Raw genomic sequence first — 43,957 nt, forward strand, 5'->3', positions numbered from 1 at the left:
TTTAACACCTAACAGATCCGAACAATTATTTAAGCGCGAACATAAATCCGTGGCCAGAATTAGTTGACCACTTCAGTGTGACCATTTCCACATGTATTGATGAAGCATTGCATGAATAATAGAAATGGCATGAATAATAGAAACGGCATGAATATTTCTAACTATAATGAAGAGTATTCGAACATGGAGGTTGAATATGCGTAATGTTATTTATGTAATACTACTGACTTTACTATCGATTAAATCAAACCTTGCGATGAGCGATCAAGTGATGTTAGGTGCGTATTTATACGAAGATGCATATGAAGAGTCAGTCTTTGAGGATGTTTATGCTGATTTGGAAGTCGATAACCTTTCTATCATTAACATTTTTATCAATTTTGATTATGACTGGGATGAGTTAGATACCCAATGCAGCGCTATCGTTGAACAGGGCGCGGTTTGCATGATCACCTTTGAACCTGATACTTCTGACAATACTGACGAAGATAATTTATTATCTGAGATCACAGCTGGTGAGTGGGACAGCTACTTTAATCAATGGATTAGAGATTTTAGATCTTGGTTACGTGAGCAGACAGACGAAAATAAAAAGATCTTATTTCGTTTTGCCCATGAATTTAATGGCAACTGGTACACATGGTCGGGTGAACCGGGGGCTTATAGGGCTGCATGGCAGTATCTGCATGATAAGTTTGAAGGTGCGTATATCGGAGGTGTGAGCATCAATGAATATATAGAGTGGGTATGGTGCGCGAATAATACTTCTTCCGATGATATCAATAATATTAGAAGGTATTATCCCGGTGATGATTATGTCGACTGGTTGGCGCTAGATGGTTATAACTGGGGAGACAACTATAGCTATAGCAGTTGGCTTACCTTTGAGGAAGTCTTTAGCGATCAATATAATGTGTTAGTGGAAAATTATCCTGATAAGCCTATTTTGCTCACTGAGGTTGCATCTGCCGAGCCCACAGATACGCCTGATACCGATCCGTATAATTCTGATCCCTATGAAGGGGATGAGACCGACATCGATGAAAGTAAGGCTCACTGGATTGAGAATATGTTTGACCAGATCAGTCACACTTATACCGCCATTAAAGGTGTGGTGTGGTTTAACATGAATAAGGAGCTTAATTGGTCATTGAATCAAGATTTTAATGCTTATACTAAATCGGATGATAGTTTGATTGTTATTGGGAATAATACGGGATTAGAGGCGGCTGTGGAGTCTGCAAAGGAGAGCTATGTGACTACAGATTATTATTCTGCAGCATCTTATGATATGGGGAGTAACGATGAGTTAAGTCAGCAATGGAGTGTTAATGAAAATACATCGAAACATCCTAAAGTGCCCTCAGTCGGGAGTGAAAAACGACAGAAACATGCCGAAGGTTTAAAGGCTATGTCATCGAGTGATATTTCCGCACTTCGTCAAAGGCGTTTTGATTGGATGGCTGAAATTCATACGCGGCAAACAGATAGCCCGACATCAATAGATACGCCTACTGCTACTCCTAGTTCGACTTCTAGCTCTAGTGCTAGTGGTAGTGTATCGTTAGGCTGGTTGTTGTTACTCTTTGTGAGTATTTGGATAAGAGGGAGCTATTGTAAAAAATAAGCTTGAGTGATTTTATTGTGCTGTAGGCCGAATAAAGCACTAATCGTCAATATGTTCTGCAGCTTTAAAATGAAACCGTCAATAGCAACCAGTGATAAGTATTTATCACTGGTCGTCACTTTTAGAGCAACCGCATAAATGTTTTTATTTCACTATTATTTAAATTTAGAGAGTCATGCTGATGACGATGGATAGTGAGCTAGTGAGTTTAGTTTATTGCACATTAATATTTAGTCGTAATACCAAAAGATTAATACTGAAATAATGATAAAAAACAAACATCAATAACAAAATAGAAGGATAAAATGTAAGTAACCACTAACAAGTCTGAATATGCACATTTTTATTATTCTTATTATTATTTGAAGCAGAGAATGACACAAAAAATTCATTTTTATAGGGATAAAAAGAAAGGTTCCATCAATTAGACTTAGTCTTTTTATATTAACACATAGGTCATAAGCAAAGAAGAGGAAATAGTGATGTCTTGTCGTGGGCTCTCGATTAAAAGGGCTTAATAGCTCCTGTGTCATGGTTAGCTAAAACTGACCATGGTAATAACTTAGTTATTGATTTTAAACGGTTTGTTTAACTCTGATTGATTCAAGCTTTGCATACATATGCTCAGTAAAAAAACCATGCATTAAGAAGCGTTGGCTTAAGTTCCATGGACCAAGCAGATAAAGAGGGTACTTGTTATAGGCGTATTCAGTGAGTGTATTATCATTGATAATATGGCCAATTCGAATTGCAATGGATTGATCTAGATTAAAACCATTGATGGCGTCACGGTATTCATCTTTCTTTAATAGAAAACAAAATAAACACATGAACAGTGCGTGAGCAGATTCAAAATCAATGACCTGAGTGATGCGCTCTTTTATCTGGAATGTGTTCATATCAATAGGCTGCCAGCTTGTCCAATTGAACTGACCATTTTTAGCGATTGAAGGGGTGACTTTTCCCATTTTTTCAAAGGCTTTAAAGAGTGCCTGATCATGTTCAACAAAGCTATCTTGAAGCATATCATCTATTTTTTTAGGGTAGAGGTTGACTCTATTATCTATTCCCGTATTTTCAGCCAAGAAATTTAGAATATTGGATTCAGTTGCAAAATGCCTCAAGATTAAATAATTGGCTTCGGGTGATATAAAGTATTGACAAAACCAGCAAATGGTTTTTTGCAATAATGTATGTGCACTAAATTGTGGAAGAGGGAGACGTTTAACAAACCACACTAAGTGTAACAGGATGGCAAATAGAAATTGCGCAATGGGTCTTAAGATCCATCTAAATCCATTTTGAAGGTCTTTAAGCCATAAATCCCTAGCTGACTGCTCAATAGGTAAGGCATTGTCCTGTTTAATGGCTTTAATAAATGGGCTTTGCTTAGTCATTATGGTCTACCTCTTCAAGTTGGAGGCGATAGAGCCGACTGACGACTTTAGCAGTTTTGACAATAGAGTCGACATTTTCTTCACTCGTCGCTATGGTGTCGATCAATTCATAGAGTTCATTCATATGATGTTCATCATTTTGGCCATGATATTCAAGAAATTGAGTGATTGACTGATCAGTTTTGAATTGTTCTTTGATGAGTGTTGACCATTTAACAGACATTTTGTTTCCCAGTCCTTCAATAATCCACATTGCACCGATAAGATCGACAGGATTGGGTTGACTCGCTCGGTACATTAAAAAACCATGTAAAGCTTCTGAGCCTATATTTCTTGAAGCGTTCTGAATGTCTTTGAGGTTTCCACCTGCGGCCACATAATCTTTTTCTAATAAGGTATAGTCAAGGTGCTCTTCATAGGCATGATGAATGACAGATGAACGAACATGGCTATAATGTCTATCAAAACTAGACGCACTTCGGCTTATCCAACGAGATCCTTCAATCACCTGTTGGCGTAAATGAAGCAATAATGTTTGGTAATCTTCTAGACTCAGTCGGCTATTTTCAAGTCGTTTAATCACAGGTACTTTTGACAGCTCTCTATCGAAACAAAGCCATACATGTAATAATTTTTGTAAGCATTGTTTGCCTAATGTTGTTTTAATTAATTCCTGCATATTATCCCTTTACTGTTAATAGCATATAAGCACAGTTGAATCGCCCAGATTCGGGCACTATGCACAATATTGTTTGATCGATTTGTAAATCATGTGTGTTGATAAATTCATCTAACATGATGAATATGGAAGCACATCCTGTATTGCCTCTCTCATAAAGGTTGGTATACCATTTCTCTTCCGGAATACTGGCCCCTGATTGTTCAAGTAATTCAAATATTTTACTTTTAAAGTAGTGAGAGGAAAAATGGCATAGTACGTGATCGATTTTTGGAATATCGATTAATCTATTATCAATTAGCTTTAAGAAACCGTTTACGCCAACAGAGACAATATTATCCAGTAATTTAACATCTTGTCTGAGTAAGATAGCTCCTGCTTTTTCTGCTTCAGAGTAAGTGGCGTAATCTTGCCACGTTTTATGGTGTTCATTTTTAGATTGACCGACAGACATACAAACTGGATAGACATCTGCATGGGAGAAGCTTTTAATCCATTCAATTTTTAAGCTTTTAGTTTGAGGTCGAAGTTTATTTTCAAGTAAAACAGCTCCTGCACCATCGGAGAGCATCCATCGTAAAAACTCAGCGTTAAAATCCACAACTTTGTGTTGAATCGCTTCATATCGAGTATGTTTAAACAGGCGAGATGCAAACTCGCTTGCGATGACTAACGCATTGTCGCTGAGTTCAGCTTTAATGTTGGCATAGGCGTATTTGAGTGCCATGATGCCACATGAACAAATGCCATGACTGGTATTAAGCTCGACCTCTGATAAATTCATTTCTGCTTGGAGCATACTGCCAAATCCTGGAAGTAAAAAATCACCTTGGGTGGTCGCGCAACTTAACAGATTAATTTTTGAAGCCGACACATAGCTATTATCAAGACAGATTTGTCCCGCTTTTGCAGCCATCTCACTATTTGAAATGTATGTTTTGTGTTGACTATCAATGGCATAGTGTCTTGTCTTTATACCATTAGATTCAAGGATTTTATTTTTTAATCGACTCGGTTTGCCATTCACTTTTCCAAGTATATTTTCAATTTCGTCATTGTGCACAGGCTTACCGGGTAAGTAACGGCCTGTGCTATTAATATATGCGTTCAATGTTGATTCCCTCTAAAGTATTGGTGAATACATCGTATATTTTCTTCTATGTAAGGAAACACACAAACAATGGCCATAAAGGTGAGGTAAACAGAAAGATAGCTGGTAGTGCCGTGTGGGTTTTCAAGTAAGTTGAATGACATTTCTCCGGCCCAATTGAATGTAATGAGTTTAATGAAATGTTCCCAATTAATAACTACGATAGAGATAAGCATATATAAAGGCAAAGAACCTAAATAAGTATGGGCATGCATTTCCCATATGGATATTTTCCTTCTTGGAGCGGCATATCGAACATCCAAATGGGCGACAATTTCATGCATGAACCAAGTGAGAAAACAGATGAGTAAAATGAGTGCATTCACATCAAAGAGAAGGCAGAGCACAATGGGTAACCCCATTTGGATGCCCATAACTGAATGCATCAAGGTTTCTTTTAATCCTGAGGTAGACTCGATTCGAGTCGCCCTATGGCAGCACCAATCTACAAAACCGGCAATCCCCCATAAGGGTAAAAAAATATACAGTAATGTACTGATAAGTAGTGATGAGGTATCCATTTCATATCCTATGAATTGTTCCGTTATCCATAATAAGTAAGACGTCTGCTGTTTAGCTTGACTAAAAACTGCTGATGAAGATAACTAGCATAGTAAAAAAATGGTTAGAAATATATAAAGTCTCTGTTTTGGTGCGCTTTTAACGCATTTTTTATCAATATATCAGTAATTCAGTGTCTTTAATTGGTGTTATGTTCATTACGGTGAGCGAAGAAGAGCTGCATTGCATTGGATGATTAAGGATGATGGAATGAACAGCTCTTATACAGCAAGGTTTCATTAGTACCATAATTGAATTTGTGCGTTCAATAATACAACAAAGGTTAAAATATCCTTAACGACATTCTAAGAGCTTAATGATTAATAGCCTTTATTTAAGCTTTTCCATCTCAATAGGACGACACAAAATGGTCATTTGTGGCAATAAGGCACTGGGGCTAAGGGACAGCGTGAAATCGACCGCTTTAACGATATCGTCAGTGTGAATTTTATCTTCATTGGCGATGCGACCATCATTGGTCATGTCGGTATCGACAACACTGGGACATAGGCAAGTGACCTTGACATTGTGGGGTAATAAGGCCTTAAAGAGGCTCTCACTATAATTGAGTATGGCCGCCTTGGTGGCGCTATAGAGACCTATTTTGGGCAAAGCTGTCATCGCGGCATTGGAAGAGAGTATAAAAATAGTACCATGTTGTTGCCGCTGCATCCGTTGGGCCACTTTATTGGTCATTATTAGGGAGGATGTGACATTAATATTGAACAAATTCTCGATGGCATTGCCATCGGCTTCAATAAAATCAGTGGATAATATTCCTGCAGAGTTAACGAGAATGTCGATAGTGGAATGGAGCATTAACAATCTGTCGATGAGTTGTTCTACACAGCTAAGATCAGCGAAATGACATCGATAAATGCTGACATTGATTTTAGGGTATATTTCATTGAGGCTTGTTTTGGCTTTGATAAGTCTTTGTTTATTTTTAGCCACTAAAATAATGTCGTAGTCTTTGCTGGCAAGATAACAGGCGATAGCATAGCCGATGCCTCGACTTCCTCCAGTGATTAATGCAATTGGCATAATGCTCTCCTGAATATTAAAGACCCTATTGAATATTCTACTCTCGAATCGATCCTCTTGGTATCCCCCATAAGAGTCGTGAAAATCAATAGGACTAGAGCAATTGATGATTTTATGTATCTATTATGTTGAATCTATGTGTTGAGTTGAGTCTTTAAGGGGGAAATAGCGAAATGAGCGTAAAAAGGCTTTATAAATAGTCGTTAACATGGTTTATATGAGTAAAGTCGCTGAAGCTTCACTGAAGGGCCAGTCTATGAAATCTATGCCATTACTCCAAAAGATAGTGCTTATTATTGCCACTTTGATGCTAAGTCTCGCACTTTATATGGCATCCAATACTTTAGAATACATTCATGGCTCAAGGTTAAGTGTGGGTAAGGTTGTGGATTATAGAGAGGTTTACTCGAGCCGATCGATGACTTATGCACCGATTATAGAATACCAATTACCTGACGGTAAAATGGCTCATTTTGTTTCCTCAACGAGTAGTTATCCTCCTGCTTATGAGATTGGCGAACCAGTGGATATTTTGTATTCTACCAAGCAGCCTCACAATGTCAGTATTAATGGTTTTTTCTCTTTGTGGATAGGGGAGCTGATTGTAGGGGGATTAGGCTTAGTGTTTTTATTGATAGGCTTGTTTAGTCCAATACTGGCTTGGTTGAGGCGTCGAAAAAAAGCCAGTCTCACTTTATATGGCAATAGAATAGACACAAAACTGCAAGACGTGAAGCGTAATTACAATATAAGAGTGAATGGACGTTATCCGTATCAAATTATGACAGAAGGAATTAATCCTAGTACCAGCCAGAAACAAATTTTTAAAAGTCAGAATTTATGGCAAGATCCCACCGCTTATCTCGATAAGCGATGGATCACGGTTTATGTTGATAAAAAGCGGCCTAAACGCTATGTGATGGATCTTGGCTTTTTAGAGTGATGTGAAGGTTTGCTTTAGCGGCTTTTTATCTTCTGAAAGACACTGTCTCCAGAGCATTAGGCCACCACAGAACGACAGCAGGCTGTAAATCAAAAAAAGTGATCCCATGTTCACATGATAATGAAGGGCAAGGCTGATTAAGGTGGCTGAAGCTATCATGCCTGCAGCTGAAATTACATTACTTGCAGCAAAAATAGTGGTTTTTTGTCTGTCTGGGCCATTCGTTTGCAATAATGCATATCCGAGAAACAGCAGTTGAGAGCTGAACAAGTTTGATAGTGAAATGATTATGATGACTTGTTGAAATTCGGTTAGTAGGTTAATGATAGGCACATTGTCTTTGAATGCTATCATCATGCTTAAGGCAGCATAGCCAAATGTCGCACCTATAGTCCCTATTAAGATGATTTTATCTTGCAAGAGACGGGTGTTGAGCATTAAAAATAGTAGAGAGCCGCAGGCAATTGCGACAGTCATGACGATAAATAATAGGCTGGTATTGACTTCATTTATATTGAGTTGATATTTTGCAAATGTAGTCATTTGTGAATAACTTAAGTTAATAATAAACCAGTAATAGGTGATACAGAAGCAGCCTAAGGCTAACTTAGGATCCTGTTTGATGCTTTGAAACATGTGTTGGTATTGGGTGTAAAATGAGCGTGGAGATAGGGGAGTTTTATGGACTGTTTTATGGGTAATCGTGATGTTTTTTTGCTGAAATACGCCAATGGCATTGATGAGTGTACACAGAAATATTCCAGTCATGGCCATATTAAGGCCTGCATCTAATAACCCCCCTGCCAATGCGGTACCTATGAGTATGGCGATAATATTGGATAATTGAAATAATGTAGAAGATTGACTGCGTTGTTGCTTATTGACCCTTTCATCTATCATAGCTAATTTTAGTGGGCCCGTTAAACAGGCGATAATGCCGATAGGTAATAGAAGGAAGCAAAGTAAATAAAGATTGTTAATATATAAACCGTAACAGATCAGAATGATGATGACATATTCAATGGTTTTCAGTTTTTTAAAGAGGGGTAATTTTTGTTGATTATCGCCCCATTGTCCCGCTAAGCCGGATAGCAGCACACAAGGTAGCATAAAGAGCGCTAAGACAAGCGTGGTGAATTGTGCGGCCAGTTGCTCTGACTGCGCTTGAAAGCCTATGAATATCACCAGCGTATTTTTAATCAAGTGATCAAGGGTGGCGCCGGAAAAGTTAACCCAAATTAAGGATTGAAACCCATTTTTATTCATTGAGTGTGCTCCTTGAAAAAGGCGCCGCTGAGCTTACTGAGTATTTTCCAGCCATATTGTCTAAACCAAGGTAAGTGCTTGACATAAATGGCGGTATATTCCATTTCTTCTATGCCCCCTCTGGATTTTTTAAATGGCATAGCCCCAGCACTGGCATGACAACATAATGCTTTATCAGTACATTCTTTAGCTATAATGGCGTTTAATATGGGGTAAAGCATGAAGCTTTTATCTAAGTGAGTATCATAGCCAGAAAAAGGGACTGTGAGTACATTGCCTTCAATAAATAGGCCTAGCATGGCCACCAGCTTACCTGTTTGAGGGTTCTGTAATGCTTTTATGTTTATTGCCTTTTGTTCTATACAGGTTTTGAAGAATAACGGCGTCAGCTGAGCATTGTGCTTTGAGTGTTGCTGAATGAACATTTTGTGGTATAAGGTGAATAATTCGTCGGCATATTGTATGTCTTCCACTTCTATAAGGACAAATTGCGTCTTATTTAAATGCCGCCTATCATTCTTACTGGATTTTTTGCTCATAGGTTGTGGTGTACGATAATCAATCATACAGACAGGACGAGAGGGTACTAGAATAAATCCATCGCTTGTTAACTTAGTGATTAATGTTTGATTTAAGCTTTGTGTGAGTGAGCGAAACGCCAGCGCATGTTTTGGGTAAGCCTTAGTGAAATATTGCCGCATATCATGGATGGGCAGATCAGATTGCTCAGGATATAGATTCGTGGACCATAGTCGATTATTAACTTGAACGCAGCGGTTAATGCGCATCCATTTCAACGGCGAGGCTAGGCCATTGATGAGTGCTTTAAGGGGCGTTCTTAAGACTCTGGGAATGGAGGCAAGCAGGGTGTCACGCCCATAACTGACAAAGGCATTATAAGGCGAGCACACGTAGGATGATTCATATTCTTTATTGTTTATGCTAAAAGGCAGTGTCATACCTTGGTACTGTAATAGACTCATTTTTGTATCGACATTGGCAATAAAAGGTTGGCAGCCAGAAGCAATATATTGGGCGATCAGATGATCGACACCTTTCACATGAAGTTCGCTAATATTGTCAGCGTTAAAGAGCTTAAAATGCATTATGATATTTTCTTCAGAAATTTTTCTGAACTCCAGTGGATCAATTTTAATGTTACTTGCCAAAAGCAACGGCGATAACGGGGTAAATGCTGAAAGGCAATGGCACCAAGTTCTCGGTGTTCTTTCGCACCACGGCTGGTTTTAAAATTTTTAACACCAGTGCCGCAATGTAGCCTTAACCCTTTTTGGTGACAGGTGTGTAAATTGAGTGCATATAACATTCGGTACAGTCCAAGAGATTGAGGGGCAGAGGTGTCGTAGCCCACGATGGGATTTGTTAGCATGTTGCCTTTATGTTTGATGGCGGTAAATCCCATGATTTTTTTTGATTGTTCACAATATAAAGCCGTAAAGTCAAAGAAGTGGTTTTGATGAGTGAGTGCAATGAAATGTGCGTTGAGCTGTGGATTAAGCGTGCTGTATTGGGTGATAAAAAGCTGCTGATAGAGCTCTGCCATTCTTGCATAATGCTTAGGGTGAATATCATCGTGTTGCAACACTGTCAAAGAGGTGTTTTTTAGCAAGGTTAAATCGCGTTTATTGTCTCGTCGCTGGTGTAAATTATCATTTGGATTAAAAATGTAAGCATTCATCGTGGGGATTAGGTGATAGCCCAGCGAGATCAGTGCATTTTCTTGCGGTGATAAATAACTGTCTTGTATTGAACGATAAACATGGCAATGTGAAGGAAAAGCCTCGATGAGTAATGCATGGATTTCACTCAATTCTTCTAATGTTAACTGGCGAGTGTGTAGATTGGTTCCCGTTAGGAAGTTATTGACAAATATTACATTATCTATTTTAAAGAGATTCAGTATCTTACCGATGAACGTTAGCGCACCGTTTAGCAGAGGTTGGCTAATGCTTGCTTGTGGACTGCTAATAAACGCCGTGTAAAGAGAACACACAAATGAGTTGTGTTTATGGTATGAGTTAAGCGTTAAAGGCAATAATTGATCATTAATAAGAATGGCAAGGTATTGCGCGTGAACATTATTAATATAATGTGCGGGCGTATGGGTTATCATGGCTTTGATGTACTCAGCATCATCACAATGAAGCGGTATTTTATCGAGATTATTCGGCGTAATAAGAATGGCAGTCATGAAGTATGTTTATATTCGTTTAATGATGAGTTATCTTTTGTTTCTTTACAGCGAGTAAAGGTGATACGGCCACCTTCAGGCACCATAAAGCATTCTATTTTGTCGCTATAGAGTCGAAGCTGAAGGGCTTTACCGGCTTGTTCCTGCAAAATTTTGATTTTCATGCTGCCAAGACTTTGCTGTAAATCATGATTGTCAAATCGCCCTTTAAAGATATTGGTTTTAAAAGGACTTAGCTGGATTTGGTAATTCATTGGCCCAATGCCAAAAGTCAGTTCTGGAGTGATAGTGATGTCGCCAACAATGGGATTATGGTAATGGCCGATGAGTTTGGCTGTGTCTTTAGGTTTGCCCAGTGCAGGGACTTTTGAAAAGCAGTAGTGTGCTAATGCGCGAGGAGACAGGATGGCAAATTGCGTATTGGGGTAATCGGCATCAATGAAAAGTTGTAAGAATATGTCGGCGATTTTTTGGGGAATGATACTGGAACGATTACATAACATGCCGATCCCAAGCTGTTTTTCTTTGACGGTTAATAAAAAGGATGTGATCCCAGGAAAACCGCCAGTATGACGGTTAATAGTGTAAGATGCTCTCTTTTCAATGAGCCAGCCTCCAGCGTAATGCCCCGTTTTTGCGTTGATAGTACAAGGGATAACGCCATGAGTTAAATGAGCCTGCTCCTGAGCGGTCATATTGAGCTTGTCGTGTTGATTATGCGTCCAAAACTTGAGCCATTTTCCCATATCTTCAATGCTGCAATTGATCCCCGCGGCCCCCAATAATTGATGTGGAAAACGAGACAGAGCCAGTGGAGCATTACCTTTCAAATTGAATGCCCGTCTGTGAGGTGAGGCTTTATTGGTGTGTTGCAAATAGGCTTGTTTACCACAGGAACTGCGCTGCATATTCAGTGGCTTAAAAATGAATCTTGATAGCGCCCTCTCAAAGGAGCAATTGAGGGTGATTTCAATAATTTTTTCAAGGGCAACAAAGCCTAAGTTATTGTAAGCAAACTCAGTAGGCGCCGATGTTTGGCTGCAATGGGTGAGGGCTTTGAGCATATCAGTAGATGAGAAACCTAAAAACCCTAAGTAGTCCATAGCGTAGGGGGGTAACCCTAGAGTATGTGTGACCAAATGCACAAGAGTAAATTGCGGATTAAAATCAGGCAAAATGTGCTGAACGGGTTGATCCCATGCTAATTTATTCTGTGCAACCAAAATGCCAACCAGGCAGGCTGTCATGGCTTTGGTGAGAGAAGAAATAGGAAATACTGTGTGTTTATTTAGGGGCATATTTGTATCAATGGATTGTGTGCCATAGAGACAAAAATGCTGCTGATCGTTATGTTGAACAACAATTGCCAAGCCTGGTAATTGAGCGCGTTTGGCTAAGAGTCTTGCTTTGTCAAAAAGTGTATCGATATGATGATCTATCAAGATGCTATCCTGTGAATAAAGTCGATTAATAACCGTCCTGCATTACAACAAAAGTTGTTTTTCTTTGAGGGTGGGCGTGATGTCATTGTTAAAGGCTTTGACAATATAAGGCCGCATCAGATCGGTTTTTGTCACCATAGGTTTAAAACGAGGATCATGGTTAAGGTTGGCTTGTTGAATTTCTAAAATCCGCTTATCTTGCAAAAAAGCAATATATTGAAAAGGAAACAGGGCCTTCATTTTAAAATAGCTCAGTAAGGTTTTCCCTTTCACGTAGGTTCGCACAACCATTTTGGTTTTTCGGGCTGTTTCGGGCACAAGATAAATGACCACTGACAGTGCGATGTCTGTTGCATTGTAGTATTCCAATTCAATGGTACCAGAGTGATGAATACGGCCCACACCTTTGGTGATCTGACGGCCAAATAAACGACTGACGAGTCCAGTTTGTTTTTTTTCTTCAATATATTCTGCTTGGTAACCCGTTGGGTGATCGGTAATACGCGCGTGGCATAGATGACGTATGGGTTGATTAGTGCGAATAATCCCTGTGTGTACCGTATGCGTATGCAGTGCATCTAAGAAGTTTTCTGCAATATCCACAGGATTGGCTTCAATGATCCCTATATATGTTGAATAACGGTGGCTGGCATGTACTTCTGGAATAAAAGGCGGCTGAAGGGGCTTGTGACTGCTTAGCCAAATGAGGCCATGGGTTTCGCAGATTGAAAAAGTCTTAATCAAGGGGTTTTTAGGCGCCTTAAAATTCACATCACCGGGAATATTGGCTAATTGCCCTTGACCATTAAATTGCCAGCCGTGATAGGGGCATTCAAGTGTCCCTTGCTTTAAGCAACCCTTAGATAACGGCACGCCTCTGTGTGGGCATTGATCTTTTAAGGCGTGTAGCTTATTGCCATCACGGAATATCACCACAGCCTGATCATGGTAAGTCACAGCCAGCGGTTTATCTTGTTTTAATTGATGTGATTCTACGACTGGGCACCAAATTTCTTGTGTAAGAGATAACGTCATAATTGATGCTTTTTAATTAAGGGAACGAAAACGTTATTGGTTATCCAAGATAACACTTGCCACATACGTTGGGTTTTTTTAGGTAAATGCCGTGTATAGATGGCGGAATACTCAATAAAAGCCTGACCACCTCTTTGTCTTTTGAAATGGGCAGCGCCGGAGCTGGCATTAAAAATCTTTTGATTTTTCTGCGCAAAATCCAATCCTGAGAATGCAGCCAGTCGGTATAATCCTAGCTTTTTAGGTTGCGTAATATCGTAACCAATAATAGGAGAAGTCACGATACCGTCGATGCTAAATCGTCCTGCAATCGCGTCCAAAGTACCTTGTGCATTACGGTAGCCCTCAAAGGAAAAATGTGGGTGTGTAAACACAGTTTCAAGATAAGTTTCAGTAAATTGAGGGTTTAGCTGAGAATATTTACTGATATAGAGCATGTTATACAGCTCGATGATCCTAGGATAATCATTGGGGGTGATCTCGGCTTGATCCACGCGTTGATAAGGGGTTTTTTTGATTAAATTGAGATCGTTTTTGTAATCTCGTCGCTGTTGGTAATCGTTCAGCTTCTTATCATAAATATACACTTGTCTAGACGGAGCTAGAATATAACCTGCTTGTTTAAAACCTTGAATTAACTCAGGGTTAGAATAAGAGTTCAGTGACCGAAAAATGATCGTGTGTTCACTGTAGTCTTTGATTAATGTCTTGGTGAGCTCATCAATCGCATCACTATGAAAACTGTTAGGATATAAATTAGTGGATAATAGCCAATTGTTGACATGTAATACCTTGTTAACTTTATTTTTTTTAAGATAATAGCCCAATAAGCGAATACAAGGTCGAATGAGGGCTTCTAACCAAGGTTTATTCAACTTATCTAACTCTTCAAGGCAGTAGGGAATAAAGGCGGTATAGGGTGAGCACACATAACTGTTATGAAACTCTGTATTATTGAGGCTCATTGGCAGTTTGCAGTGTTGGTTCACTGTGAGTGTTTGTAGCTGAGTGTCGACATTCTCTATCATGCGTGATGAGGGCATGAAATGTTGGCAGTAGGCTTCAGCGGGGGGCTTCTGTGGTGTGAGCTTGTTTTTTTCACTCATTTGATGGCTTCTCCATCCCATTCAAAATCTTGTGTGGCGGCTTCTCTAACGGATATTTTCTCTTTAAAAGCGATTTGTACTAGCTCTGCCAATGAGATAAATTGAAACCATGAAAACCCTTTATCATTTTTGCATGCCATGACATCGCTGGCTTGTCGATAATCTCGGTACCAAGCTTTGACTTTTCCTTGATGTATAGCGAAGGGTAAGCCTATCAATACCATCATGAGTGAAATCATTTTTGGCTCTTTAAAAGGGGGAAGGGGTTGAGGGCTTACGCCTAAAAAGGCATCAGCCAGATTAACATCACCTAATAGATGCAGGCCACTGGTTGCGCGAGGATTACATTCAATAATATAAATATCATCCGGTGTTTCGATAATGTCGAATCCAAGGTGTCCTGTATATTCATGTTTTTGGCAAAAGGCTTGAATAAAATCACTTATTTTTTTGTTCACTATAGGTTTAAAGTAAAAACCCGCAGCGACTTTTAATCTATGAGTGGGCTGATAAATGGCTTGAGCAAACACCTGACCTTTTACCGCAATCGCATAAGTACAATATTCATTACCTTGAATTTTTTCTTGTTTTAAAATACGTCCAGGAGCCATGTCAGACAAGTCTTGTACACTTTTAGGAGTGGGAGACAGTAAGACATCGGTACCAAAGCGGCAAAACTCTCTTTTTACGATACAGCTGGACAAGGTCTCAGGGGTTATTGGACTGCTAAAGTCCAGTAGTTCTGTTTTTGGAAGAGTGATCCCTGTATCTTGGCATAAAGATAAAATATCGTATTTACTGTGCAATTGCTGCATTAGATCAAAGTCGGGGCATAATACATCGCAATGTGGCGTCAGTTTGTCTTTGATTTTTGCGATATAAAAGCTTTCTTCACACATGGGCAATAGATAATCAATCTCATGGGTTTGAATGATGTTCAATAACGCCGTTTGGTAGTTATCTATGTTATTTCTTGGACTGGGGCTGAGAATAAATTGTGCCAGACTACGGCTGTTTTTTGCGAGCGGGTAGCGCAATGAGTCTGTCATAAAGACTTGATGGCCATGCTTGGTTAAATTTCTGGCCAGCTCTAGTGAAACTGGGGCTCTGGCACAAGTAATAAGAAAACGTTTCATTTCAATATCATTCCTAATGGTGATAAATGGCTATCGATTCATCATGTTTATTTAACTGTGTTTATCACTCTGCGCCGCTTTTCCCCTTTTTTAGGGTATTGATATGGCTTGAACTGATAATCGGGCTGTTTAATATCAAGTTTGTTAAACAGCAAATTTAAGCTGCTGACAATCTTATCTTTGTTGTCATTGGTGTAAGGTTCGCATTCAATCAGCAGTGCGTTAGTATGGGTTTGTGTGACACGATACTCTTCGACTCTTTCGCAATGAGACACTATGGTGTTGCGAATGAAATCCGAATAGACATGAATAGGTTTATTGTTATGGTTAGCCAGTTGCAACACATCGTCTTTTCGACCTTCAATGGATTGAATTCGAGTATGGGATGAGCCACAGGGGCAGGGCGTGGGCTCTTCAACTAACACATCATCCAGTAAATAGCGCACTATGGGCTGAGTGCGTCGTCTTAAGTCGGTGACGATAGGTGAAAAGCGTCCTTGTGTTTGATCTATCCAGTGTTTTTCAATGATGATATTGTCTTCATTGAGATGTAAGTTGCCATGGGAGCAAGTGATCCCCAGAAACCCTTCTGTGCATTGGTATATTTGATGGACTTTTTGGCCAAAATAGGCTGATATTTTTTGTTTGTCCTCTTCTTCTAGCACTTCTGCAACAGCGATGAATTTTTTCGGGCTAATCTTAGGTTGTAAGCGCGACAAATGCAGCAATACACTGGCAGGAGCAATGAGAATGCTGGGGTTATACGCTTCCAATGTGCTAATGTGCGTTTCTAATGAAGTGAGTAAATCAAAAAAGCGAAATTGCGTGAATATGCTGCGGGTGTTTTCATACAGTCTGTTGTTAGCACGCAGGAAAAAGGCGATGCGTTGAGGCCTTAAGTAATGAGGAAAGGCTTTTGCGACCATGTACCCTGCCCATTCAGCTCGCTCGATTTTGGATGAAATAAATAAGCCTCTATTGCCACTGGTGCCTGATGATAGTCCCACTGCGTACTGCCCATATGTGGGGGTAAAATCACGGGTATTTTCAGCGGTAATCGCAATATTCAATGCGGTATCACGCAGTAACTTAGCGGTATTGATTTGATCAAAATGAGCCATGTGCGTTTTTTTATCGATTAACGGAAATTGCGCTAAGGGCAAATCAAGGTATGCTTGGTAAAAAGGTGAATGGGCTAATACTGCTTTTTTAAAGCCATTGAAGTGTTTATTCTGCTGTTTTATTAATCGTGAGCGTGTGATTTTTTGATAATATTTTGCTCTAAAAAAACCTGTGACAAAGGCACCCAAACAGGCTATTTTACCAGGCGTTTTTGTTATCGCAGATTGATCCAAGCCATTCGTGTTGGAAGCTGTACTTTTTAAGTGAGGACTATTTATTTCAGTGCTATTTATTTCAGTGCTATTCATATTCATATTCGTATTGTCACTATTTACCAATTGTTTCATAGCGTTAATGCTTCAATGGTTTTTTTACAGTGACTGGGAATAAGCACTATGTCTTTATTACGAGCGTAAAGGTGAGATAATTTCTCTAAGGTATTGAGATACGCTTGCCCATCGTCCATTATGATGTGGGCTAATTTATTGGGTCTTGCACCTTGAGTGTAAGCTTCCTGTGTCCAGCAAGCATCACCAATCAAAAAGGCGGTTTTCTGAGAATGCTCCAGCAGTAAACCAAAATGCCCAGCGGCATGGCCAGGTAAAGAAATCGCTAACATACTTCCATCATTGAATAGATCATACCCTAAATGAAAAGGGGCATAATGATAGGATAAGTTTAAGGGCTGACTGTCTTCGATAAAGCGGCAACGACGAGTAAAGTCATTGGGCAGCAGTTTAGGCAGATAGCCTTTTAGTAATCCTTTGAAACGACTCGTGTCATTAATGGCATTGAGTGCCGCTCGCGAGCAGATAAACTCTGCTTGTGAAAAGTCCATTAAACCTGCAATATGATCAGCATGGAAATGTGAAATAAAAATGGTCTTTATTTCATTTGCGTCAATCCCCCTGAAAGCAAGCTGGGTAACCAGTTGTTCTTTATCACATAAATGCATTGGAGTTAAGCTGCGATATAAACGTTCAGGAAAAGGCTGTGTGGCTTGTATAAAACGTTTTGCATACCCAGTATCGAACAACACATACCCAAGTGTCGGGTGTTTGATGAGACCGACATAGGCAGGAAATTGCATGCTTTTCCAAGAGTGCCCCTGCATCACCATAGCCTCGGGATGGAAACAATGACCGACTTTTAATAAGGTTAGCATGGTGGCTCCGAATGAAAATATTGCTTTATTCCGTGTTCAAGGCCATAAATTGGACGGTATCCCAGCAGGTTTTTTGCTGCACTGATGTTCAATGTTTGTGACTTGGCTAATAATCCTGCGCTATAGCAAGTGAGCAGTGGCTCTTTAGTGTTGAAGATTTTAGCGATTGTTTCCATGACTTTCGCGATGTTAGCCAAAATGGAATAAGGTATTGGCAAAAACCGAACCCTTTGATGAGTGTGACGTGTTAATAAATTGACTAAGGCGCTCACTGTCATTGGCTCGTCATTAGAGATATTAAAACAGTGTTTATTGATTTCTGGGGTTTTACCGGCCAAGTAGAGCGCATGGGCGACATTTTTGACATAGGTGATATCCACTAGGGCGCGACCTTGCTCTGTTAAAGGGAAAAAACCTTTTTCAAGTAAGTTCAATATACGGGGGAAGATGCTGGTATCGCCTTCACCTATGATGCCCCTTGGCCTAATGATCACAACTTCAGTGTCACCGCATTCATTGAGCATGACTTGTTCGCCCTGGTATTTGGTCTTAGCATATTCATTGGCAAAGCCCGATGTCAGTACTTGACTCTCTTTAATGTCCAGCTTGTCGGTAAAGTTAAAGTAAACGCTGGTGGAGGAAACATAGACACAACGTTTAATGTTATGATGTTTAGCCGCCTTGAGCACATGCCTTGTGGCTGTGACATTGGCAAGATAAAAGGCCTCTTCAGTTCCCCAAGCACTGGAAAAAGCGGCGCAATGAAAAATAACATTTGCGGCTTCAAACTCCGCAATGACATGGCTTTCATTGGTGAGATCCACGGCTTTAAAACGTGTTTGAGTGGAATTGAGTTTACGTCCTTTGGCTTCATTTCTACCTAGAGCCAATACCTGGTAACCTTGCGTTTCTAGGTGGTGGACTAAGTGTGACCCCAGAAAGCCTGTGGCACCTGTGATAATGGCTTTCATCCAATCTCCAATATGATAGCGCCAAAACTTAATCCTGCTGAGAACCCCAGTAACATGACCTTATCGCCGCTGTTGACTTTGCCTGATTTTAATAATTCATGCAGTGCGGAGGGAATAGAAGTGGCAATCTGATTACCTCTATTTTTTAAAATGTTCACCATTTTACCTGGGGCAATTTTAAACCATTTTTCAATATGTTGTAATCCAAGTTGGCTGGCTTGATGGGGGATAATCCAATCAAGATCATCAATCTGATAGGGGGTTTTTGCTAGAGTGCGTTCGACAAAGCCCTTGATATGAAGGGCGGTCATTTTAAAGACAGATTTACCTTTCATCTCAAATAACTCATAAGGGTGGTAATCACCTTCTGTTTTAGAGGGTTGATGTAAGGTGCCATAGCCTCTGACTTGACAAAAATCAAAGCCTTCACTGTAGGTTTCAAAATGACTGGCTAGCACCTGAGTCGCGTTTTGTTTTTCTTGGCTCACAATTAATGCTGCAGCACCATCGCCAAATAAGCCTCCCGTTTCTCTTACGCTCCAATCTAGGCCAATAGATGCGATTTCAGATGAGACAATGAGGATGTTCTTATAGCGTTGTGTGGAAAGTAAGGCATGAGCCACATCCAGTGCTTTGACTGCACTTAGGCAAGTCATATTAATATCAAAAGCAGGGATGGGGTGTGTTAAGGGAAGCTGTTTATGAATTTTAGCTGCAGTGCAAGGAATAAGTTGTTCTAAGGTACTGCTGGCAGAAATAATACAATCGATATCATCAAGTGTAATATCACTATTGTCTAGTGCTTGTTCTATTGCGGCGACTGCCATGCTGATTGGGGTTTCATGGGTCACATAATGACGTGAAGCCACCCCTGTGGTTTTTTCTGTTTGTCCTTCAGGCCAACCTTGGCTTGCATCGATTTGGCTTGATTGAACGATGTGCTCGGGTAGGGCAATGCCAGTGCCACGAATATTGATAGTTGAATTGAATTTGTCCATATTATGAGTAGGGTTAACCATGCTTTTTATTGTTTGAGCCATATTATTGATTGTCTATTTTCAGTGGGTTGGAACAGGCGCGTGAGAAAATAGCTTGTTATTGTTCATTCTTTAATGAAATTTATAACGAAAATGAGACAACTCATATCAGGTGTACACCTGATAATGATTATTATTCCTTAAAAGTCATGGTCTTATGCTTTAGTATAATAGATCTAATTTATAATGCTTAAAATCAATAACTTGTAAAATAAAAGTGATGCATTGTTTTGCTCTTAACAGTTAAGATAAATTATTATTTATCTTAAACGTTCGTTTTTGAGTTATTGATGAGAAATGCTGATGTGATCTTTGACTAGGGCCTGTTGAACTTTGGTGATGATTTCTGCAGCAGTTTGTGGGTTCTTTATACAAGGCAGAGCTTGTGTGGTGTAGTTGTTCTACATAAACAAGCGATAACGCCGTAGAAAGGAGCCACAAACACTGTCCGTAGGATCCGGCTAAACGTGTTTTACTCTTTGTTGGGAGCAATTTGCTTAGATCACTAGGCGTCATCCCTCCCGTCGCGATTAAAACACGTTTATCTCGGACATAATTTAACCACCAAAGATCAACAGGCCCTTGGGTTATCGTTAATAGCTCATGGCATGGATGAAAATGAATGATTAAGAATTGTCATGATTTCACGTTATAAAAGTAAAGATGACAAAAGATTGATGTTATTTCGCTAAGTTTGCTTTTTTTTGACAGCGGGGTAGAAAATTTATTGATATAAAAAGATGATTGAAGGAGAAAATAGAGGAAAGCGTCATGTTCTTATGGTTTAAACGACGCCTATTATGTCGAGGATCTCGGCATAGATTGAGCTCAGAAAATCTTGATGTCAACTGGACACAGAATAGTCATGAGACGGAGTGCGGCATATGGGAGCATATTGCGGATTTTTTTCATAGTGTGTATCAAGAAGAAGCGCAAAAAGCCTTATTCGATTTGGTACTTCAACAAGAGTGTGATACTCAAAAGTATGATGCATTTCATCGATTACGTCAGCTTGCTGCTGACATTTTTTATGATAAATTTATCGAAGAAGGTGTGAAAAATATTGATGGCTCTTGGGATATTACCATACTCATTAAAGGCTGGCATATTGACCAGAATATTTTACAGCTGCATTTAAAAGCGGTGAATGGAATAAAGCTTTAGTGGTGACGTGCATTGAAATGCTGCTTCTAAAAGAAGTCAGTGTCTTTTGGTCGCTAAAGTAAGAAAGATGACGAGTATGAAAATCCAAGGAATGAGTGATGAATTGCCACTTTATCTTGCTCTGGTGGTTTTTTTTGGCTAGTGTTGCGGCATAATATTTACACCTAGCCAACAAATATCCGTGTTTATGAAAAAAAAATGTTTACTTTTGGCCCTTGCATCCATTAGCGCCTTTAACATGATGCCAGCCTTTGCCACGAATAATTCTAGCGCCGCTTCCAGTGATCTATCTTCTCCAGCCCCCTTTACGGTGCAAGATCTTGTTAATTTAAATGAATTAAGCTCACCGGCATTGTCCCATGATGGAACAAAGTTGGTTTATAGTATTAAAAAGCATGATAGTGATGGCTCAACACAATCAAACCTGTATTTACAAGACTTAACAGAGCATGGAGCACAGGAAAAATCCCATCAGCAAGTGATCCAATTAACATCATCACCTAGTACTGAGCATAGTGTGGCTTTTGCAAAAGATGATAAGGCGATTTATTTTATTGCTAATCGAACCGGCTCAGCTCAGTTATACCGTTTGTCGTTAGCGGGTGGCGAAGCTATGCCTATCTCTGCTTTACCCTTAGACGTTGAAGGTTTCAAGTTATCGCCTGATAGCAAAAAAGTGTTATTGACGATGCGAGTCGTTCCAGAGTGCGACACTTTGATTTGTTCCAAAGATAAATTTGACGCTGAATTGAACCGTCAATCGACAGGGGTGGTTTATGATCAACTTATGGTGCGTCATTGGGATACTTGGTATGACCATGCCAGAAGTCATTTATTCATCGCCGAGCTTGATGATAGCATCATAAAGGATGCCATTGATATTACCAAAGGGCTGAATACTGAAACGCCGCCTAAACCTTTTTCTGGTTTAGAGGAGGCCACTTTTACTCCTGACAGCCAATATGTTGTCTATAGCGCGAAAGCCCCCAGTCATACGCAAGCGTGGACGACGAACTATGACTTATGGAAAGTATCCATTAAAGGCGGGAAGAGTGTTAACTTAACGAAGAAAAATAAAGCTTGGGATTCTCATCCTGTGTTTTCGTCAAATGGACGCTATCTTGCTTATCTTGCCATGAAACAACCGGGATTTGAGGCCGATAGAAATCGCATTATGCTTCGGGATACGGTGACAGGGCAAGAGAAAGAAGTGGCTCCGCTATGGGACAGAAGCCCACAATCATTACATTTTGGGACTGATGACAAGACCTTATACGTGTCCGCTCAAGATTTGGGGCAAGTGTCTTTATTTGAAGTTAATACCCAGTTTGGTGATGTGCGTGCAATTTATACTGAAGGTTATAACGGCATTGTGGGAATGACTGCTGATAAAGTGGTGTTTACCCATAAAAGCTTAGTGCAGCCCAGTGATTTGTTTTCTATCAATTTGGATGGCCAAAATCTACAGCAGTTGACTCAAGTGAATAAGAATAAGCTTGAGAGAATAGCGTTCGGTGAATTTGAGCAGTTTAATTTTAAAGGCTGGAATAATGAAACGGTTTATGGTTATTGGATAAAGCCCGTGAATTACCAGCAAGGTGACACTTATCCTATTGCTTTTTTAGTGCATGGTGGGCCTCAAGGATCATTTGGCAACAATTTTAGCGCTCGTTGGAATGCCCAATTATGGGCGGGCGCGGGTTTTGGTGTTGTGATGATAGATTTTCATGGATCGACAGGGTATGGGCAAGCATTTACTGATTCGATTACTCAGGATTGGGGCGGAAAACCCCTTGAAGATCTCCAAAAAGGTTTTGATGCTGTGGTTAAACAGCAGCCTTGGTTGGATAAAAATCGTGCTTGTGCCTTAGGCGCATCTTATGGCGGTTATATGATGAATTGGATTGAAGGCAATTGGCCAGACGGTTTTAAGTGCTTAGTAAATCATGCTGGTCTTTTTGATATGCGTTCCATGTATTATGTGACTGAAGAGCGTTGGTTCCCTGAATATGAATTTGGCGGTACATATAATGATAATAAAGCCTTATATGAAAAATTCAATCCAGTGAATTACCTTGATAATTGGAAGACGCCCATGTTAGTCATTCATGGTGAAAAAGATTTTAGAGTGCCATATGATCAAGGTTTAGCTGCATTTGGCTTTTTAAAGCGCAAAGGGATCCCTTCAGAGTTGTTAATTTATCCCGATGAGAATCACTGGATCTTAAACCCACATAATTTAGAGCAGTGGTATGCCAATGTATTAGGCTGGCTGAATCGCTGGACGAAAAAGTAAGCCATTGATGCGTGAATAAACGGACTAAAAACCAGAACAGATGTTCTGGTTTTTTATTTGGTTTGTTGTTCTTAAATAATCCCCATAAAAAGAGCAATTATCAACAACACTATGCTTAAACCCCAGATCCAAAAGAATGAATAACGGATATGTTTACCCATTTTAAGTTCGGCAAGCCCGAGTCCAAGCCAAAGTGCGGGGGAAAAAGGGCTAATAAAGGTACCAAGAATATTACCGATGATCATGACATAAATCGCCGATTGTGCACTGACACCCACACTTGAGGTGATTTGTTCAACAACGGGGACTAATGCGAAATAATAAGCATCGGTGTTTAAAATGAGTTCAAAAGGGGCGCCGAGAATACCAATGATGATATGTAAATAGGGCAAAATAGTATTAGGCAGAATAGCCACAATATCAAGCGCGAGGGCATTAAGCATTTTTGTGCCTGTTAAGATCCCTAAAAAAGCCCCAGCAGAGAGAATAATACATCCCATCAGTACAGCACTTGGCGCATGGGCTTTGATTCTATCCATTTGATCACTCACTTTTGGATAATTAAGCGACAGGGCTAAACTCACGCCTATCATAAAAGTGAATCCTGAAGGGATAATGCCCCAAACAAGTAGAGTAATCACACCTATGGTCAGTAAAACATTCATCGCGAGTTTTCTCGATGATCTATTGGATGACGTTGAGCTCATCGGTGAAATGAATGTGTTGCTAGGGTGAGTATTTTCCTCTTCAATGGGGGAAAGCGGTGGCAAGTTGGCGATACGACGTTTTTCTCGAACACCCAATACCATTGCCATTGGCACTAACAGGAGCAATGCAATGAATTGTAATGGTACTAAAGGACGCCAGAGTTCAGTGGGATTCATCGACAGTAATGCCGCTGCGCGACCAATGGGGCCAGCCCAAGGCAGCATATTCATAATACTCGCACTGGTTCCCACTAATAGCAGCAGTAAATAGGGACTCATTCGTAATCGCTTGTATAAGGGCAGTAGTGCAGGAATAGTGATGAGAAAAGTGGAGGCACCAGAGCCATCTAAATGTGCAATGGCCGCAATAAAGACGGTGCCGATGACAACCGATTGAATACTTCCATGAGATAGCGTTACCATTTTATTGATCATCGGTGTGAATAATCCCACATCATTCATGATCCCAAAATAAATAATGGCAAAAATAAACATGATGACAATAGGAAAGACTTTTTGGGTACCCGCATTAAAGTAAAGGCCAATATCGTGAATACTGGTACCTGCTACCAGAGCACCTATGATAGGTACAATAATTAATGCCGTAATTGGACTGGTTTTTTCTGTTAGCAGTAATCCAACAATAGTGATAATGGTAATAAAGCCGATAAACCCGAGCATGGCGACTCCTTCATTTTAGTTGTTGTTTGGTGTTGGACCCATGCGCAGCCCATCAGAATGATTATTTTACGTGGCATTGAAATGTGTGATGACACATTTCAATTCATTGTTTGCCTGTCATGTTTTCAAAGGATCTCACAATAAAAGGGACCTTAATAAAAACACAAGTGCTTATGACTATTTAGGTTTTAATCCCTGTCAAACGGCATTTAAATGTACTTTTTTCGTTTCATTTAATTGTCATTTCGTTGTCATATAGGTTTCTTTGTTATGTTTTATGCTGAGTTTTATTTTTTATTGAGTGACGCGCCAAAGTGTGACGGATGAAATATTCATAAAAACCGCAAATGATATTTAAGGAATGACAATATAAATGAAAGCAATAAGACTGATATTAACGATCCTATTTTCGAGCCTGTTATTGATGGCTTGTGAAGATAATACTGAAGATAAGATTGTAAGTTATGAAAGCCATGCGTCTTTGAGTTCGCTGGCACCTGCCACATCTACGGTGTCTTCAAATGAGTCATGTGACGACGATCTTTGTATTCAGTCAAGTGAATTTTCAATGCAGCTCATTGCGCGATATGCTTCTAACGCCTTTGGAGTCAGTGCGGCTGAAATTGTCGATTATCATGAGGCATCAAAACAGATTTTTGTGGTGAATGCGCAAAGTGGGCGCGTAGATATATTGGATGCATCATTGTTGGCTAGCGCGACACCAGTGACTGCTGAGCAAGCGCTTGTGCTTGATAATATGATGAAAATAGGCGAGGTTGATGTTATTGAGGATCTTGATCTCACAGGTCTAGGCGGCATAAATAGTTTGAGCCTTTATCAAGATCTGTTGGCGGTGGCGGTTGAGCGGGAAGATGAATATGGTAACCTCAAGCAAGGCAAGGGGCTGGTGGCTTTTTATCGCCTAACGGAGGAAGGAAGCCTGGAGTTTCTTCATGGGGTTGAAGTGGGTTACTTACCTGATAATGTCGCTTTTACGCACAATGGCACTCAGCTCCTGGTTGCCAATGAAGGTGAGCCCAATGATGACTATACTGTGGATCCCGTCGGTAGTATTTCAGTGATTGATATTGTCGATAATACACCTGTCACACAGGCGATACATATTCATTTTACCGATTTTAATCAAGGAGCGGCGCGTTTTGATGAAGTGAGTGCTTTTATCAAAATCAATGGCCCTAATGCCAGTGTGGCGCAGGATTTAGAACCTGAATACATCAGCGTGAGTGAAAATAGTCAAATGGCTTATGTGAGCTTGCAAGAAAATAATGCCATTGCTGTAATTGATTTACAGACTATGACCATTGAGGCGCTATGGCCCTTAGGGTTGAAAGACTTTGGGCTGGCTATGAATAGTATTGATGCCAGCGATAAAGATGAAGGTATTAATATTCGGCCTTACTCAGGTGTGTATGGCCTATACCAGCCCGATACCCTCGCGACCTATCAGTGGAATAATGCTGATTTTATTGTCTCGGCTAACGAAGGAGACGCCCGTGATTATGAGGGTTTTTCAGAAGCGGTACGGGCGAAAGACTTATCACTCATTACTGAGCATCCGCAATATTTAGCCGTGCAAGATAGCACCCAACTGGGGCGTTTGAAAGTCACCACCAGTATGGGGGATCACAATGGTGATGGTGATTATGAGCAGTTGATAAGCTTTGGTGGACGATCATTTTCTATTTGGGATCAAAATGGGCTATTAGTGTTTGATAGCGGTAGTGATTTTGCGCGAATCACGGCGGCTGTGCTAGGAGAGCATTTTAATAATAATAATGATAAGAGTAAAGGCGATAGCCGCAGTGATGATAAAGGGTCAGAGCCTGAAGCCTTAGCTCTGGGTCAGGTGAACCGTCGGCATTATGCCTTTATTGGCTTAGAGCGTGTGGGTGGAGTCATGATTTATGATGTGACCAATCCATTTGATGTGTCTTTTGTTGATTACGTGATTAATCGAGACATGGATATGGATTTTTCTATCGATGAAAAAGACATGGATGGGCAGGATATCGTGGGCGATCCCAGTGCAGTCGGGGATTTAGGGCCAGAAGGGATGACATTTATTTCAGCCGATAAAAGTCCATTAGGAAAAGCATTATTATTGATTGCTAATGAGGTCAGTGGCAGTACCAGTGTGTATCAATTAACCCATGAATAAATCATTAGGTGTGGCCTGAGAGGCAATGCAGTAGAGTGGACTTAATCGATCACTCTACTGATGCTGAAGGGGCTGACTATTCTAAGTCATTTTCATTCATCATCGGGATTAGTAAAATTATCACCATCACCACCATCATTATCCTACCACTCATCAAATGCACTTGAGTCATCGTCTGTTTGCTCGATATTGGATGAGGGAATGCCCGCATCTTCATAGGCCTCAATATCGTCGTCTGAACTACTAAAGGCATAAATAAACTTCGCACCCATAGCGTCGCTATCGTCAGGATCTATGCCGACCGCCTCGGCATAGTCCTGAATGCTGTCAATTTTAAAGTCTTTTACTGCGTCGCTATCACCAACATCTAGGCTGCCATCGATGACATATGGATACATGATGACATCCCATTCTAGGCCGCCCTCGGAGATGGTGAGGTTGTCCTCTAACCATTCTTGGGTAACGGTTGCAAAGGTTTTAGAATCGGGTACCGACGTGGGATCAGACAGCACGTCAGCAATATAGTTAAAATAACCGTCGGGGTAGACGATACCATCCTCGGGGCGGCCTGTGAGAAAGACCACCTGAAAACCATTTGCGATGTATTCATCTACTGTGTCTTTCGCAGTCTCCCAAAAGGTTGGACTGAATCCATCATAGCCGTCATTGAAGTAGTCTTCTTGTGCACCATCATCTATTACCGTGCCATCGATATCAAAAATCACGACGGGGTCGTCGTAGTTATAGCCAACATCGTTAGGATCATCCTCTACTGCGCCAACAGCGATTAAGAGCTCAACAATGCCTTCAGCTTCATCTTCTGCTGCGTCATATATGTCATCGACAACATCTTCTGCCGTGTCTGTGACATCGTCCCATGCGTCATCTACTGCGTCTGTGAAGTCGTCCCACCAACTGCTGTCTTTATGTGGAGGATGAAAAGTGGCTTGTTCAAGGATTGCTAATGTTGTGAAATCTGGTCTTTGTGAGGCTGCCACATAGGTTCCCCCTGCTGCCGATGGAGAATACATATCTTCGGCCGCTGCGCCGCCAGAATAACCGCCACCACCACTGCCGCCATGATTATAGGCGCAAGCTCCATTTCCCTCATCATTTATGCTTATTTTTTGTTTATCATCGTCTAGATTGTGCCATAAACTGGCATTGAGATCATAATCATCTAGCGTGCTGTCGACGCAGCCTCCCGCGCCGCCAAGGTGATTATGATCGTTAACATCGATATTCACTTCTTGACCAAAAGAGTCGTGGGCAACGGCTTCTTGGTGCCGTGAGTATACGACAGAGCCGCTGCCACCATCGCTGTTGGGACTTGCGCCGCCACCGCCCCCAGCACTGATGAGGACATTGCTAAAACTGGGTGAATGCTCAAGAGGTGATTGCGTCATTAAATAAGTGGCTGCGCCCCCACCGCCCACCATAATCTCATCACCCGTATCGGTTATAGAGGTTGTATTGCTTCCTGACTGACCCTGTGCCCAATGTACTTCATAGGTTTGATACGTTTCATAATAGTCTTCAAATGTCGTCGAGTAGATACCGATAGAGCCTCTGCCACCTTGGTGGTTATCGGTGTCGCCACCATCAGCGCCTTTGGCGATGAACATGATAGGACTTGAGCGTGAGGCCCTGATGTTGTGGGTGGGGTCTATATCGTGATTAATTGAATGATAGACATCATGCCAAAGGTTGGTGGTGGTCTCAGTACTGGGTAAGGTGCAGCGAAGGATATTACTTTCCTCAGTATCGGTTTGTATTAATTCACATTGCTCATTGGCATTGAAGTTTCCTTGAGAATAACTGGAACTGTCACCATAAGTTGTTTCTGGTGTTGTGACTGCTCTATATTCATCATTACAGGCGGTTAATAATAACGAAGATATAAGGCTTAGAGTGAATACTTTTGATGGGTCAAGATATTGAATTTTAAGGGTAAAAAATGTCAGCTTTGGTACCATATTAAACTCACTATAGAGGTTGATTTGGGGGATAACAACTCAGTAAGTTTAGAGGTGGGTAACATAAATTCAACTTTATATTGATGTTTTGTTATCATTTGATTGTCGTGAGCTGAATAGTGATTTGGCAAGGCTTAAACATTGGTTTAGCAAAAGTGTATAAAGGCATGGTGATAAATTGCAACGCACTCAGGTGTGAAACCGCAACCTAAACGTTGCGGATGGCGCTACGGATTAATGTAGCGCTTATTTTGTATTGGCGTCTAATGCATTAAAAACCGCGAGGCAATTGACCTTGTCCAGCCAATTTTTGGCGCCATAACTCTTTTGGCGTTTGTCCTGCTGCCTTTGTTGTTTGTGTTTTGGCAACCTTGATTGTTTTGGCTTTTGGTGCTGTTTGTGCTTTGTCGACGATTGGCGCCGAGTTTTCGGCTTTATCTGTGGTATTTTCAGCGTTAAATTCTGCAAGCATAGATTCTAATTCACTGAAACGTATGGATTTACCGCCATCGATTTTGTACCAGCTTCCTTTTTGCTCAATAGTGACCTTTTGGCCTTGTTGGCTTGATAAAAAGCCTTCAAGTTGGCTGATAACTTCTTCTTTGGTCAGTTTAGACATAGTTGTAACCTGTTAATTTTTTATGTGTACATAACGAATTGGCGTGATTTTATAGGGTAAAGTACTCTCATGTCCAATTTTCGGTGAAATTCGCGACTTTTTGTTGTGCTTTGTTGGGTTTTTGAGCGATAAAGGCAAAGTGTTGGGTAAGTCATGGAACAATCAAGTAGATCGGTTACAATAAAGGTTTATGCATCGTCTTGGGAGTTATGGCTATCTTATGTTACGTACTGAATTAACAGATTATTTGTCTTCTTATTTAAATATTAATGCCTTTAAAGATTATGCGCCTAATGGACTGCAGGTCGAGGGAGGGCAAGAAGTCAACACTATTGTGACTGGGGTGACAGCTTGTCAGGCGTTAATTGATGAAGCCATTGCATTAAAGGCTGATGCACTGCTTGTTCATCATGGTTTTTTTTGGAAAAATGAGCCAGAAGTGATCACTGGCATGAAGCAAAAACGTATTAAAGCTTTGCTTGAAAATAACATTAATTTATACGGGTATCATTTGCCGTTAGATGCCCATCCTGAAGTGGGTAATAATGTGGAACTCGGCCGACAGCTTGCATTTGAGAATATTGAAGCGGTTGACAATATTGCAGGGTTATCAACGCCAGGTTTGTTATGGAAAGGCACATTACCTGAAAAAATGTTGGCCAGTGACTTCTCTGCGTTTCTAAGAGCAGTGTTGAATCGTAAGGCATTGCATTTGGGGGATGAGGATCAAACAATCGCCTCGGTTGCATGGTGTACGGGTGGCGCCCAAGATTATATTGATTTAGCGGCGCAGTTAGGTGTAGATGCCTTTATCAGTGGAGAAGCCTCTGAGCGTACCTATCATTGTGCCATTGAGCAAAATATTCATTACTTTGGTGCGGGACATCACGCTACTGAACGTTATGGTATTCAAGCATTAGGTCGACATTTGAAGGAAAAGTTTGGCTTGACGCATCACTTTATCGATATTGATAATCCAGTGTAATAGCTTGCTATTACTCTAAATTTTGTTGGTTTTTTATTTTTAGTCTCGTGTGAGTGGATCATTGTTATATGGGGTTGTTAAAAAGAATGCTTAAGTTATTCAATGAAGAGTATGCATCTAAGCCAAGCGTTAGAAAATAAAAAAGAAATCCTTATTGTATAATTAAAAAAGCCGCTCTTATTAAAGAGACGGCTTTTTATTTGTGTTATATCTGTGATTGAGGGAGCCTCAGTCACGGGGTTAACAGTGCGGGTTATTTCACTTTCATACCAGGCTCGGCACCTTCATGGGGCTCCATAATCCATAGATCTTTTCCACCTGAGCCAGCGGCTAATACCATGCCTTCTGAAGTGCCAAAGCGCATCTCACGAGGAGCAAGGTTTGCGACCATCACAGTGAGCTTGCCTTCTAAATCTTCAGGCGCGTAAGCCGATTTGATACCTGCAAAAACTTGCTTAGTTTCGCCGCCTAAATCCAGCTCTAAACGCAGTAACTTCTTGGCTTCTTTCACATGCTCTGCTTTGGCGATACGGGCAATGCGCAAGTCAATTTTAGCAAAGTCATCAAAGCTAATTTCTGGACTAATAGGATCTTGTTCTAGCGGCGATAAGGTTGAGGCAGTGTTTGTTGCCTTTTTAGAGGCGCTTTGTTCAGTCTCTTTGGCCACAGAAAGATTTTCTGTTGATGCATCGGTGATAGCTTGAATATTTTTCATATCAACACGCTGCATTAAGGCTTTAAAAGGTTTAATTTCATGCCCTGTGAGATCCATATTTAATGTATCCCAAGTGAGTGTTAATTGTAAAAAAGCTTCCACATCGCCAGCAAGCTTAGGTAATACAGGTTTTAGGTAGGTACACAAAATACGGAATAAATTCAGTGCATGGCTACAAACTTGATGAGCTTGCGCTTGTGTGTCTTCTTGTTTGATCAGCTGCCAAGGGGCAGCTTCAGCCACATAAGCATTGGCTAAATCCGCCAGCGCCATGATTTCGCGCATGGCTTTACCGTATTCACGGGTTTCGTAAAATTCGGCAATGATGTCTTGTTTGGCTAAAAAGGTCTCTGTGAGGCTATCATCGGTAACTGATGTTAATTTGCCATCAAAACGTTTGCTAATAAAACCTGCCGTGCGAGAAGCCAAATTGACGAGCTTACCTACAAGATCAGAGTTGACTCGTTGAGCGAAATCTTCAAGATTTAAATCTAAGTCATCAATACGGCTACTGAGCTTGGCAGCATAGTAATAACGTAAGTATTCTGGGTTTAAATGATCTAAATAGGTGCGCGCCTTAATGAAAGTGCCTTTTGATTTAGACATTTTAGCCCCATTGACTGTGACATAACCGTGAGCATAAACGTTGCTGGGTTTACGTAGCCCTGCACCTTCTAACATGGCCGGCCAAAAGAGGCTATGGAAGTAGACAATGTCTTTTCCTATGAAATGATAGACTTCTGCGTCTGAGTCTTTGGCCCAAAAATCATCAAAATTGATATCACCGCGTTTGTCACACAAGTTTTTGAAAGATCCCATGTAACCGATAGGGGCGTCCAACCAAACATAGAAAAATTTACCCGGTGCATTTGGGATTTCAAAACCAAAATAGGGGGCATCACGGGAAATATCCCATTGTTGTAATCCTTGCTCAAACCACTCATTGAGCTTATTGGCCATTTCAGCCTGCAAAGAGCCTGAATTAATCCACTCTTTTAACATGTTTTCAAAGGCGGGTAAGTCAAAAAAGAAATGCTCAGAGTCTTTCATGATGGGCGTCGCACCGGATACCGCAGATTTTGGATTGATTAAATCTGTCGTGCTATAAGTGGCGCCACAATTGTCACAGTTATCGCCGTATTGGTCGTCTGAGTGGCAGCGCGGACAGGTACCTTTGACAAAACGATCGGGTAAAAACATTGACTTTTCAGGATCAAATAACTGTGAGATGGTTTTGGTTTTGATGTAACCACCTTCACGTAATTTTAAATAAATATCACTGGCAAGGGCTTTGTTTTCTTCGCTATGGGTGCTGTGAAAGTTATCAAATTGAATATTGAAATCAGCAAAGTCTTGTTGGTGCTCTTGTTGAACCTGGGCAATCATGGCTTCAGGCGCAATTCCCATTTGTTGTGCCTTAAGCATAATGGGTGTGCCATGGGCATCATCGGCACAAATATAATAGCATTCATGGCCACGCAATTTTTGGTAGCGTGACCAGATGTCTGTTTGAATATATTCCAACATATGCCCTAAATGTATGGGGCCGTTGGCATAGGGAAGTGCACTTGTCACTAATATTTTACGTTGTGAATTAGCCATCTTGTCTCTAAATTGTGTGATGCTTAGAAAGTATGGGATAGATACTAACCGATCCGTTGAAGACTTTCATTAAAAGCTGATGTAAGTGGATTAAATTCAGACTAATGTTTGCTTTAATATCTGCTACAATTGCTCAACTTTTATTTTAGGGAGTGATATTTTGCCTTCAATCAGCCGAGCATTTTCACTAAAAGAGCCATTATTGACGCCTGTTTTAAGCCGTTTAGCCTTGATGATGGATGAGCATTTGAAATTAAATTTCTTGGATGCTGACATTGTTAAGGATTTAGCTCTTAATGGCGCTTGCCTTGAAATAACCCTTGTTTTTCCGTACCCCTGTCATTCGCAAAAAGCGATAATTGAACAAGCATTAAATGCGACATTGTGTGCAATAACTGAAATTGATGCGGTGAAATGTCACATTGACTTTGAATTTACTGTACAATCTGCGCAAACAAAGCCGCCTATCGAGAATGTTAAGCAAGTGATTGCTGTGGCATCGGGTAAGGGAGGGGTGGGCAAATCGACCACTGCGGTGAATTTAGCACTGGCTTTATCAGCAGAAGGGGCAAGAGTAGGCTTATTAGATGCCGATATTTATGGCCCTTCGATTCCCATTATGCTTGGGATCCCCGATTTTAAGCCCGTCTCCCCTGATGGTAAGGTGATGTTGCCAGCGAATGTTCATGGTATCGCAGCACAATCAATTGGCTTTATTGTCGATGCAGAGCAGGCGGCGGTGTGGCGGGGCCCGATGGCGGCTGGGGCATTAGTACAGTTAATTAATGAAACTCAGTGGCCAGAATTGGATTATTTGGTGATTGATTTACCACCCGGGACGGGGGATATTCAGTTAACCTTGTCACAGAAAGTTCCGCTTAATGGTGCGGTCATTGTGACAACACCGCAAGATATCGCGCTGGCTGATGCCCAAAAAGGCATTAACATGTTTCAAAAAGTGAATGTCCCTGTATTGGGGATCGTTGAAAACATGAGTTTTCATGTGTGCAGTCAGTGTGGGCATGAAGCCTTCCCATTTGGCCAAAATGGCGGAGAAAAAATGGCGACACGTTATGGATTACCTTTATTGGGTAAACTGCCATTAACCTTAGCGATTCGAGAAGATTTGGATAAAGGTTTACCCAGTGTAGTGGCGACACCGAATGATGATATTGCTCACTTGTATTTAGCGATAGCGAGGCAAGTGGGCGCAGAATTAGCGCTGTCTAAAGCGCAACCAACCGTTTCTATTAGTATGTCGAATGAATAAGGGTTTAAAATACAAATGAATTCACAGCAGTGTGTGATTATTGGGATTGCAGGTGCATCTGCGTCAGGTAAAAGTTTAATTGCTAAAACGATTTTTGAAGAGTTATGCAGTGATTTAGGGACTGACCAAATTGGTGTGATTTCTGAAGATGCTTATTATCGAGATCAAAGCCATTTGTCGATGGAACAGCGTATTTTAACCAATTATGATCATCCAAAAGCGTTAGATCATGAGCTATTGTGTCGTCATTTACAGCAACTTAAAAATGGTGAGTCTGCTGAGATACCTGTTTACAGCTATAAAGAACACACTCGTACCGATGAAACGTTATCCTTGACCCCTAAAAAGGTGATTATTTTAGAAGGCATTTTATTGTTGACTGATCCTGCCCTTCGCGAAGTCATGGATGCCACTGTTTTTATGGATACACCTTTAGATATTTGTTTTATGCGTCGCTTATCTCGTGATGTGGCTGAGCGCGGCCGCACTATGCAGTCAGTGATGTCACAATACACAGAAACGGTTCGTCCTATGTTTTTACAGTTTATTGAACCGTCAAAACAGTACGCAGATATCATCGTTCCTCGTGGTGGAAAAAACCGCATTGCCACCGATATCTTGAAGGCGAGAATTCAACATTTACTCGCTAAATAACGGCTAAGAGTTATTGTAGAGGATAATAAAATATGCGTTTAACCGATATTGAAATAGAAGCATGTTTAAACGATGGCACTATTATGATGGAGCCTCGTCCCAGCTCTGATGCCATTAGTGGCGTCAGTGTTGACGTGAAACTGGGCAATCAATTTCGCGTGTTTAAAGATCATACTGCGCCTTTCATCGATTTAAGTGGCCCGAGTACTGAAGTGCAGGCGGCGTTAGATAGAGTGATGAGTGATACTATCGTAATCGCTGATAATGAGTCTTTTTTCCTGCATCCAGGCGAGCTTGCGCTATCTATCACCCATGAGCATGTGACCTTACCTGCTGATATCGTGGGTTGGTTAGATGGGCGTTCATCCTTAGCGAGATTAGGGTTAATGGTGCATGTGACGGCCCATCGAATTGATCCCGGTTGGCAAGGGAAAATTGTGTTGGAATTTTATAACAGCGGTAAGTTACCCTTGGCACTAAAACCCTTAATGACCATAGGTGCGCTTAATTTTGAGCGATTAAGACATGCCGTGGCCAAGCCTTATAACACACGGAAAAGCGCAAAGTATAAAGATCAGCAAGAAGCGGTTGCCAGTCGAATTAGCCAAGATAATTGATTCAGGAAAAGTTAATTATTTTAATGGCTTTATCTGGCTATCGAACAGTAAAGTGAGCATCAATGCAAGGTTCAAGCATGACGACAGTTTGGGTAAATGGTGTTGAAAGTGGTCAAGTGATGCCCTTTGATAGAGGGCTAGCTTACGGTGATGGGTTATTTGCGACCATGCGAGTAAAGCATCATGAGATACTGTTTTTAGCTGCGCATTTACAGCGACTGTCTCAGGGAGCCAAACGTTTAGGCTTTAACTGGCAAGCATCACAAACCTTGCAAGAAAGATTAATTCAGCAAGCCATAAGTATAGGTCAAGGCTGTATTAAGCTTTTATTGACGCGAGGTTGTGGCGGTCGAGGTTATGCTGCGCCTATTGAAACACAAATAACAGAAGTGGTGTCTGTACATCCTATTCCCGAACATTATCAACACTGGCAGCAACAAGGTATTTCACTGATCAGCAGTGATGTCATGTTAGGCCGGCAGCCGAGATTAGCGGGCATAAAACACTGTAATCGTCTTGAGCAAATATTCATTAAGTCAACCCCCTTACCTTTAGGTTTTGATGATTATTTGGTCCTAGATGAGCAAGGCTTAGTGATAGAATCTTCCATGGCTAATCTTTTTTTTGTGGATAATCATCAGGCGATTTATACGCCTGCATTGACTCACTGCGGTGTTGCTGGAATGATGCGCGAGCAAGTCATGCATGGGGTGTTAACCTTAGGTTATTCGGTGAATGTTACGCCTATTTCTTTGAATCAACTGGCTGATTTTTCTGCGGCATTTGTGACGAACAGTTTAATGGGAGTTGTGGATGTGATACGCATTAATGATATGACGATGAACAAGCATCCATTGACACACACTTTGCGTACTGCGTTGGATCTTGCTCTGTGAAGCGGTAAGTATGGTAAGTTTTAACAGTATTTTAGGTTGTGATGATGAAAAAAATAGCAGTAGGATTGATTGCGAGTAGTTTGATTGTATTGCTGTTAGCTGCAATAGGAGCCTATTGGGCTTATCAGACCTTGTTAACCTATGGACACAGTCCTATCAATACAGTGACGCCTGTTGAATTGCAAGTGAAAAGAGGCACCTCTTTTTATGAATTAGCGACACAATTACAAGATCAAGGATTAATCGATGATGCTCAAAAATTACGTTGGTTAGCACGCGTCAAACCCAGTATCGCCCATATTCGGTCTGGACTCTATCAAGTTGAGCCCACTGATAGTATTGACAGCTTGCTGGCTAAAATAGCTGATAATCAAGAGAAAGTGTTCACATTAACCTTAGTTGATGGGCTCACAATCAAGGAGTGGAGTGCCCAATTACAAAATGCGCAGCATATGACTTATGAGCCAGATGTGTTTAATAAGGTGTTAGAGGCCAATGGTGATGATTCTCGTTTACCTGAAGGTAAGTTTTTTCCTGATACTTATCAGTACCGAGCGGGTGAGTCCTTATTTGATTTGCTCAATACTAGCTATTTAAAAATGCAGCAAGCGTTAGCCGATGCATGGAATAATCGCGATCCTGATTTACCTTTGACCTCTCAATATCAGTTATTGATTTTAGCTTCTATTATTGAAAAAGAAACGGCGCAAGCCCAAGAGCGCCCGCAAATCGCAGCTGTGTTCATGAACCGTTTGCGTAAAGGTATGCGTTTACAAACGGATCCGACGGTTATTTATGGTATGGGTGAGCGTTATAAAGGCAATATTACACGAAAAGATCTGCGTGAGCAGACACCTTTTAATACCTATCGTATTAAAGGATTAACGCCAACGCCCATCGCAGCGCCCAGTTTAGCTGCCATTCAAGCAGCAGCGCATCCAGCAAAGGTGGATTATTTGTATTTTGTCTCTCGTAATGACGGTAGTCATGTGTTTTCTCACACCTTAAAAGAGCATAATCGGGCTGTGAATAAATATCAGCGAAATCGTTAGTGGATCACTATGATTGGGCTTCATGATCATTGTGATTAAATGCAACAGATTTGAATATATACAAAGAGGTAAGACGTAGATTAAATGGCGAAGTTTATTGTTATTGAAGGGCTAGAAGGCGCTGGAAAGTCCAGTGCAATTGCATTAGTGAGAGATTTTATTGAAAAAAAAATCGGCGCTGTGCCTGTTTGTACTCGAGAGCCAGGGGGAACCCCTCTGGCTGAGAAAATCCGCGATCTCGTTAAAATTGCTGATGAAAGCGATCCCCTTTGTGATGAAGCTGAATGCCTGTTGATCTATGCTGCTAGAGCTCAGCTGATTGCAAATGTGATAAAACCTGCACTTGATGAAGGTGTGTGGGTATTGGGTGATAGGCATAATTTGTCATCGCTGGCTTATCAAGGAGGCGGGCGTCAATTGATGCCATTAGTGGAGTCGGTGAGTGAGGCAACTTTGCAAGGTTTTAAACCTGATTTAACCTTATATTTGGATATTGCGCCTCAGTTAGGGCTGCAAAGAGCTGCGCAAAGGGGCGCATTAGATAGAATAGAGCAACAAGCGTTAGCTTTTTTTGAGCGGGCACGCCGCACTTATTTAAAATTAGCGGCAGCTGATGACAGCATTGTGGTCATTGATGCCAGTCAATCAATGGCCCAAGTGCACAAAGATATTATTGCTGTGCTACAAGCTCAGGGTTGGTGATATGGCTAACGTCGCAATCCCTTGGATCGATACAGTACTGAGTCAATTTAGCGATAAGCTTAAGCAAGGGCTGCATGGCCATGCCTATTTAGTTGGGTTAGATAAAGGTTATGGGGGGAATGAGCTCGTATTGGGAATGGCCAAGGCCTTGCTCTGCCAAAAAGCCACCCCTCGAGGAGGCTGCGGCTTTTGTAAAGCATGTTTGTTATTTGAAGCCAATAATCATCCTGATTTCTACCGCATTGAGGCTGATGGGTATCAAATTAAAGTGGATCAAGTACGTGAACTGTGCCAGCAGCTCACGGAGACGGCTCAACAAGGTGGGCGGCGAGTGGCGGTATTATTTAGCAGTGAGCGGCTTAATCTGGCTGGTGCCAATGCGCTACTTAAAACCCTTGAAGAGCCAGGTAAAGAGACAGTGTTGCTCTTACAGTCTGATACGCCAAGTCGATTAATGGCAACGATTAGCAGTCGCTGCCAGCGTGTTAAGGTGGCGTTACCCACTTTGCAGGCGATAAGGACTTGGTTGGCAGACACTTTAGATGTTCAGCAAGATGTGACTTGGTGTTTACCCGTTGTGGGCGGACCAATTGCATTGGCACAATGCATTCAAGCGGGACAATATGATGAATTACTTCGATTTCGAAAAGCATGGGCACGAAGCCTAGCAAGAGGCAGATTATCAACAGAGTTGATGACATTAAGTGAGCAGCAAGCACTGAATGCCATGAGTATTCTTTATTTAGTTTTGAAACAAAAACTGGTTAAACAAACTGATTTGAATGCCTTGATTCGTATGAAAATTGTCGATTTAGCTGCTGATATTATGCAGCAGTATCACCAACTCAAATTGATGCCTAATATGAACCTCGCTGCATTGTTTAGAGCTTATATTGCCGATTATCAAGCTATTGTGAAAGCTGAATGACTTGTTGTTAATGTCACTTATGGTTATGCTTGCCGTTTTAAAATATCATTCTTAGGAAACCTGTTGTGCTGATAGATTCTCATTGCCATCTCGACCGCTTAAAAGCGGCACCAGATCAAGCCAGTTTACGCCAAATGATCCATGAGGCGAAAGCACGGGGGGTCGAATATTTTCTTTGTGTGAATGTGAGGCAAAATGGCTTTCAAGGGATGAAAGAACGTGTAGCTGAATTTGAACAAGTGTTTATGTCTGCGGGTGTTCATCCTCTCGATGTGCAAGAAGGGCTGAATATTAACGAACTGCATGGGTTCATTAAGGATCCTAAAGTGATCGCCATTGGTGAAACTGGCTTAGATTATTTTTATGCTGATGAGACTAAATCACTTCAGCAACAATGTTTTGAGCAGCAAATAAACCTTGCTGTTGACGTGAATAAACCGCTTATTGTACATACTCGTGATGCAAGAGAAGATACCCTTCATTTTTTAAAACAAGGCCGTGCTGATAAAGTGGGAGGTGTGCTGCATTGCTTTACCGAAAGTTATGAAATGGCGAAATCAGCCATGGAGCTGGGTTTTTATATTTCGGTTTCTGGTATTGTGACCTTTAAAAATGCAGCTGAATTACGTACAACGATACGTAAAATTCCAAAAGATAGATTATTGGTTGAAACGGATTCGCCTTATTTAGCCCCTGTTCCTCATCGTGGTAAAGAAAATCAGCCAGCTTTTGTGCGTGATGTGGCCGAGTTTGTTGCCGAGCTTAGAGGTGAGACTTATGAAGAGTTGGCGGCTTACACATCAGAAAACTTCTTTAATCTGTTTAAGAATGCTCAGAAAATGGCTAAATAACCTGAACTCGGGATAAGCAGCGCCGCTTAATAGCACTATTTTTGCCCCTATCTGTGTTGTGCTTTCTACTAATAGCCCGCTATTAGATACGAAATCCCGCCTTGATATCGACAAAAATTGCAGTATTAAGCCAAGTCCGAAAATAAAGAATGACCCAATTTTATTCAATTTTTTAATATTAAATGGGTTACCTCACATTTTTGACACTCATTATCCCGAGTTCAGGTTAAATAAAGGACAAAAAAAGACCCAAAATGATCCGTGAGGTTTTGGGTCCAGGGGAAGGGCTCCAAGGGTGGAGCCATGCGCTAATGAGTATCGGTTATTTCATCTAACTGGTACTTAAGTGTAGTAGAGGATGTTGAATAAGGGCAAGCTTTATTAGTAATAACTAATTATAGTGGGGCAACCTTGTCTTTCACTAAGTCTCTTGGTAAGTTGTTTTTTAACTTATTGCCTAAATGTTTTACCATACCGAGGAGTTGTCCTTCATAACTCACTAATACTTCACCTTGCGGTTTGATTTTATTTGCTAAAATAATATCACGGCCCATCAGAAAAGAGATGGCTTCTTCTTGGGTTAACGCAATACTGGCTTGATTGTTCCCCAGTGCGATTAAGGCCTCATGTTTCGCTTTAAAGCCTTGTTTAAAGCTGTCGGCTAATTTGAGCCCAATGCGTTGAAAGCGCATTGAGCCGATAAGGGGAATAAAGGGGGTTGGAAACAGCCAATATTCATTTTCTCTTTGCATTATGGTGCCTTGGCCTGAAAGCGCAATGCCAAAAGTATGTTGAAAATAATCCATTAATGCTAGAGTGTGTTTGTGACTGGCAAGGGAGAAAGGAAAGTTTTTTTGCTTATTCGGCTTTGGTGCAATGCGTGGGACGGATTGTTTTTTAGTAATTTTCGCCACGAAAAAGCCTTCACTGTCGTATAGTTGCGGCCAGACGTGTAAAAAACCTTCCTCAGTGATGGCTTTATCGGCCCCACAAAAGAGTTGAGATAAATTATCAAAGTGAACCGCATCACAATACAAGTCTTTAAGGTATAAGCACACGGCTTGGTTTTCAGCCTTGTTTAATGTGCAGGTGGAATAAACTAAGCTGCCCCCAGGTTTTAAGGCCAAAAAAGCGGATTGGATGAGTGCTTTTTGTGTCGCTGCAATATCATCAATTTTATCGGGATCCCAATGGATGAGTGCATCAGGATCTTTTCTCACTGTTCCTTCTCCGCTGCAAGGCGCATCTAATAAGATAGCATCAGCACTTTCATAGAGGTATTCACCAAATACGCGAGCATCGAAATGAGTGAGTGCCGTATTACTGATCCCCATACGTAGTATATTGGCATGAAGCACTTTTATACGACTCGCTGAATATTCATTGGCGATTAACAGGCCTTGATTATTCATCATGGCAGCCATTTGTGTGGTTTTCGATCCGGGTGCCGATGCCATATCTAAGAGGGTATCGGTATGGCTGAAATCATACTCTTGGAATAGAGCGGTTGGCGGTAGCATTGAGCTGGCTTCTTGAATATAAAATAGGCCTTGTAGGTGCTCTATGGTGTTGCCCAGTTGCACGTCTTTTTCAAGGGTGAGCCAAAAGCCTTCTTTGCACCAAGGTATGGGCTCAAAAGACCAGCCAAGAGGGGTCATTCTCTCAATAAAATGCGCGCAACTGATTTTTAATGTATTAACTCGAATAGACAGTCGTAAAGGTTGACCACAAAAGTGAATAAAGTCGTCAAGGCTGAGGTCGCTTGGCAGATCTTGAGCGATGTGATTAATAAAATTTTGATTTAATTGAACCATATTCAGGGTATGATGCTGAAAAGAAGCAGTATATCATAAGAATCGGTATCACTTCTTAAGTATCGATGTTCTCTTCTAGTCACTTTGAGTGCTCGATTAACAATAAAAGGAGCGTGTGTGCTCAATAGAATTTGGTTGTTTTTTTTCGTTATTATTGCTTTGGCAATGGGATTACAGTTAGCAAATGGGCAGACTCAAGTATTCTCATTGACTGTTGAATCGCTCTTTAATAGTGCTAAATTGGCGGCAGAGATTTCACTGGGGCTCATTGGTGTATTGGCATTATGGATGGGGCTAATGCGCGTAGGTGAGCGTGCTGGTGTCGTGGGGGCTTTGGCAAAAGTGTTAGAGCCTTTATTAAGTCGATTAATGCCTGAAGTACCCAGAGGTCATGCTGCTTATGGTAGCATGACCATGAACTTAATGGCGAATATGTTAGGTTTAGACAATGCCGCAACCCCGCTGGGATTAAAAGCTATGCATGATTTGCAAAGTTTAAATCCAAATAAATCGGTAGCAACTAATGCTCAAATTTTATTTTTAGTATTAAATACGTCTTCCGTGACCTTGATCCCTGTGACGATCTTCTTGTATCGCGCTCAGCAAGGCGCCGTGGATCCAGCCGAGATCTTTTTACCTATTTTGTTGGCGACTTCAGCCTCCAGTATCGCAGGCGTATTGTTAGTGGCATTTGTACAAAGGATTTCGTTACTCAATGCTGTGTTACTGAGCTATTTTAGTGTCATGTTTGCTTTTCTCATTGCCTTTGTTTGGTATCTAGGCACTTTAAGTGCACAAGCGATGGGGAGTTTTTCAAGTTTGTTAGGTAATGGCGTGCTTATCTTATTAATACTTAGCTTTATATTAATCGCTGGATATCGAAAAGTGGCTGTTTATGATGAGTTTATAGAAGGGGCAAAAGAGGGGTTTTCTCAATCCATTCAACTTATTCCTTATTTACTGGCTATGTTAGTGGCCATAGGTTTGTTAAGAGCGTCAGGTGCATTAGCGTATTTTCTGGATATGATCCGTCAAGTGGTATTGTTACTGGGGGGAGATGGCCATTTTGTTGAGGCGCTGCCCACTGCTATCATGAAACCTTTTAGTGGCTCAGGTGCCCGTGCCATGATGTTAGAGACTATGGATCAATATGGCGTTGATTCTTTTAGTGGTCGATTAGCTGCAATTTTTCAAGGCAGTACCGAAACGACTTTTTATGTATTAGCCGTGTATTTTGGCGCTGTTGGGATCCGTAATGGTCGCCATGCTATCGCCTGTGGACTGGGAGCGGATTTAGCGGGAGTGATTGCCGCCATAGTGGTTTGTTACCAGTTTTATGGCTAGCAATGAAAAAGAGGCAGGAAAAAGTGCATGCCATTTGTATGCCTGACAAGGGGGAGTAGGTGAGCTTATTATTAAAGCACTTTATGGGTTCGATAAAGGAAAAGTGAATAAGCTTTGTTAGGTGTAGTGGTAAGTTTCATGTAAAATAGACAGATAAAAGATCGGAACAATTGAAGAAGTGCTATGTCGTTTTGGAAAACCATTCCTTTAGCTGAAATGAGTCAGTCCCAATGGGAGTCTTTGTGCGATGGCTGTGGAAAATGCTGTTTAAATAAGATTATCGATGACGAAACGGAAACCTTGTATTACACGAATGTGGCTTGTGAATTATTAGAGCATCAGCAAGGTGGATGCCAAGATTATGCTCATCGATTCTCAAAAGTGCCAGGGTGCACTAAAGTCAGTATGGATAATATTGCTGAGCTGACTTGGTTACCTAATAGTTGTGCCTATAGGCGACTGTTTTTAGGGCGAGAGCTGCCTTCATGGCATCCGTTATTGACCGGTTCAAAAGAGGCTATGCAACAAGCGGGGATCGCCATTAACGGTCGTGTCATTGATGAAAAACAGGTAAAGTACTTAGACGATCATATTGTGTTATGGCCACTTAAAGATGTTGATTAGTCTTGAAATATATTCACGTTTTTATGATAAGCAATAGTTTTGACATTTTTCAGTTATTATGTGACTAGTGATAGGGAAATCACGGATAAAATCTGTGAAAATTTGTTCATTCAGATCAAAACAATACAGTGTCTATCCATAGAAGATATAGTTATACCAATTCTATTATATAAGTGATCTTTCAGCGGGAATTTAACATGCTGTAGGCAAGGTCGTTAATTGCTCCTGTATTAACAGACAGTCCCACCATCCATGGTGGACGCAGATGATTGAAGCTAATAGTTATTCTCGGCTTGGGTTCAAACGTCGCTCTACCTCCTTCATCCATGAAGTCGTATATCGAAAGCAGCTAAGTCACATAAAGTATGTTGAAACCCGCACAAAGTGA

At 41.0% G+C, this 43,957-nt stretch carries 37 protein-coding genes; 16 read left to right on the top strand and 21 right to left on the bottom strand.

The window, feature by feature from the left end:
- Positions 1–196: 196 nt before the first annotated feature.
- Entirely contained in the window at positions 197–1,627 is a 1,431-nt protein-coding gene (locus Q0791_RS12245) for a glycoside hydrolase family 26 protein (protein WP_299006627.1), read from the top strand.
- Between the two features lie 575 nt (positions 1,628–2,202).
- Here the strand turns inward: Q0791_RS12245 and Q0791_RS12250 are convergent.
- The 5 genes from Q0791_RS12250 to Q0791_RS12270 all read right to left on the bottom strand — a co-directional run bounded on the left by Q0791_RS12250 (position 2,203) and on the right by Q0791_RS12270 (position 6,458).
- A complete protein-coding gene (locus Q0791_RS12250) occupies positions 2,203–3,024 on the bottom strand; it encodes a hypothetical protein (protein ID WP_299006628.1) in 822 nt (273 codons plus the stop codon).
- Complete coding sequence (locus tag Q0791_RS12255) at positions 3,017–3,703, bottom strand: iron-containing redox enzyme family protein (protein ID WP_299006630.1); 687 nt, start codon at positions 3,701–3,703, stop codon at positions 3,017–3,019. The genes Q0791_RS12250 and Q0791_RS12255 overlap by 8 nt, the downstream gene beginning before the upstream one ends.
- A 1-nt stretch (position 3,704) precedes the next feature.
- Positions 3,705–4,814: a beta-ketoacyl-ACP synthase III gene (locus Q0791_RS12260; protein WP_299006633.1), complete on the bottom strand. Its 1,110-nt coding sequence runs from the start codon at positions 4,812–4,814 to the stop codon at positions 3,705–3,707.
- Complete coding sequence (locus Q0791_RS12265; RefSeq protein WP_299006636.1) at positions 4,811–5,374, bottom strand: diguanylate cyclase; 564 nt, start codon at positions 5,372–5,374, stop codon at positions 4,811–4,813. The genes Q0791_RS12260 and Q0791_RS12265 overlap by 4 nt, the downstream gene beginning before the upstream one ends.
- A gap of 370 nt (positions 5,375–5,744) precedes the next feature.
- Positions 5,745–6,458: an SDR family NAD(P)-dependent oxidoreductase gene (locus Q0791_RS12270; RefSeq protein WP_299006638.1), complete on the bottom strand. Its 714-nt coding sequence runs from the start codon at positions 6,456–6,458 to the stop codon at positions 5,745–5,747.
- A 256-nt stretch (positions 6,459–6,714) separates the two neighbouring features.
- Here Q0791_RS12270 and Q0791_RS12275 point away from each other — a divergent pair, with 256 nt between their 5' ends.
- Positions 6,715–7,401 (top strand): DUF3592 domain-containing protein, encoded by a 687-nt coding sequence (locus Q0791_RS12275; RefSeq protein WP_299006640.1) that lies wholly within the window; start codon positions 6,715–6,717, stop codon positions 7,399–7,401.
- On the opposite strand, the gene Q0791_RS12280 is transcribed toward Q0791_RS12275, so the two are convergent.
- Genes Q0791_RS12280 through Q0791_RS12330 form a run of 11 tightly spaced genes read right to left on the bottom strand, consistent with a single transcriptional unit; the run spans position 7,393 to position 19,896 of the window.
- Positions 7,393–8,667, bottom strand: a complete 1,275-nt coding sequence (locus Q0791_RS12280; protein WP_299006642.1) for an MFS transporter — start codon at positions 8,665–8,667, stop codon at positions 7,393–7,395. The two genes, Q0791_RS12275 and Q0791_RS12280, sit on opposite strands and share 9 nt — an antisense overlap.
- Positions 8,664–9,773 carry a hypothetical protein gene (locus Q0791_RS12285; RefSeq protein WP_299006643.1) on the bottom strand — a complete coding sequence of 370 codons (1,110 nt, stop codon included), beginning with the start codon at positions 9,771–9,773 and terminating at the stop codon, positions 8,664–8,666. Before Q0791_RS12285 ends, Q0791_RS12280 begins: the two co-directional genes overlap by 4 nt.
- On the bottom strand, positions 9,773–10,879 hold the full coding sequence (locus Q0791_RS12290; protein WP_299006645.1) for a hypothetical protein: 1,107 nt from the start codon (positions 10,877–10,879) through the stop codon (positions 9,773–9,775). The genes Q0791_RS12285 and Q0791_RS12290 overlap by 1 nt, the downstream gene beginning before the upstream one ends.
- Entirely contained in the window at positions 10,876–12,321 is a 1,446-nt protein-coding gene (locus Q0791_RS12295) for a serine hydrolase (protein ID WP_299006647.1), read from the bottom strand. Before Q0791_RS12295 ends, Q0791_RS12290 begins: the two co-directional genes overlap by 4 nt.
- Before the next feature lie 42 nt (positions 12,322–12,363).
- Complete coding sequence (locus Q0791_RS12300; protein WP_299006649.1) at positions 12,364–13,356, bottom strand: aromatic ring-hydroxylating dioxygenase subunit alpha; 993 nt, start codon at positions 13,354–13,356, stop codon at positions 12,364–12,366.
- Entirely contained in the window at positions 13,353–14,462 is a 1,110-nt protein-coding gene (locus Q0791_RS12305; protein WP_299006651.1) for a hypothetical protein, read from the bottom strand. Before Q0791_RS12305 ends, Q0791_RS12300 begins: the two co-directional genes overlap by 4 nt.
- A complete protein-coding gene (locus Q0791_RS12310) occupies positions 14,459–15,598 on the bottom strand; it encodes an ATP-grasp domain-containing protein (RefSeq protein WP_299006653.1) in 1,140 nt (379 codons plus the stop codon). Before Q0791_RS12310 ends, Q0791_RS12305 begins: the two co-directional genes overlap by 4 nt.
- Positions 15,599–15,645: 47 nt before the next feature.
- Positions 15,646–17,067: a F390 synthetase-related protein gene (locus tag Q0791_RS12315; RefSeq protein ID WP_299006654.1), complete on the bottom strand. Its 1,422-nt coding sequence runs from the start codon at positions 17,065–17,067 to the stop codon at positions 15,646–15,648.
- The gene (locus tag Q0791_RS12320; RefSeq protein WP_299006656.1) at positions 17,064–17,885 is read right to left on the bottom strand and encodes an MBL fold metallo-hydrolase; all 822 of its coding nucleotides are present in this window, start codon (positions 17,883–17,885) and stop codon (positions 17,064–17,066) included. The genes Q0791_RS12315 and Q0791_RS12320 overlap by 4 nt, the downstream gene beginning before the upstream one ends.
- Positions 17,879–18,856, bottom strand: coding sequence for an NAD(P)-dependent oxidoreductase (locus tag Q0791_RS12325; RefSeq protein WP_299006658.1), 978 nt, complete (start codon positions 18,854–18,856; stop codon positions 17,879–17,881). The genes Q0791_RS12320 and Q0791_RS12325 overlap by 7 nt, the downstream gene beginning before the upstream one ends.
- Entirely contained in the window at positions 18,853–19,896 is a 1,044-nt protein-coding gene (locus Q0791_RS12330) for a 3-oxoacyl-[acyl-carrier-protein] synthase III C-terminal domain-containing protein (RefSeq protein ID WP_299006660.1), read from the bottom strand. The genes Q0791_RS12325 and Q0791_RS12330 overlap by 4 nt, the downstream gene beginning before the upstream one ends.
- A gap of 768 nt (positions 19,897–20,664) precedes the next feature.
- On the opposite strand from Q0791_RS12330, the gene Q0791_RS12340 reads away from it, so the two are divergent.
- Together Q0791_RS12340 and Q0791_RS12345 are read left to right on the top strand one after the other, a co-directional pair.
- The gene (locus Q0791_RS12340) at positions 20,665–21,057 is read left to right on the top strand and encodes a hypothetical protein (RefSeq protein WP_299006665.1); all 393 of its coding nucleotides are present in this window, start codon (positions 20,665–20,667) and stop codon (positions 21,055–21,057) included.
- Between the two features lie 187 nt (positions 21,058–21,244).
- The gene (locus Q0791_RS12345) at positions 21,245–23,353 is read left to right on the top strand and encodes a S9 family peptidase (RefSeq protein WP_299006666.1); all 2,109 of its coding nucleotides are present in this window, start codon (positions 21,245–21,247) and stop codon (positions 23,351–23,353) included.
- Between the two features lie 71 nt (positions 23,354–23,424).
- Here Q0791_RS12345 and Q0791_RS12350 read toward each other — a convergent pair whose 3' ends face one another.
- Positions 23,425–24,741, bottom strand: coding sequence for a citrate:proton symporter (locus tag Q0791_RS12350; RefSeq protein WP_299006667.1), 1,317 nt, complete (start codon positions 24,739–24,741; stop codon positions 23,425–23,427).
- Between the two features lie 373 nt (positions 24,742–25,114).
- Here Q0791_RS12350 and Q0791_RS12355 point away from each other — a divergent pair, with 373 nt between their 5' ends.
- Positions 25,115–26,920 (top strand): choice-of-anchor I family protein, encoded by a 1,806-nt coding sequence (locus tag Q0791_RS12355; protein WP_299006670.1) that lies wholly within the window; start codon positions 25,115–25,117, stop codon positions 26,918–26,920.
- 143 nt (positions 26,921–27,063) lie between these two features.
- Here the strand turns inward: Q0791_RS12355 and Q0791_RS12360 are convergent, their stop codons facing one another.
- The gene (locus tag Q0791_RS12360; RefSeq protein WP_299006673.1) at positions 27,064–28,896 is read right to left on the bottom strand and encodes a glycine-rich protein; all 1,833 of its coding nucleotides are present in this window, start codon (positions 28,894–28,896) and stop codon (positions 27,064–27,066) included.
- Between the two features lie 271 nt (positions 28,897–29,167).
- Entirely contained in the window at positions 29,168–29,515 is a 348-nt protein-coding gene (locus Q0791_RS12365) for a hypothetical protein (RefSeq protein WP_299006676.1), read from the bottom strand.
- 220 nt (positions 29,516–29,735) lie between these two features.
- Between Q0791_RS12365 and Q0791_RS12370 the strand changes: the two genes are divergently transcribed.
- Positions 29,736–30,500, top strand: coding sequence for a Nif3-like dinuclear metal center hexameric protein (locus Q0791_RS12370; protein WP_299006678.1), 765 nt, complete (start codon positions 29,736–29,738; stop codon positions 30,498–30,500).
- A gap of 253 nt (positions 30,501–30,753) precedes the next feature.
- Here Q0791_RS12370 and metG read toward each other — a convergent pair whose 3' ends face one another.
- Complete coding sequence (metG, locus tag Q0791_RS12375; RefSeq protein ID WP_299006682.1) at positions 30,754–32,817, bottom strand: methionine--tRNA ligase; 2,064 nt, start codon at positions 32,815–32,817, stop codon at positions 30,754–30,756.
- A 160-nt stretch (positions 32,818–32,977) separates the two neighbouring features.
- On the opposite strand from metG, the gene apbC reads away from it, so the two are divergent.
- The 8 genes from apbC to Q0791_RS12415 all read left to right on the top strand — a co-directional run bounded on the left by apbC (position 32,978) and on the right by Q0791_RS12415 (position 39,787).
- The gene (gene apbC / locus Q0791_RS12380; protein WP_299006684.1) at positions 32,978–34,087 is read left to right on the top strand and encodes an iron-sulfur cluster carrier protein ApbC; all 1,110 of its coding nucleotides are present in this window, start codon (positions 32,978–32,980) and stop codon (positions 34,085–34,087) included.
- A gap of 15 nt (positions 34,088–34,102) precedes the next feature.
- Positions 34,103–34,741: a uridine kinase gene (udk, locus tag Q0791_RS12385; RefSeq protein ID WP_299006686.1), complete on the top strand. Its 639-nt coding sequence runs from the start codon at positions 34,103–34,105 to the stop codon at positions 34,739–34,741.
- Positions 34,742–34,773: 32 nt separating this feature from the next.
- Entirely contained in the window at positions 34,774–35,358 is a 585-nt protein-coding gene (gene dcd, locus Q0791_RS12390; protein ID WP_299006688.1) for a dCTP deaminase, read from the top strand.
- Between the two features lie 77 nt (positions 35,359–35,435).
- A complete protein-coding gene (gene pabC, locus Q0791_RS12395) occupies positions 35,436–36,254 on the top strand; it encodes an aminodeoxychorismate lyase (RefSeq protein ID WP_299006691.1) in 819 nt (272 codons plus the stop codon).
- 44 nt (positions 36,255–36,298) lie between these two features.
- Positions 36,299–37,306, top strand: coding sequence for an endolytic transglycosylase MltG (gene mltG / locus Q0791_RS12400; RefSeq protein ID WP_299006711.1), 1,008 nt, complete (start codon positions 36,299–36,301; stop codon positions 37,304–37,306).
- Positions 37,307–37,390: 84 nt separating this feature from the next.
- Positions 37,391–38,008, top strand: a complete 618-nt coding sequence (tmk, locus tag Q0791_RS12405; protein ID WP_299006693.1) for a dTMP kinase — start codon at positions 37,391–37,393, stop codon at positions 38,006–38,008.
- 1 nt (position 38,009) lies between these two features.
- Entirely contained in the window at positions 38,010–38,936 is a 927-nt protein-coding gene (holB, locus tag Q0791_RS12410) for a DNA polymerase III subunit delta' (protein WP_299006697.1), read from the top strand.
- Positions 38,937–39,001: 65 nt separating this feature from the next.
- Positions 39,002–39,787, top strand: a complete 786-nt coding sequence (locus Q0791_RS12415) for a TatD family hydrolase (RefSeq protein ID WP_299006700.1) — start codon at positions 39,002–39,004, stop codon at positions 39,785–39,787.
- Between the two features lie 395 nt (positions 39,788–40,182).
- Here the strand turns inward: Q0791_RS12415 and rsmF are convergent, their stop codons facing one another.
- On the bottom strand, positions 40,183–41,601 hold the full coding sequence (rsmF, locus tag Q0791_RS12420; protein WP_299006702.1) for a 16S rRNA (cytosine(1407)-C(5))-methyltransferase RsmF: 1,419 nt from the start codon (positions 41,599–41,601) through the stop codon (positions 40,183–40,185).
- Positions 41,602–41,718: 117 nt separating this feature from the next.
- On the opposite strand from rsmF, the gene Q0791_RS12425 reads away from it, so the two are divergent.
- Entirely contained in the window at positions 41,719–42,945 is a 1,227-nt protein-coding gene (locus Q0791_RS12425) for a nucleoside recognition domain-containing protein (RefSeq protein ID WP_299006705.1), read from the top strand.
- Positions 42,946–43,128: 183 nt separating this feature from the next.
- Positions 43,129–43,569 (top strand): YcgN family cysteine cluster protein, encoded by a 441-nt coding sequence (locus Q0791_RS12430; RefSeq protein ID WP_299006707.1) that lies wholly within the window; start codon positions 43,129–43,131, stop codon positions 43,567–43,569.
- The last annotated feature ends 388 nt before the right edge of the window (positions 43,570–43,957 follow it).

It is taken from the genome of uncultured Shewanella sp. (genome assembly GCF_947495455.1).
In the GTDB taxonomy this organism is placed as follows: domain Bacteria; phylum Pseudomonadota; class Gammaproteobacteria; order Enterobacterales; family Shewanellaceae; genus Shewanella.

Excerpts from the sequence above, each read along its gene's own strand:
- Q0791_RS12290 (WP_299006645.1), bottom strand. The coding sequence starts at position 10,879 with ATGACTGCCATTCTTATTACGCCGAATAATCTCGATAAAATACCGCTT.
- Q0791_RS12305 (WP_299006651.1), bottom strand. The coding sequence starts at position 14,462 with ATGAGTGAAAAAAACAAGCTCACACCACAGAAGCCCCCCGCTGAAGCC.
- Q0791_RS12360 (WP_299006673.1), bottom strand. The coding sequence starts at position 28,896 with ATGGTACCAAAGCTGACATTTTTTACCCTTAAAATTCAATATCTTGAC.
- Q0791_RS12325 (WP_299006658.1), bottom strand. The coding sequence starts at position 18,856 with ATGAAAGCCATTATCACAGGTGCCACAGGCTTTCTGGGGTCACACTTA.
- rsmF (WP_299006702.1), bottom strand. The coding sequence starts at position 41,601 with ATGGTTCAATTAAATCAAAATTTTATTAATCACATCGCTCAAGATCTG.
- Q0791_RS12345 (WP_299006666.1), top strand. The coding sequence starts at position 21,245 with ATGAAAAAAAAATGTTTACTTTTGGCCCTTGCATCCATTAGCGCCTTT.
- tmk (WP_299006693.1), top strand. The coding sequence starts at position 37,391 with ATGGCGAAGTTTATTGTTATTGAAGGGCTAGAAGGCGCTGGAAAGTCC.
- pabC (WP_299006691.1), top strand. The coding sequence starts at position 35,436 with ATGACGACAGTTTGGGTAAATGGTGTTGAAAGTGGTCAAGTGATGCCC.
- Q0791_RS12275 (WP_299006640.1), top strand. The coding sequence starts at position 6,715 with ATGAAATCTATGCCATTACTCCAAAAGATAGTGCTTATTATTGCCACT.
- Q0791_RS12300 (WP_299006649.1), bottom strand. The coding sequence starts at position 13,356 with ATGACGTTATCTCTTACACAAGAAATTTGGTGCCCAGTCGTAGAATCA.
- Q0791_RS12285 (WP_299006643.1), bottom strand. The coding sequence starts at position 9,773 with ATGCATTTTAAGCTCTTTAACGCTGACAATATTAGCGAACTTCATGTG.
- metG (WP_299006682.1), bottom strand. The coding sequence starts at position 32,817 with ATGGCTAATTCACAACGTAAAATATTAGTGACAAGTGCACTTCCCTAT.
- Q0791_RS12340 (WP_299006665.1), top strand. The coding sequence starts at position 20,665 with ATGTTCTTATGGTTTAAACGACGCCTATTATGTCGAGGATCTCGGCAT.
- Q0791_RS12370 (WP_299006678.1), top strand. The coding sequence starts at position 29,736 with ATGTTACGTACTGAATTAACAGATTATTTGTCTTCTTATTTAAATATT.
- Q0791_RS12320 (WP_299006656.1), bottom strand. The coding sequence starts at position 17,885 with ATGCTAACCTTATTAAAAGTCGGTCATTGTTTCCATCCCGAGGCTATG.
- Q0791_RS12310 (WP_299006653.1), bottom strand. The coding sequence starts at position 15,598 with ATGAAACGTTTTCTTATTACTTGTGCCAGAGCCCCAGTTTCACTAGAG.
- mltG (WP_299006711.1), top strand. The coding sequence starts at position 36,299 with ATGAAAAAAATAGCAGTAGGATTGATTGCGAGTAGTTTGATTGTATTG.
- Q0791_RS12365 (WP_299006676.1), bottom strand. The coding sequence starts at position 29,515 with ATGTCTAAACTGACCAAAGAAGAAGTTATCAGCCAACTTGAAGGCTTT.
- udk (WP_299006686.1), top strand. The coding sequence starts at position 34,103 with ATGAATTCACAGCAGTGTGTGATTATTGGGATTGCAGGTGCATCTGCG.
- Q0791_RS12315 (WP_299006654.1), bottom strand. The coding sequence starts at position 17,067 with ATGAAACAATTGGTAAATAGTGACAATACGAATATGAATATGAATAGC.
- Q0791_RS12250 (WP_299006628.1), bottom strand. The coding sequence starts at position 3,024 with ATGACTAAGCAAAGCCCATTTATTAAAGCCATTAAACAGGACAATGCC.
- Q0791_RS12350 (WP_299006667.1), bottom strand. The coding sequence starts at position 24,741 with ATGCTCGGGTTTATCGGCTTTATTACCATTATCACTATTGTTGGATTA.
- Q0791_RS12270 (WP_299006638.1), bottom strand. The coding sequence starts at position 6,458 with ATGCCAATTGCATTAATCACTGGAGGAAGTCGAGGCATCGGCTATGCT.
- Q0791_RS12430 (WP_299006707.1), top strand. The coding sequence starts at position 43,129 with ATGTCGTTTTGGAAAACCATTCCTTTAGCTGAAATGAGTCAGTCCCAA.
- holB (WP_299006697.1), top strand. The coding sequence starts at position 38,010 with ATGGCTAACGTCGCAATCCCTTGGATCGATACAGTACTGAGTCAATTT.
- Q0791_RS12280 (WP_299006642.1), bottom strand. The coding sequence starts at position 8,667 with ATGAATAAAAATGGGTTTCAATCCTTAATTTGGGTTAACTTTTCCGGC.
- Q0791_RS12255 (WP_299006630.1), bottom strand. The coding sequence starts at position 3,703 with ATGCAGGAATTAATTAAAACAACATTAGGCAAACAATGCTTACAAAAA.
- Q0791_RS12330 (WP_299006660.1), bottom strand. The coding sequence starts at position 19,896 with ATGGCTCAAACAATAAAAAGCATGGTTAACCCTACTCATAATATGGAC.
- Q0791_RS12355 (WP_299006670.1), top strand. The coding sequence starts at position 25,115 with ATGAAAGCAATAAGACTGATATTAACGATCCTATTTTCGAGCCTGTTA.
- Q0791_RS12265 (WP_299006636.1), bottom strand. The coding sequence starts at position 5,374 with ATGGATACCTCATCACTACTTATCAGTACATTACTGTATATTTTTTTA.
- dcd (WP_299006688.1), top strand. The coding sequence starts at position 34,774 with ATGCGTTTAACCGATATTGAAATAGAAGCATGTTTAAACGATGGCACT.
- Q0791_RS12245 (WP_299006627.1), top strand. The coding sequence starts at position 197 with ATGCGTAATGTTATTTATGTAATACTACTGACTTTACTATCGATTAAA.